The sequence below is a fragment of the Serratia sp. OS31 genome, from assembly GCF_014164835.1.
Lineage (GTDB): Bacteria > Pseudomonadota > Gammaproteobacteria > Enterobacterales > Enterobacteriaceae > Serratia > Serratia liquefaciens_A.
Genome location: NZ_JACJFQ010000028.1, coordinates 1 through 57671 on the forward strand (window position 1 = coordinate 1; position 57671 = coordinate 57671).

Annotated in this window: 41 protein-coding genes, 1 tRNA gene, 2 rRNA genes and 1 riboswitch (1 of these 45 running past the window's edge); of the genes, 25 read left to right on the plus strand and 19 right to left on the minus strand. The window is 57.5% G+C overall.

Translation table 11 applies throughout. The features are described 5' to 3' along the window. The 7 genes from rrf (H5P17_RS19945) to aceK form a co-directional block, all read left to right on the plus strand. A 5S ribosomal RNA gene (rrf, locus tag H5P17_RS19945) occupies positions 1 to 106 on the plus strand; the annotation flags it as partial. A 13-nt stretch (positions 107 to 119) separates the two neighbouring features. After that, positions 120 to 195, plus strand: a tRNA-Thr gene (locus H5P17_RS19950). 51 nt (positions 196 to 246) lie between these two features. After that, positions 247 to 362, plus strand: a 5S ribosomal RNA gene (rrf, locus tag H5P17_RS19955). A 375-nt stretch (positions 363 to 737) separates the two neighbouring features. Further along, entirely contained in the window at positions 738 to 1667 is a 930-nt protein-coding gene (gene metA / locus H5P17_RS19960) for a homoserine O-succinyltransferase (RefSeq protein ID WP_044553861.1), read from the plus strand. 388 nt (positions 1668 to 2055) lie between these two features. Further along, on the plus strand, positions 2056 to 3654 hold the full coding sequence (aceB, locus tag H5P17_RS19965) for a malate synthase A (protein ID WP_182824825.1): 1599 nt from the start codon (positions 2056 to 2058) through the stop codon (positions 3652 to 3654). Between the two features lie 47 nt (positions 3655 to 3701). Continuing rightward, positions 3702 to 5009 (plus strand): isocitrate lyase, encoded by a 1308-nt coding sequence (gene aceA / locus H5P17_RS19970; protein WP_182824827.1) that lies wholly within the window; start codon positions 3702 to 3704, stop codon positions 5007 to 5009. 70 nt (positions 5010 to 5079) lie between these two features. Beyond that, positions 5080 to 6834, plus strand: coding sequence for a bifunctional isocitrate dehydrogenase kinase/phosphatase (gene aceK / locus H5P17_RS19975; RefSeq protein WP_182824829.1), 1755 nt, complete (start codon positions 5080 to 5082; stop codon positions 6832 to 6834). Between the two features lie 27 nt (positions 6835 to 6861). Here the strand turns inward: aceK and H5P17_RS19980 are convergent, their stop codons facing one another. From H5P17_RS19980 to iclR, 5 genes are all read right to left on the minus strand, one after another. Beyond that, on the minus strand, positions 6862 to 7503 hold the full coding sequence (locus tag H5P17_RS19980) for a bifunctional 4-hydroxy-2-oxoglutarate aldolase/2-dehydro-3-deoxy-phosphogluconate aldolase (protein WP_044553854.1): 642 nt from the start codon (positions 7501 to 7503) through the stop codon (positions 6862 to 6864). Positions 7504 to 7548: 45 nt separating this feature from the next. Next, a complete protein-coding gene (edd, locus tag H5P17_RS19985) occupies positions 7549 to 9363 on the minus strand; it encodes a phosphogluconate dehydratase (protein ID WP_182824831.1) in 1815 nt (604 codons plus the stop codon). 111 nt (positions 9364 to 9474) lie between these two features. Next, positions 9475 to 10812: a gluconate transporter gene (gene gntU, locus H5P17_RS19990; protein ID WP_044553905.1), complete on the minus strand. Its 1338-nt coding sequence runs from the start codon at positions 10810 to 10812 to the stop codon at positions 9475 to 9477. Continuing rightward, complete coding sequence (gene gntK / locus H5P17_RS19995) at positions 10809 to 11348, minus strand: gluconokinase (protein WP_044553850.1); 540 nt, start codon at positions 11346 to 11348, stop codon at positions 10809 to 10811. The genes gntU and gntK overlap by 4 nt, the downstream gene beginning before the upstream one ends. Before the next feature lie 236 nt (positions 11349 to 11584). After that, complete coding sequence (gene iclR, locus H5P17_RS20000; protein ID WP_182824833.1) at positions 11585 to 12415, minus strand: glyoxylate bypass operon transcriptional repressor IclR; 831 nt, start codon at positions 12413 to 12415, stop codon at positions 11585 to 11587. Positions 12416 to 12613: 198 nt separating this feature from the next. On the opposite strand from iclR, the gene metH reads away from it, so the two are divergent. Beyond that, positions 12614 to 16309: a methionine synthase gene (gene metH, locus H5P17_RS20005; RefSeq protein WP_370570050.1), complete on the plus strand. Its 3696-nt coding sequence runs from the start codon at positions 12614 to 12616 to the stop codon at positions 16307 to 16309. Between the two features lie 159 nt (positions 16310 to 16468). Here the strand turns inward: metH and H5P17_RS20010 are convergent, their stop codons facing one another. Then, complete coding sequence (locus tag H5P17_RS20010; protein ID WP_182824837.1) at positions 16469 to 17179, minus strand: UTRA domain-containing protein; 711 nt, start codon at positions 17177 to 17179, stop codon at positions 16469 to 16471. Positions 17180 to 17372: 193 nt separating this feature from the next. Between H5P17_RS20010 and H5P17_RS20015 the strand changes: the two genes are divergently transcribed. From H5P17_RS20015 to H5P17_RS20040, 6 genes are all read left to right on the plus strand, one after another. Continuing rightward, complete coding sequence (locus tag H5P17_RS20015; RefSeq protein WP_044553842.1) at positions 17373 to 18434, plus strand: ABC transporter substrate-binding protein; 1062 nt, start codon at positions 17373 to 17375, stop codon at positions 18432 to 18434. A gap of 11 nt (positions 18435 to 18445) precedes the next feature. Then, a complete protein-coding gene (locus H5P17_RS20020; RefSeq protein WP_044553841.1) occupies positions 18446 to 19243 on the plus strand; it encodes an alkaline phosphatase family protein in 798 nt (265 codons plus the stop codon). A 9-nt stretch (positions 19244 to 19252) separates the two neighbouring features. Beyond that, positions 19253 to 20092: an ABC transporter permease subunit gene (locus H5P17_RS20025; protein WP_044553838.1), complete on the plus strand. Its 840-nt coding sequence runs from the start codon at positions 19253 to 19255 to the stop codon at positions 20090 to 20092. A 17-nt stretch (positions 20093 to 20109) separates the two neighbouring features. Then, positions 20110 to 20895 carry an ABC transporter permease gene (locus tag H5P17_RS20030; RefSeq protein WP_044553836.1) on the plus strand — a complete coding sequence of 262 codons (786 nt, stop codon included), beginning with the start codon at positions 20110 to 20112 and terminating at the stop codon, positions 20893 to 20895. A 4-nt stretch (positions 20896 to 20899) separates the two neighbouring features. Continuing rightward, positions 20900 to 21892 carry an ABC transporter ATP-binding protein gene (locus H5P17_RS20035; RefSeq protein ID WP_182824839.1) on the plus strand — a complete coding sequence of 331 codons (993 nt, stop codon included), beginning with the start codon at positions 20900 to 20902 and terminating at the stop codon, positions 21890 to 21892. Positions 21893 to 22052: 160 nt separating this feature from the next. Beyond that, entirely contained in the window at positions 22053 to 23702 is a 1650-nt protein-coding gene (locus tag H5P17_RS20040; protein ID WP_182824841.1) for a Na/Pi cotransporter family protein, read from the plus strand. Positions 23703 to 23738: 36 nt separating this feature from the next. Here the strand turns inward: H5P17_RS20040 and H5P17_RS20045 are convergent, their stop codons facing one another. The 5 genes from H5P17_RS20045 to H5P17_RS20065 all read right to left on the minus strand — a co-directional run bounded on the left by H5P17_RS20045 (position 23739) and on the right by H5P17_RS20065 (position 35313). Then, complete coding sequence (locus tag H5P17_RS20045) at positions 23739 to 28583, minus strand: hemagglutinin repeat-containing protein (protein ID WP_182824842.1); 4845 nt, start codon at positions 28581 to 28583, stop codon at positions 23739 to 23741. A 45-nt stretch (positions 28584 to 28628) separates the two neighbouring features. Further along, on the minus strand, positions 28629 to 30305 hold the full coding sequence (locus H5P17_RS20050) for a ShlB/FhaC/HecB family hemolysin secretion/activation protein (protein ID WP_182824844.1): 1677 nt from the start codon (positions 30303 to 30305) through the stop codon (positions 28629 to 28631). Positions 30306 to 30720: 415 nt separating this feature from the next. Continuing rightward, the gene (panS, locus tag H5P17_RS20055) at positions 30721 to 31638 is read right to left on the minus strand and encodes a ketopantoate/pantoate/pantothenate transporter PanS (protein ID WP_182824845.1); all 918 of its coding nucleotides are present in this window, start codon (positions 31636 to 31638) and stop codon (positions 30721 to 30723) included. A gap of 145 nt (positions 31639 to 31783) precedes the next feature. Continuing rightward, complete coding sequence (gene lysC / locus H5P17_RS20060) at positions 31784 to 33151, minus strand: lysine-sensitive aspartokinase 3 (protein WP_182824847.1); 1368 nt, start codon at positions 33149 to 33151, stop codon at positions 31784 to 31786. 108 nt (positions 33152 to 33259) lie between these two features. Beyond that, positions 33260 to 33452: riboswitch (Lysine riboswitch) on the minus strand. Positions 33453 to 33504: 52 nt separating this feature from the next. Then, entirely contained in the window at positions 33505 to 35313 is a 1809-nt protein-coding gene (locus H5P17_RS20065; RefSeq protein ID WP_044553823.1) for a sodium:proton antiporter, read from the minus strand. Positions 35314 to 35586: 273 nt separating this feature from the next. On the opposite strand from H5P17_RS20065, the gene pgi reads away from it, so the two are divergent. After that, positions 35587 to 37233 carry a glucose-6-phosphate isomerase gene (pgi, locus tag H5P17_RS20070; protein ID WP_182824849.1) on the plus strand — a complete coding sequence of 549 codons (1647 nt, stop codon included), beginning with the start codon at positions 35587 to 35589 and terminating at the stop codon, positions 37231 to 37233. A 63-nt stretch (positions 37234 to 37296) separates the two neighbouring features. Here the strand turns inward: pgi and H5P17_RS20075 are convergent, their stop codons facing one another. After that, positions 37297 to 38730, minus strand: coding sequence for a capsule assembly Wzi family protein (locus H5P17_RS20075; protein WP_182824851.1), 1434 nt, complete (start codon positions 38728 to 38730; stop codon positions 37297 to 37299). A gap of 221 nt (positions 38731 to 38951) precedes the next feature. Here H5P17_RS20075 and psiE point away from each other — a divergent pair, with 221 nt between their 5' ends. Continuing rightward, a complete protein-coding gene (psiE, locus tag H5P17_RS20080) occupies positions 38952 to 39359 on the plus strand; it encodes a phosphate-starvation-inducible protein PsiE (RefSeq protein WP_020837183.1) in 408 nt (135 codons plus the stop codon). A gap of 212 nt (positions 39360 to 39571) precedes the next feature. Here the strand turns inward: psiE and malG are convergent, their stop codons facing one another. From malG to malE, 3 genes are all read right to left on the minus strand, one after another. Then, positions 39572 to 40462: a maltose ABC transporter permease MalG gene (gene malG / locus H5P17_RS20085; protein ID WP_020837182.1), complete on the minus strand. Its 891-nt coding sequence runs from the start codon at positions 40460 to 40462 to the stop codon at positions 39572 to 39574. 11 nt (positions 40463 to 40473) lie between these two features. After that, positions 40474 to 42051 (minus strand): maltose ABC transporter permease MalF, encoded by a 1578-nt coding sequence (gene malF / locus H5P17_RS20090; protein ID WP_044553817.1) that lies wholly within the window; start codon positions 42049 to 42051, stop codon positions 40474 to 40476. 63 nt (positions 42052 to 42114) lie between these two features. Continuing rightward, entirely contained in the window at positions 42115 to 43308 is a 1194-nt protein-coding gene (malE, locus tag H5P17_RS20095; RefSeq protein WP_037416088.1) for a maltose/maltodextrin ABC transporter substrate-binding protein MalE, read from the minus strand. 358 nt (positions 43309 to 43666) lie between these two features. Between malE and H5P17_RS26835 the strand changes: the two genes are divergently transcribed. The 4 genes from H5P17_RS26835 to malM all read left to right on the plus strand — a co-directional run bounded on the left by H5P17_RS26835 (position 43667) and on the right by malM (position 48063). Continuing rightward, positions 43667 to 44638, plus strand: a complete 972-nt coding sequence (locus H5P17_RS26835) for an alpha-amylase family glycosyl hydrolase (protein ID WP_044553815.1) — start codon at positions 43667 to 43669, stop codon at positions 44636 to 44638. Then, the gene (malK, locus tag H5P17_RS20105) at positions 44631 to 45740 is read left to right on the plus strand and encodes a maltose/maltodextrin ABC transporter ATP-binding protein MalK (protein WP_020837178.1); all 1110 of its coding nucleotides are present in this window, start codon (positions 44631 to 44633) and stop codon (positions 45738 to 45740) included. Before H5P17_RS26835 ends, malK begins: the two co-directional genes overlap by 8 nt. A 32-nt stretch (positions 45741 to 45772) precedes the next feature. Next, on the plus strand, positions 45773 to 47065 hold the full coding sequence (locus H5P17_RS20110; RefSeq protein WP_046372520.1) for a maltoporin: 1293 nt from the start codon (positions 45773 to 45775) through the stop codon (positions 47063 to 47065). A 95-nt stretch (positions 47066 to 47160) separates the two neighbouring features. Beyond that, positions 47161 to 48063: a maltose operon protein MalM gene (gene malM, locus H5P17_RS20115; RefSeq protein ID WP_182824853.1), complete on the plus strand. Its 903-nt coding sequence runs from the start codon at positions 47161 to 47163 to the stop codon at positions 48061 to 48063. Between the two features lie 55 nt (positions 48064 to 48118). On the opposite strand, the gene H5P17_RS20120 is transcribed toward malM, so the two are convergent. The 3 genes from H5P17_RS20120 to H5P17_RS20130 are packed head-to-tail and all read right to left on the minus strand — an operon-like array spanning position 48119 to position 51531. Continuing rightward, complete coding sequence (locus H5P17_RS20120) at positions 48119 to 49102, minus strand: nucleoside hydrolase (RefSeq protein ID WP_182824855.1); 984 nt, start codon at positions 49100 to 49102, stop codon at positions 48119 to 48121. 22 nt (positions 49103 to 49124) lie between these two features. Then, positions 49125 to 50126 carry a LacI family DNA-binding transcriptional regulator gene (locus tag H5P17_RS20125; RefSeq protein WP_182824857.1) on the minus strand — a complete coding sequence of 334 codons (1002 nt, stop codon included), beginning with the start codon at positions 50124 to 50126 and terminating at the stop codon, positions 49125 to 49127. 22 nt (positions 50127 to 50148) lie between these two features. Further along, positions 50149 to 51531, minus strand: a complete 1383-nt coding sequence (locus H5P17_RS20130; protein WP_044553806.1) for an MFS transporter — start codon at positions 51529 to 51531, stop codon at positions 50149 to 50151. A 391-nt stretch (positions 51532 to 51922) separates the two neighbouring features. Here H5P17_RS20130 and ubiC point away from each other — a divergent pair, with 391 nt between their 5' ends. Both ubiC and ubiA read left to right on the plus strand, forming a co-directional pair. Continuing rightward, positions 51923 to 52447 carry a chorismate lyase gene (gene ubiC, locus H5P17_RS20135; RefSeq protein ID WP_044553804.1) on the plus strand — a complete coding sequence of 175 codons (525 nt, stop codon included), beginning with the start codon at positions 51923 to 51925 and terminating at the stop codon, positions 52445 to 52447. Then, positions 52444 to 53337 carry a 4-hydroxybenzoate octaprenyltransferase gene (gene ubiA, locus H5P17_RS20140; RefSeq protein ID WP_182824859.1) on the plus strand — a complete coding sequence of 298 codons (894 nt, stop codon included), beginning with the start codon at positions 52444 to 52446 and terminating at the stop codon, positions 53335 to 53337. Before ubiC ends, ubiA begins: the two co-directional genes overlap by 4 nt. 60 nt (positions 53338 to 53397) lie before the next feature. Here ubiA and plsB read toward each other — a convergent pair whose 3' ends face one another. After that, complete coding sequence (plsB, locus tag H5P17_RS20145; RefSeq protein WP_182824861.1) at positions 53398 to 55863, minus strand: glycerol-3-phosphate 1-O-acyltransferase PlsB; 2466 nt, start codon at positions 55861 to 55863, stop codon at positions 53398 to 53400. A gap of 148 nt (positions 55864 to 56011) precedes the next feature. On the opposite strand from plsB, the gene H5P17_RS20150 reads away from it, so the two are divergent. From H5P17_RS20150 to dinF, 3 genes are all read left to right on the plus strand, one after another. Next, a complete protein-coding gene (locus H5P17_RS20150; RefSeq protein WP_020837169.1) occupies positions 56012 to 56380 on the plus strand; it encodes a diacylglycerol kinase in 369 nt (122 codons plus the stop codon). Between the two features lie 121 nt (positions 56381 to 56501). Next, positions 56502 to 57110, plus strand: a complete 609-nt coding sequence (lexA, locus tag H5P17_RS20155) for a transcriptional repressor LexA (RefSeq protein ID WP_037416119.1) — start codon at positions 56502 to 56504, stop codon at positions 57108 to 57110. A gap of 101 nt (positions 57111 to 57211) precedes the next feature. Beyond that, positions 57212 to 57671 carry the start of an MATE family efflux transporter DinF gene (gene dinF / locus H5P17_RS20160; RefSeq protein ID WP_182824863.1) on the plus strand. The gene runs 893 nt beyond the window's last position, so only the first 460 of its 1353 coding nucleotides appear in the window; it begins with the start codon at positions 57212 to 57214; its stop codon lies off the right edge, out of view.

Below are 57671 nucleotides of genomic sequence, written 5' to 3' on the forward strand. Positions count from 1 at the left end.
ATAGCGCGGTGGTCCCACCTGACCCCATGCCGAACTCAGAAGTGAAACGCCGTAGCGCCGATGGTAGTGTGGGGTCTCCCCATGCGAGAGTAGGACACTGCCAGGCATCAAATTAGTGTGCTGATATGGCTCAGTTGGTAGAGCGCACCCTTGGTAAGGGTGAGGTCCCCAGTTCGACTCTGGGTATCAGCACCACTTTATTTAAAGTGGGTTTAGAAGTTCGGCAAAAAGAATTAAAAGAATTTGCTTGGCGGCAATAGCGCGGTGGTCCCACCTGACCCCATGCCGAACTCAGAAGTGAAACGCCGTAGCGCCGATGGTAGTGTGGGGTCTCCCCATGCGAGAGTAGGACACTGCCAAGCATCAAATAAAGCAACAAGCCCTACGTGAAAGCGTAGGGCTTTTTGTTTTGTCTGCTGTATATCGTTCTGCTCGAGTATGGGCATGCGAAAAGCCCGTCGGGAACGGGCTTTAACGTCGCTTGCGGCGGCCCCGAAGGGGTGAGTCTCAGGATGAGACGAGTCGTGTAGGACACTGCCAGGCATCAATTAAGCCAAGAGGCCATCCGCAAGGATGGCCTTTTTGCCTTTTACGTTTCAAAACTACGATCTCCCGCCTGTTCCGCCGCTATGAAACATTTTCACCTTTCCGTTGAACACTCGACATTGCAGTAAAAAACCGCTATCTTCGGGCATCTAGAAGTCTAAACGTTTAAACGGATGTGTGGGGATTAAGCAATGCCGATTCGTGTTCCTGATGAGTTACCTGCAGTTAGTTTCTTGCGCAATGAGAATGTCTTTGTGATGGCATCCTCAAGGGCAAAAACACAGGAAATCAGGCCGTTGAAAGTGCTGATCCTTAACCTGATGCCAAAGAAGATCGAGACGGAAAACCAGTTTTTACGCCTGCTTTCCAACTCTCCTTTGCAAATTGATATTCAGCTGTTACGTATCGACAGCCGTGAGTCCAAAAACACGCCTGCGGAGCATCTGAACAACTTTTACTGTGATTTTGAAGACATCCAGGATGAGAACTTTGATGGTCTGATCGTGACGGGGGCGCCGCTAGGGTTGGTTGATTTCTGCGACGTTGCTTACTGGCCGCAGATTGAACGAGTAATAGATTGGGCCAAGAACCACGTTACCTCCACGCTGTTTGTCTGTTGGGCAGTACAGGCCGCATTGAATATTCTGTATGGCATCCCAAAGATGACCCGTGAGGTGAAGCTCTCTGGCGTCTATCAGCACCAAACGTTGCAACAGCATGCGTTGTTGACCCGCGGTTTTGATGAGACCTTCCTGGCGCCTCATTCGCGCTATGCGGATTTCCCTACCGAGATTATTCGGCAGTACACGGATCTGGATATCCTGGCCGAGTCGGAGCAAACCGGGGCCTATTTGTTCGCCAGTAAGGATAAACGGCTGGCGTTCGTGACCGGGCACCCAGAGTATGATGCACTAACTCTCGCCGGTGAGTATTGTCGCGATAACGAAGCAGGTCTCAACCCGGTAGTGCCGCTCAATTACTTCCCCGACGATAACCCCGAACTTACCCCCAAAGCTTCCTGGCGCAGCCATGGTCACCTGCTGTTCGCCAACTGGCTTAACTACTATGTTTACCAGATCACACCGTACGATCTGCGCCATATGAACCCGACCCTCGAATAACGTTTTTTGCTTTAGCTGGCGGCTGAATCGAGGCCGCCGGCACACCTCTTCCTGACGCTTTTCCTCTTAATTACCTGCCATTCTTACTAAAACTCATTATCTAACAAACACTTGATGTAACTATTGCCAGGTAATGGAACCGGTTTCCTTACTTGCTGGTATTGTTATTTTTAATAACTAATTGATAACAAAAGGTTAATTAAATATTTAATAATAAAATGGAAATCGTTTTTGATTTTTATTTTTAGTTGAGTATTCTTAGATCCAGTGAGATGAGATCTGACCAGTTGAGGATCATTTTATTCATCCTGATCCGCACTGATTTCTGATGAAGATGTGCCCGCCTGACTTACAGCGGCGGTGCACAATGATGGGAAGGAGCAAGACAATGACGCAACAGATAGCAGGCACGGAGTTAACGTTTACGCAGAGTTTCACCGCGGCTGAACGGCAGGTGTTGACGGATGACGCGGTCGAATTCCTGGCGGATCTGGTGAGTAAATTTACTCCGCAGCGCAACAAACTTTTGGCTGCGCGTGCCTGTTGGCAGCAGAAGGTCGATCAGGGTGAACTTCCTGACTTTATTTCGGAAACTGATTCCATTCGTAATGGTGAGTGGAAGATCCGCGGCATACCTGAGGATCTGCGCGACCGTCGGGTCGAAATCACGGGGCCGGTGGAACGCAAGATGGTGATCAATGCCCTGAATGCCAATGTGAAGGTCTTTATGGCGGATTTCGAAGATTCACTGGCGCCGAGCTGGGACAAAGTGATCGATGGGCAAATCAACCTGCACGATGCGGTGAATGGCACCATTTCTTACACCAATGAAGCCGGCAAGATTTATCAGCTGAAGCCCAATCCAGCGGTATTGATTGCGCGCGTACGTGGCCTGCATTTGCCGGAGAAACACGTGCAGTGGCAGGGCGAAGCGATCCCAGGCGGCCTGTTTGATTTCGCTCTGTATTTCTTCCACAACTACCGTCAATTGCTGGCAAAAGGCAGCGGCCCTTATTTCTACCTGCCCAAAACCCAATCCTGGCAGGAAGCCGCCTGGTGGAGTGAGGTCTTCAGCTTTGCCGAGGATCGTTTCTCCCTGCCGCGCGGCACCATCAAGGCCACCGTATTGATCGAAACGTTGCCGGCGGTATTCCAGATGGACGAGATCCTCTACCACCTGCGCGATCATATCGTCGGGTTGAACTGCGGCCGTTGGGATTACATCTTCAGCTATATCAAAACGCTGAAAAACCATGCTGATCGGGTCCTGCCGGATCGCCAGTCGGTCACGATGGACAAGTCATTCCTCAGTGCTTACTCCCGCTTGCTGATCAAAACCTGCCATAAGCGAGGCGCTTTCGCCATGGGGGGCATGGCGGCGTTTATTCCGAGCAAAGACGCCGAGAAGAATGCCTGGGTGTTGAACAAGGTGCGGGCGGATAAAGAGCTGGAGGCCAATAACGGCCATGACGGCACCTGGGTGGCGCATCCGGGGCTGGCGGATACCGTGATGGAAGTGTTCAGCAAAGTGCTCGGCGAACGCCGTAATCAGCTGGAAGTCCTGCGTGAAAACGATGCGCCGATCAGCGCCGCGCAGCTGCTGGAACCCTGTGATGGCGAACGGACCGAAGCGGGCATGCGCGCCAATATTCGTGTGGCGGTGCAATACATCGAAGCCTGGATTTCCGGCAATGGCTGCGTACCGATTTACGGCCTGATGGAAGATGCTGCGACGGCGGAAATCTCCCGTACCTCAATCTGGCAGTGGATCCATCACCAAAAGAGCCTGAGCGATGGCCAGTTGGTCACCAAGGCGCTGTTCCGCCAGATGCTGAAAGAAGAGATGTTGGTGGTACGTGAAGAGTTGGGTGAGGCGCGTTTTAATGCTGGCCGTTTCGAAGAAGCCGCGCGCCTGATGGAACGTATCACTACGCAAGACGAATTAATCGATTTTCTGACGTTACCTGGCTATGAGCTCCTGGCCTGAACCAGTTCCTGACCATTAACCCTACATTATTGAAAAGGATAAAAATTATGTCTACCTCTCGTGCTCAACAGATTCAACAACTGGAACAGGAATGGACATCGGCTCGTTGGGAAGGCATCACCCGCCCGTACAGCGCTGAAGACGTGATTAATCTGCGCGGCTCGGTAAATCCGGTCTGTACGCTGGCGCAAAACGGTGCCGCCAAGCTGTGGGAACTGCTGCACGGTAAATCACGCAAAGGCTATGTCAACAGCCTGGGTGCGTTGACGGGTGGGCAGGCACTACAGCAGGCCAAAGCCGGTATCGAAGCGATTTATCTGTCTGGCTGGCAGGTCGCTGCGGATGCCAACACCGCCTCTGCCATGTATCCGGACCAGTCGCTGTACCCGGTTGATTCCGTGCCGGCCGTGGTTAAACGCATCAACAATACTTTCCGCCGAGCCGATCAGATCCAGTGGGCCAATAAGATTGAGCCGGGCAGCAAGGGTTACACCGACTACTTCCTGCCGATCGTCGCCGATGCCGAAGCCGGTTTTGGCGGCGTGCTGAATGCTTTTGAACTGATGAAGGCCATGATTGAGGCCGGCGCTGCCGGGGTGCATTTCGAAGACCAATTGGCGGCGGTGAAAAAATGCGGCCATATGGGCGGCAAAGTGCTGGTGCCCACCCAGGAAGCGATTCAGAAGCTGGTTGCAGCGCGTTTGGCTGCTGACGTGCTCGGGGTGCCAACGCTGGTCATTGCGCGTACCGATGCCGATGCCGCCGATTTATTGACGTCTGACTGCGATCCATACGACAGCGAGTTTGTCTCCGGCGAACGTACTGCGGAAGGTTTCTTCCGTACCCATGCCGGCATTGAGCAAGCGATCAGCCGTGGCCTGGCGTATTGCCCTTACGCCGACCTGGTGTGGTGCGAAACCTCCACGCCGGATCTGCAGGCAGCCAAGCGTTTCGCCGACGCTATTCACGCCAAATTCCCAGGCAAACTGCTGGCATACAACTGCTCGCCGTCGTTCAACTGGAAAAAGAACCTGGACGATCAGACGATTGCCCGCTTCCAGGAAGAGCTGTCGGCGATGGGATACAAATACCAGTTCATCACGCTGGCGGGCATCCACAGCATGTGGTTCAACATGTTTGACCTGGCGCACGCTTATGCACAGGGCGAGGGCATGAAGCACTACGTCGAGAAGGTACAGAAACCTGAATTCGATGCCGTTTCACGCGGCTACACCTTCGCATCGCACCAACAGGAAGTGGGGACCGGCTATTTCGACAAGGTCACTACCATCATTCAGGGCGGCACCTCTTCGGTAACGGCGCTGACCGGTTCGACGGAAGAACAGCAGTTCTGAGGCCGCAGAGCTAACAAAATCTAAATCAGGGCCTGCTTATGCAGGCTCTCTTTTCTGGCGGGAGGTAAGGATGGCGGCGAAACTGGAGCTGTTGATCGCACAGACGATACTGCAGGGTTTTGATGCGCAATACGGCCGCTTCCTTGAAGTGACCGCCGGTGCGCAGCAGCGTTTTGAGCGCGCAGACTGGCCGGCGGTGCAACAGGCGATGAAAAAGCGTATTCACCTGTATGACCATCACGTCGGCCTGGTGGTGGAGCAACTGAAGTGCATCACCGGGCAAAAGTACTTCGATGCTGATTTCCCCAGCCGGGTGAAGGCGGTGTACACCGACTTGCTGCCGGAATATCCCCGTTTTGAGATTGCCGAAAGCTTTTTCAATTCGGTTTACTGCCGCCTGTTCAAGCACCGCGATCTGACGCCGGAAAAGCTGTTTGTTTTCAGCTCTCAACCTGAGGGACGCTTTCGCGATATCCCGCGCCCGCTGTCGCGTGATTTCACCGCTAACGGCGACGTGTCGGCGATGCTGTACAACCTGCTGACCGATTTGCCCTTACGGCTACCTTGGGAAAATTTGCCGCGCGACATTGATTACATCACTCGGGCGTTGCAACAGAGCTTTAGCGCGCAGCAGCTGGCGGGGGCGACATTCCAGATCGCCAATGAGCTTTTTTACCGCAACAAGGCCGCCTGGTTGGTGGGTAAGCTGCGCGTGGCGGATACGGTCTATCCCTTCCTGTTACCGATCCACCACAGTGATTCCGGCGACCTGTTTATAGATACCTGCCTGACCAGCAAGGCCGAGGCCAGCATCGTGTTTGGCTTCGCACGTTCTTATTTTATGGTTTATGCACCGCTTCCGGCAGCGATGGTCGAGTGGCTGCGTGAGATCCTGCCGGGCAAAACCACCGCCGAACTGTATATGGCGATTGGCTGCCAGAAGCACGGAAAAACGGAGTGTTACCGCGAATACCTGACGTTTATGGCCGGCTCGCAGGAGCAGTTCATCATCGCGCCGGGGGTGAAAGGCATGGTGATGCTGGTATTCACCCTGCCGTCGTTCGATCGGGTGTTCAAGATGATCAAGGATGAGTTCGCACCGCAAAAAGAAGTGACGCAGGCACAGGTAATGGCCTGTTACCAACTGGTGAAAGAACACGATCGCGTTGGGCGTATGGCGGATACCCAAGAATACGAGAATTTTGTCGTCGACAAAGCGCGTCTCAGCCCGGAGCTTTTGGCTGAGTTGCAGCGTGAAGTGCCGGACAAACTGGAGGATCTGGGCGATCGCATCGTGATCAAGCATCTGTATATGGAACGGCGCATGACACCGCTGAACCTGTATCTGGAGCAGGCCAATGAGCAGCAGATGCGTGACGCCATCGAAGAGTACGGCAATGCGATCAAACAGCTGGCCGCCGCCAATATCTTCCCCGGCGATATGCTGTTCAAGAACTTCGGCGTGACCCGGCACGGGCGGGTGGTGTTCTACGATTACGATGAAATTTGCTACATGACCGAGGTGAACTTCCGCGATATTCCACCGCCGCGTTACCCGGAAGACGAATTGGCCAGCGAGCCGTGGTACAGCGTATCAGCGAATGATGTGTTCCCGGAGGAGTTCCGGCACTTTCTGTGTGGCGACCGGCGCATTCGACAGGTGTTTGAAGAGCTGCATAGCGATCTGTTCGAAGCTGATTACTGGCGCGGGCTGCAGCAGCGCATTCGCGATGGGCATGTGGAAGACGTATTCGCTTACCGCAAGAAGCGGCGTTTCAGTCAGCGCAGCGGAGTGGAATTACCTGCGACCTCGGCAGCGACGTAAGGGCGCGGCACGCCGCGCCCGATAGCATTAAGCTTTTGCACCCGCAACGGCGGCACGCGCCAATTCAGTGATGCGCGCGTAGTCGCCGCTTTCCAGCGCATCCGCCGGTACCAGCCAGGAACCCCCGATGCACAGCACGCTGTTCAGCGCCAGATAGTCACGGTAGTTGCTCGGTGAAATACCGCCGGTCGGGCAGAAACGTACCTGCGGGAACGGGCCGCCGATTGCCTGTAGTGCCTTCACACCCCCGTTGGCTTCCGCCGGGAAGAATTTAAACTCACGCAGCCCATGGTCCATGCCCAGCATCAGTTCAGACACGGTGCTGATGCCTGGAATTAACGGGATTGAACCGGCAGTGGCCGCTTTCAGCAGATCGGCGGTCAGCCCCGGGCTGATGGCGAATTGAGCACCGGCATCGGTCACTTCCTGCAGTTGCTGCGGGTTGATGACGGTGCCGGCACCGATGATGGCATCCGGCACTTCTTTGGCAATGGCGCGGATCGCATCCATTGCACAGGCGGTGCGCAGGGTGACTTCCAATACCCGGACGCCACCGGCCACCAGAGCCTTCGCCAGGGGGACAGCGTGTTCCAATTTGTTGATGACAATCACCGGAACTACCGGTCCGGCCATCAGGATCTGTTCTGCGCTTGTCTTCCAATTGTTCATTAACGGTTCTCTCCAGTTATGGCCGCTGCGCGGCCACGCTATCGGTTAAAATTGAATGCAGCAGGCGCCCTGTTCGGCCCCGGAAAGCTGGCTGCGTAATGCGCCGAACAGTTCACGGCCACAGCCGATATGTTCTGCGCTCAGGTCAGGTTGGTAAGGCGCTCGTTGGGCCAGAATCTCGGCATCGACCAGCAATGCCAGCTCGCCGGTGCGGCCATTCACGCGGATCACATCGCCGTCCTGCACCTTGGCCAGCATGCCGCCGGTATAGGCTTCCGGGGTTACGTGGATGGCGGAAGGGACCTTGCCGGAGGCGCCTGAAAGGCGGCCATCGGTGACCAGCGCGACTTTAAACCCGCGGTCCATCAGCACGCCCAGCGGCGGCATCAGCTTGTGCAGCTCAGGCATGCCGTTGGCCTGCGGCCCCTGGAAGCGAACCACTACTACGCAATCGCGATCCAGCTTGCCGGCCTCAAACGCCGGCACGATGTCATGCTGGCTTTCAAATATCACCGCCGGCGCTTCGATAATCTGGTTGTCGGCCGGCACCGCCGAGGTTTTCATCACCGCGCGGCCGAGGTTGCCTGCCAAGACTTTGGTGCCGCCGTGGTGTTCAAAAGGCTCGGTGACGCTGGCGATGACCAGGGGATCGAGCGAAGTATCCGCTCCCTCGCGCCAGGCCAACTGGCCATTATCCAACCACGGCTCCTGGGTATAGCGCTTCAGGCCAAAACCGGCCACGGTGTGCACGTCTTCGTGCAGCAGGCCGTGCTTTAGCAGCTCGCGGACCACCAGGGCGACGCCGCCCGATGCCTGGAACTGATTGATGTCCGCCGGGCCGTTCGGGTAAATGCGGCACAGCAGCGGCACGGCGTCCGACAGTTCGGAGAAGTCGTCCCAGTTGATGATAATGCCGGCGGCGCGCGCCATCGCCACCATATGCATGGTCAGGTTTGTGGAGCCGCCGGTAGCCAGCAGCGCGACGATGCCGTTCACCACCACCTTCTCATCCACCAGTTTTCCTATCGGCAGATAGTTACCGGCGGTTTCGGTCAGGCGAGTAACCTGACGTGCGGCAGCGTCGGTCAGTGCATCGCGCAAAGGGGTATCCGGGTGAACGAAGGAGGCACCTGGCAGGTGCAGCCCCATCACTTCCATTACCATCTGGTTGGTGTTGGCGGTGCCGTAGAAGGTGCAGGTACCGATGCCGTGATACGAAGCGGCTTCGGCCTCCAACAGCGCCAGGCGATCGGCCTTGCCTTCCGCGTACAGTTGACGCACGCGCACTTTTTCTTTGTTCGGTAAGCCGCTGCTCATCGGGCCGGCAGGCACAAACAGCGACGGCAAATGGCCAAACGACAGGGCGGACATCACCAGACCCGGCACGATTTTGTCGCAGATGCCGAGGAACAGCGCGCCGTCGAACATATTGTGCGACAGGCCGATAGCCGAGGACATGGCAATCACGTCGCGGCTCATCAGCGACAGCTCCATGCCGTCCTGCCCCTGGGTCACGCCGTCGCACATCGCCGGTACGCCACCGGCTACCTGACCGACCGCGCCTACGGCATGCAGCGCCTGTTTCAGCCGCTGGGGATAGTTTTCGTAGGGCTGGTGGGCGGATAACATATCGTTATAGGCGGTGATGATGGCGATATCGCTGCGCACCATGTTTTTCAGCGCAGTTTTGTCATCCGGCTGGCAGGCGGCAAAACCGTGCGCCAGGTTGCCGCAGGCCAGCTGTGCGCGGTGTACGGTTTGGGAGCGCGCCGCTTCTATGCGTGCCAGATAGGCGGTGCGGCTCTGTTTGGAACGATCGATGATGCGTTGCGTGACACGGGATAGGGTGGGATTAAGCATACCTTCCTCACATGGCTATTGTTATAGACGCCGCCTGTAGCGGTGCCCCCGGGGGGAGATTGCAGCCCTGATGTGCAAAGGCCGGGGGCGGTGTTATGTCGTTATCGTGGTTTAAAACAGGGTGAAAGCAATCATGCCGATGATGCCACCCACGCTGCCGAGGAGGGTTTCCATCACCGTCCAGGTTTTTAGCGTTTGCAGCTCATTGGCGCCGGTAAATTTGCCGAACAGCCAGAAACCGGCATCATTGACGTGGCTGAGTACGATAGAGCCCCCGGCAATACAGATAGCCAGCGCGGCCAACTGCCCGCCGCCGAGGCCCAGTTGACTGGTCACCGGCAACACCAGGCCGACGGTAGTCAGGCAGGCAACGGTGGCTGAACCTTGAATCACGCGCACCATGGCGGACAGCGCAAAGGCCGCCACGGCTATTGGCAGACCGGTGCCAATCATGGCGTCGCCCAGTGCCGGGCCGACGCCAGAATCCACCAGGATTTGTTTGAACACGCCACCGGCACCGGTCATCAGCAAGATGATCCCGGCGGGCTGCACCGCAGCCGAACAGATGGCCAGCGTTTGTTCGTTGGTCATGCCGCGCGGTTTTGCCAGACCATAAATCACGATCAGACAGGCAATCAAAATGGCGGTGAACGGGTGGCCAATAAACTCCAGCCACTGCTGCAGCTGAGAACCCGGCGTGACCAGACGTGCGCCAATGGTTTTCATACCGACCAGCACCAACGGGCAGAGTACCAGCGCCAGGCTAAAGCCAAATGACGGCAGGTTGCCCTTGTTGAGCGTCGGTTCGTTTTCATCCGCCGGCATTGGCCAGCTCACGAAGCGGCTGATAAAGCTGCCGTACAATGGGCCTGCAATCAGCATACCGAGGATAGCGGCGACCAGGCCGATGGCGATCATCCAGCCGAAGTCGGCTTTCATTTGCGCCGCCAGCAGCATTGGCACCGGCCCCGGCAGCAAGAAGGAGGCCGCAGCGGCGACGCCGGCAAACAGGGGAATAGCCAGCTTGACGATGTTGCCGTCGGTGCGACGTGCGACGGCAAACACAATGCCGATCAGCAGTACCACCGCCACGTCAAAGAACAGCGGCAGGGCGCAGATCAACCCGGCGATGCCGAGGGCGTAATGGGCCTTACTTTGGCCGAAACGTTTCAGCAAATGTGCCGCAATTTGATCGAGTGCACCGACCTCGTGCAGTATCTTGCCGAACATGGCGCCCAGAGCCACTACGATCGCCAGGAAGCCCAGCGTATCGCCCATACCTTTTTGCATGGTGTCGGCGATGCGGTCCAGCGGCATGCCGGAGAAAATACCGGCAGCGATAGACACCAACATTAAGGCGACGAAGGCGTGCATACGCGCCTTCATCACCAAAAACAGCAGTAATAGAACCGAGCCGACTGCAGTACCGACCAGCGTTACAGTATTCACGCGCATACGTCCTGAGGCAGGAAACTCTGAATATGTCGCACGGTATCGGCGATGACGGCTTCCAGCGGCTGGTTGATGTCCACGGACATGACGTCGCTTTCGTCCGCGCCCGGTTGCTCCAGCGCCGCGAATTGCGTTACCAGCATCTGTGGCTTGAAGAAGTGGCCGTTACGCGCAGCCAGGCGGGCTTCGATCACCGGAAAATCGCCGTGTAGGTAGATGAACGACAGGTTACCGTTACCGGCGCGCAGGCGATCGCGGTAGTGCTTTTTCAGCGCCGAACAGACAATGACCGAAACAGTATTGGTGCGTTGCATGGCGAAAGCCGCGTCGTTGAGTGCGGCCAGCCAGGGGGCGCGATCGTCATCGTTCAGCGGTTCACCGGCGGCCATTTTCAGGATATTGCTGCGCGGGTGCAGAAAGTCACCGTCAAGAAACCCGGCAGACAGTTGGCGGGCCGCTGCGGCGGCCACGGCGGACTTGCCGCTGCCGGAAACGCCCATAATGACGTAAATACGGTTTTGATTATTGCTCATGGCTTAGCTCCAAAACGACAAGTGGCGTTACCCTGCACAAGTTGTTACCGGTAACATGTTATCGGTAACATTGTCGAAGGAAGTTTCGCCGGTTGCAATCGGCTTTAGCAGGCAGGATCGTTAACTGTGATCGGCTTCAAGTTTTTATCAGGCATGGAAACACTCCACCTACAGAATTTCACATGCTGGCAACTGGAGGAGGTTGAGGCACCACTGGCGGTACCCCAACAGAAAATTTAACCTACGCCGCCGTATTCCAGGCTGATCTCTTTCGCGGCATGGATCACCAACGCGCCAAGCTCAATCACGCGGTTGTCGGTGATACGCGATATGGGCCCGGAAATCGAGATGGCAGCGAAGGCTTCGCGGTGCTCGTCAAAAATGCAGGCCGCCACGCAGCGCAGGCCAAGCGCATGCTCTTCATCGTCAAACGAGAAACCCTGCTTGCGGATCTGCGCCAGCCCTTCCTTCAGGTTGTGCGGCGTCAGCGTATGCGGGGTATAGGTTTGCATGCCCTTTTTATGCAGCAGCTTGGTGACCTGATCGTCCGGCAAGGTGGAAAGAAAGGCTTTACCGGCACCGGAGGCGTGCATCGGCAGTTTACCGCCGATGGGCGCAGACATGCGCATCAGCGCGGTGCATTGCACCTGGTCGATAATAATTGCCTGGTACTCGCTGGTATCCAGCACCGCCAGGTTAACCGTTTCGCCGGACTCTTCCATCAGGCGACGCAGCGTAGGGTGTACCATCGCCAGCAGATTGCGGCTTTGCAGAAAACTGCTGCCCACCACAAAGGCGTGTGAACCTATAGTCCACAGACCCAGATCGCCGACCTGACGCACGAACCCTTGCTGTTGCATGGTGGAAAGCAGACGGTGAGTGGTGGAATTCGGTAACCCCGCCTGTTGGGCCAGATCGGTCAACGCCACGTTGCCCTGAGCTTCGGCAATGTATTCCAATAATTTCAGGCCACGGGTCAGCGACTGTACCTGACCGGTTGCCGCACTGGCGCTCGGAGATGCAGCGCGGGGCTTCTTGCCACGTTTGGCGGGAACGGGGGTGACCATAATTCACATTCCTTTTTCCGTATGATGGAATTCATTTTCGTTTTTTACGTGTGAAATGCAAGCCGTCAATCAGCTCATCGGATGTGTTGCCAGACAACCTGAAAAACTCTCAATAACCGCTCGCCCCTTTGCCGACACAACCTGTGCTAGGATGACTCGTTGGTTTTTGCAGCAATTGAGCGATGGGCTGGATCGGTAATTGAAGGGGCTACAGTGACAAATCGAGTAGAACAACTGCGCCGGCAGTTAGCGCAGCGAATTTTAGTGTTGGACGGCGGCATGGGCACCATGATCCAAAGCTACCGTCTGGAAGAGAGCGACTTTCGCGGTGAACGTTTTGCCGACTGGCAAAGCGATCTGAAAGGCAATAACGATCTGCTGGTGCTGACCAAGCCCGAGGTCATTACTGCCATTCACTACGGCTATCTGGAAGCGGGAGCCGACATCCTCGAAACCAATACCTTCAACTCTACCTCCATCGCCATGGCCGACTACCATATGGAGTCGCTGTCGGCCGAGATTAACTATCAGGCCGCCTGCCTGGCGCGTGCCTGCGCCGACGAATGGACTGCGCGTACCCCAGAGCAGCCACGCTACGTGGCCGGGGTGCTGGGGCCGACCAACCGCACCGCCTCCATTTCTCCGAACGTCAACGATCCGGCTTTTCGTAACGTTTCTTTCGACGAGCTGGTGGAGGCCTACCGCGAGTCGACGCGTGCGCTGGTGGAGGGCGGTGTCGATCTGATCATGATCGAAACCATCTTCGATACCCTGAACGCCAAGGCCGCCGCCTTCGCGGTGGAAACCGAATTCGAAGCCCTGGGGGTTTCGCTGCCGATCATGATTTCCGGCACTATTACCGATGCTTCCGGCCGAACCCTGTCCGGTCAAACCACCGAAGCCTTCTATAACTCGATGCGCCATGTCAAACCGCTGAGCTTTGGCCTGAACTGTGCGCTGGGGCCGGATGAACTGCGTCAATACGTTGCCGAACTGTCGCGCATATCGGAAAGCTACGTTACCGCGCACCCCAATGCCGGTTTACCTAATGCGTTCGGTGAATACGATCTGGATGCGCAAGAGATGGCGAAGCAGGTCGGGGAGTGGGCGCAAGCCGGCTTCCTGAATATTATCGGCGGCTGCTGCGGCACCACGCCAGAGCACATTGCCGCCATGGCCAAGGCCGTGGCGGGCGTGCCACCGCGCCAATTGCCGGCGATCCCGGTGGCCTGCCGTCTGGCGGGGCTGGAGCCGCTAAACATCGATGCCAAAACGCTGTTCGTCAACGTGGGTGAGCGTACCAACGTTACCGGCTCGGCACGCTTTAAGCGGCTGATCAAAGAAGAGAAATACAGCGAAGCGCTGGCCGTAGCGCGCCAGCAGGTGGAAAGCGGCGCCCAGATTATCGACATCAACATGGATGAGGGGATGCTCGACGCGGAAGCGGCGATGGTACGTTTCCTCAACCTGATCGCCGGTGAACCGGATATCGCCCGCGTGCCGATCATGATCGACTCCTCCAAATGGTCGGTGATCGAAAAAGGCCTGAAGTGCATTCAGGGTAAGGGCATCGTTAACTCCATCTCGATGAAAGAGGGCGAAGAGGCCTTCATTCATCACGCCAGGCTGGTGCGTCGATACGGTGCCGCGGTGGTGGTGATGGCGTTTGACGAAGTGGGCCAGGCCGATACGCGCGAGCGCAAATTCGAGATTTGCCGCCGCGCCTACAAAATTCTGACCGAGCGCGTCGGCTTCCCGCCGGAAGACATCATTTTCGACCCGAATATTTTCGCCGTTGCTACCGGTATTGAAGAGCATAACAACTACGCCGTCGACTTTATCGAAGCCTGCGCCGACATCAAAACTCACCTGCCGCACGCGATGATTTCCGGCGGCGTGTCCAACGTGTCGTTTTCATTCCGCGGCAACGATCCTGTACGCGAAGCGATCCACGCGGTGTTCCTGTATCACGCGATCCGCAACGGCATGGACATGGGGATCGTTAACGCCGGGCAACTGGCGATCTATGACGATCTGACAGCAGAGCTGCGGGATGCGGTGGAAGACGTGATCCTCAATCGCCGTGACGACGGCACCGAGCGGCTGCTGGAGCTGGCGGAAAAATACCGCGGCAGCAAAGACAATGAAGTGGCGGTGCAGCAGGCGGAATGGCGCGGCTGGGCGGTCGAAAAACGGCTGGAATACTCACTGGTGAAAGGTATCACCGAGTTTATCGAACTCGATACCGAAGAGGCCCGGCAGAGGGCGGATCGTCCGATCGAAGTGATCGAGGGGCCGCTGATGGCGGGCATGAACGTCGTTGGCGATCTGTTCGGCGAAGGCAAGATGTTCCTGCCGCAGGTGGTGAAATCCGCCCGCGTGATGAAACAGGCGGTGGCCTATCTGGAGCCGTACATTGAGGCCAGCAAGCAAAAGGGCTCAACGGCAGGCAAAATCCTGCTGGCGACGGTGAAGGGCGACGTACACGACATTGGCAAGAATATCGTTGGCGTGGTGCTGCAGTGCAACAACTATGAAATTGTCGATCTGGGCGTGATGGTGCCGACGGAGAAAATCCTGAAAACCGCGCGCGAGCAGAATGTGGATATTATCGGCCTGTCCGGGCTGATCACCCCGTCGCTGGACGAGATGGTCAACGTGGCGAAAGAGATGGAGCGTCAGGGCTTTACCCTGCCGCTGCTGATCGGCGGCGCTACCACCTCCAAGGCCCATACCGCAGTGAAGATTGAGCAGAATTACAGCGGCTCAACCACCTACGTACAAAATGCCTCGCGTACCGTGGGCGTGGTGTCGGCATTGCTTTCCGACGCTCAGCGCGACGACTTTGTGGCACGAACCCGTAAAGAATACGAAACCGTCCGCATTCAGCACGCACGTAAAAAACCGCGAACTCCGCCGGTGGATCTGCAGAAAGCGCGCGCGAATGCCATGGTGCTGGACTGGGAAAATTACCAGCCGCCGGTGCCGAAGCAACTGGGCGTTTATCCGGTCGAAGCCAGTATCGAGACGCTGCGGCATTACATCGACTGGACGCCGTTCTTTATGACCTGGTCGCTGGCGGGCAAATACCCGCGCATTCTGGAAGATGAAGTGGTGGGGGAAGAAGCCAAGCGGCTGTTTGCGGACGCCAACCAGATGCTGGATACGCTGGCCGCTAACGGCAGCCTCAACCCGCGCGGTGTTTATGGCCTGTTCCCGGCTAACCGGGTCGGTGACGACGTTGAAGTTTATCGCGACGAGAATCGCGATGAGGTGCTGGTGGTCAGCCGCCATCTGCGCCAGCAGACTGAAAAAACCGACTTCCCGAACTACTGCCTGGCCGACTTCGTCGCGCCGAAAAGCAGCGGCAAGGCCGACTACTTCGGGGCTTTCGCAGTGACCGGTGGGTTGGAAGAGGATGAACTGGCGGCGGCCTATGACGCGCAGCACGATGATTACAATAAAATCATGGTGAAGGCGCTGTCCGACCGTTTGGCGGAGGCTTTCGCAGAGTACCTGCATGAACAGGTGCGCAAGGTGCACTGGGGCTTTGCCAGCGACGAGAACCTGAGCAACGAGGAGCTGATCCGCGAAAATTACCAGGGCATTCGTCCGGCGCCGGGGTATCCGGCCTGTCCGGAGCACACCGAGAAAGCGGAAATCTGGCGGTTGCTGGACGTTAACCGTCATACCGGCATGGAGTTGACCGAATCTTTCGCCATGTGGCCGGGGGCGGCGGTATCGGGTTGGTACTTCAGCCACCCGCAGAGCAAATATTTCGCGGTGGCGCAGATCCAGCGCGATCAGGTGGAAGATTATGCGGCGCGCAAAGGCATGAGCGTCGGCGAGGTTGAACGTTGGTTAGCGCCTAACCTCGGTTACGACGCCGACTGATCCTCTCTTTCATGGGCGCAGCAATGCGCCCATCAGACGGCTGACAAAGCCTATTATTAGTGAGAGCGTGCCGATGGGGTCGTAGCGGCTTGCCCGCCGGAGCGCTAGGCCCGGGTATCTCGGGTTAAAAAGCAACTTTGTCATCAACCTCCCATGTCATTACAACGCTTCGACGTCAATGTGCAGCGCGTCGTATCGCCAGTACTCCAAATCGCAGTCAATCACCCGATCGTGCTGATCGCGGTTTACCCGGGTAATGAACAATGCCGGGCTGCCGTAGGTGACCTTCAGCATGGCTGCCGCTTCCTGCGACAGCAGGGTTGGCAGCATATCGAAACGCACCCGCCCGTAGCGAATGCCGTAGCGTTCGGCATACAACCCGGTCAGCGACTGGGTTAAATCTGCCTCCAGAATGCCGGCAAAGTAGGCCGGGTTGAGGTAGTGCTCGCAATACAGCACCGCGCGGCCATCGATGTAGCGCAAGCGACGAATGCGATAGACCTCGCTACCGGACGGTAAAGCCAGTTTTTGGCTCAGGTCGTCGCGCAGCGGCACGGTGGCGCTGTCGATCACTTCGGTATGGGCATCACGCCCTTGCTGTTGCGCCATGGCGTGGAAGTGGCTGCGCTGCAGAGGGTTGTAGATCAGCCGCGGCGGCGAGATAAACCAGCCGCGCCTCACCTGACGGTAGATCACGCCTTGCGCCTCCAACTGACCGAGCGCTTCCTGCAGCGTAATACGGGTGGTGGAAAACTGTTCGCTCAGGGCACGTTCCGAAGGCAATTTGCCGTCGGCGCCGAACTCCCCTCCGGCGATCCGGGCGTTCAGCGTCTGGCAGATGGTCGCCACGGTTGTCGATGCTTCACTCATGCAACAGATGCCCCATTTCAGTGCGTTTATCCCCGCTAAAGGTAGACCAGCGAAGGGCTGACGAACACGTCAAATGCGATAAAACCGCTGCTTTTTTAGACTGACATATAATTATCACATTCGTCCGTTAGATTGGCTTGGTTCTTGCTGGACTAGTCCAGCCACTCCCACACTACCACCCGGAGCATCAGTTATGAAACGTTTGTGCGCTTGCGTGTTAACCAGTGCCATTGTCCTGACCAGTCAAATGAGCTGGGCAGCCGATTCCGATCTGGCGGCGCTGGAACAGGCTGCCAAGAAGGAAGGGGAAGTCAACAGCGTCGGCATGCCGGACAGCTGGGCTAACTGGAAAGATACCTGGCAGGATCTGCTGAGCAAGTACGGCCTGAAGCATGCCGATACCGACATGAGTTCGGCGCAGGAAATTGCCAAATTCGATGCGGAAAAGAGTAATGCCACGGCGGATATTGGTGACGTGGGCGCGGCATTCGGGCCTATCGCAGTACAAAAAGGGGTGACTCAGCCATATAAACCCTCCACCTGGGAACAGGTGCCTGACTGGGCCAAAGACAAGGACGGCCACTGGGCGCTGGCCTATACCGGCACCATCGCCTTCATTATCAATAAAAAACAGGTGAAAGAGATCCCCCACAGCTGGGCAGATCTGTTAAAGGGCACTTATCAGGTCACCATTGGTGACGTCGGCACCGCTTCGCAGGCGGCCAGCGGCGTGCTGGCGGCAACTTACGCGATGGGCGGTAATGAAAAGAACCTGAAGCCGGGCCTGGAATTCTTCGGCAAGCTGGCTAAAGCCGGGCGCCTGAGCCTGAGCAACCCGGTGATCGCCTCGCTGGAAAAAGGCGAAGTGCAGGTTGGGGTGGTTTGGGACTTTAACGGCCTGAACTACCGCGATCAGATCGACAAAACCCGCTTTGAAGTGCTGATCCCCTCTGACGGATCCATCACTTCCGGTTACACCACCATTATCAACAAATACGCCAAACACCCGAATGCCGCCAAGCTGGCACGTGAATACATCTTCTCTGACGCAGGCCAAATCAACCTGGCGCGCGGCTATGCGCGTCCAATCCGTGCGGAACACCTGACGTTGCCTGACGATGTCAAAGCCAAGCTGCTGCCGGCCGAACAGTATAAGAATGCCCACCCGATCGCCGATCCGGCGGCCTGGGAGCAAAGTGCCAAAACGCTGCCGCGCCAGTGGCAGGAAAACGTCATTATGTTTATGCAGCAGTGAGTTAAGCCATCATGAAAACTATCCTCGTGCTGCTGGACGGTCTGAACTATCAGGTGGCGCACGACGCCATGGGCTATCTGCAGGCCGAATGTGCGGCAGGGCGCGGACGGTTGTATCAGTTGGAGAGCGAGTTGCCCTCGCTCTCCAGACCGCTGTATGAATGCATTCTCACCGGTGTGCCGCCGGTGGAAAGTGGCGTGGTGCATAACCAGGTGTCACGCCTCTCGCATCAGCAAAGCGTGTTTCACTACGCTCGGGCCGCGGGCTTGACTACCGCAGCAGCGGCCTATCATTGGTTCAGTGAGCTGTACAACCGTACCCCGTTCGACGCCGCGCGCGATCGCCATACCGACGATGCCGAGCTGCCGATCCAGCACGGCCATTTTTATTACGACGACCGTTACCCGGATTCTCACCTGTTTGACGATGCGGAAAGTTTGCGCCGCCGTCATCAACCCGATTTCTTGCTGATCCACCCGATGAACATTGACGACACCGGGCACCGCTTTGGCCTGTCATCGCCGCAGTACCGCAATGCGGCGCGCAACGCCGACGGCGTGCTGTCGCGCTATTTGGCCGACTGGCTGAACGCGGGTTATCAGGTGATGGTCACCGCCGATCACGGCATGAATGACGATCGCAGCCACGGCGGCGTGTTGCCGGAAGAGCGGCAGGTGCCGCTGTTTGTCTTCGGTGACGCCTTCAGCCAGAGCGATGCCAACCCGCAGCAAACCGACCTGTGTGGCACCCTGTGCGAAGTGCTGCAGATACCGCACGACAAGCCGCGTTGTCGTGCGTTGTTGGCCTAAGGGTGAGCCATGAAAGCTAAGTGGATTGCCGCGCTGTGCCTGCTGCCGTTTATCCTGCTGTTCGGCGCGTTTCAAATTGCGCCGCTGGTGTGGATTGCCGTCAGCAGCTTTTTCAGCCAGACCAGCGGCTGGGGGCTGAGCAACTATGTTGACGTACTGACCTCGCCGTTCTATTTGCAGGCGTTTCAGTTCTCGCTGGAAATCTCCCTTTGGTCGAGCGTTTATGGGCTGCTGATTGCGTTAGTGGGCAGTTACTCACTTCGACGTCTCGGTCAGACGCGGTTTCATGATTTTGTGATGTCGTTTACCAACATGACCAGCAATTTCGCCGGGGTCCCCCTGGCGTTTGCCTTTGTCATTCTGCTGGGGCTGAACGGCTGCCTGACGCTGCTGCTGCGCAAATACGGCCTGATGGAGAGCTTTAACCTGTATTCCAAAACCGGGCTGATAGTGCTTTACACCTACTTCCAGATCCCACTGGGCGTGCTGCTGCTGTACCCGGCGTTTGACGCGCTGCGCGAGGACTGGCGCGAGTCAGCGTCGCTGCTCGGCGCCAGCCCATGGCGCTTTTGGCAGCATATCGGCTTACCGGTGCTGGCGCCGGCGTTGATGGGCACCTTTGTCATCCTGCTGGCCAACGCGCTGGGCGCTTATGCCACGGTGTACGCGTTGACCACCGGCAATTTCAACGTGATACCGATCCGCATATCGGCTTTGGTTGCGGGGGATATCTCCCTGGATCCTAACCTGGCCAGCGCGCTGGCCATGCTGCTGGTGGCGATGATGGCGTTTATCACTCTGATCCATCAATGGCTGTTGCGCAGGAGCTACCTCAATGCGCGCTCATAATGTTGCGGAGGGCGGCCATGTCGCGTTTTGAAACCGGCTATCACCGCGTGGTGAGCAGTCTGCTGTTGCTGATCCTGCTGTTGCCGCTGGCGGCGACGCTGATTTATGCGCTGGCTACCCAATGGGGGGCGACGATCCTGCCGGACGGCTTTACCCTGAAATGGTTGGTGGCCTTATGGAGCGATCCCCGCTTCCTGCTGGCGCTGTGGCACTCGTTGTTGATCTGCTTCGGTACCCTGGTGCTGGCGGTGGTGGTGATTTTGCCCACCATGTTTGTGATTGCTTACTATTTTCCCAAACTGGACGCGGTCATGAACGTGCTGATCCTGCTGCCATTTGCCGTGCCGCCGGTAGTGTCGGCGGTCGGGTTGATGCAGCTGTTCGCTGCTGATCCGCTGCCGCTGCTGGGCACGCCGTGGATCCTGATCGGCTGCTATTTTTCCATTACGCTGCCGTTTATTTACCGTGCCATCAGCAACAACATGCAGGCGATCAACCTGCGCGACCTGATGGACGCCGCACATCTGCTGGGCGCCAGTACCTGGCAGGCGGCGCTGCTGGTGGTGCTGCCGAACCTGCGTAAGGGCGGGATGATTGCGGTACTGCTGTCGTTCTCTTTCCTGATTGGCGAATTCGTCTTCGCCAACCTGCTGGTGGGCAGCCAATACGAAACGCTGCAGGTTTACCTTTATAACATGCGCAATGGCAGCGGCCATTTCACCAGCGCACTGGTCATTTCTTATTTCGCCGTGGTGCTGATCGTCACCTGGTTGGCGAATTTGCTGAATAAAAATAAGGGCTAACCGCATGGCTTATCTCAATGTCACCCGCCTCAATAAACACTATGGTCAGACCCAGGTGTTTCAGGATATCGACTTCACCGCCGAGGAGGGCGAGTTTGTCACGCTGCTCGGGCCCAGCGGCTGCGGTAAATCGACGTTGCTGCGCTGTCTGGCGGGGCTTACCCCGGTCGACAGCGGACAGATCCTGCTGCAGGGCCAGGATCTGGTACCGCTCCCCCCGCAAAAGCGCGGTATCGGCATGGTGTTCCAGAGCTATGCGTTATTCCCGAACATGACCGTTGAGGGCAACGTCGCGTTCGGGCTGAAAATGCAAAAGCTGGCGGCCGGTCAGATCCAGCAGCGGGTGCAAGAGGTGCTGGCGTTGGTGGAACTGACTGAGCTGGCGAAGCGCTATCCGCATCAGCTGTCCGGTGGACAGTGCCAACGGGTGGCGCTGGCACGTTCGCTGGTGACCCGTCCGCGGCTGCTGTTGCTCGACGAGCCCCTGTCGGCACTGGACGCGCGTATTCGTAAGCACCTGCGTGAACAGATCCGTCGGATCCAGCGCGAACTGAACCTGACGGCCATCTTCGTTACCCACGATCAGGAAGAGGCGTTGACGCTGTCGGATCGCATCGTGTTGATGAACAAAGGACAAATCGTACAAAGCGGCGACGCGGAAACGCTGTATACCCAGCCGGCCGACGTCTTCGCCGCCGGGTTCATCGGCAACTACAACCTGTTGAGTGCGGAACAGGCGACGGCTTTGACCGGCAGCCCTTACCACGGTAAGGTAGCTGTTCGACCCGAATCCATTACCCTGGTGCCTGCCGGGCAGGGGATTGCCGCGGTGATCCTTAACCACAGCCTGTTGGGTAACGTGGTGCGCTATCGGGTCCAGGCCCGCGGCGTGGAGTTGCTGGTCGACGTGCTCAACCGTTCGGTCGAAGATTTGCGGCTCGACGGCAGTGAAATTGGACTACACTTAGAAACTGTTACATTACGGGAAGTTGCATGACATCGCTGCGGCATTCAATGATAACTCCAGGGTAATTCCTGCCGTTGCGTTAACCCTCCAATAGCGGTCTGCAGCCTGTTGCCGCTGTCCTGCCTTATGCACGCCTGGCAGGCAGGATAGCCTGCTGTGTCTTGCCGGGCGTGAAGGGAGCGTTCCTTCCGTGTTGACCCTTCTTCACCTGCTTTCTTCGGTTGCCCTTTTGGTGTGGGGTACCCACATCGTGCGCACCGGGATTATGCGGGTCTACGGTGCTAATTTGCGCCGGGTATTGAGCGACAGCGTAGAGAAAAAACCGCTGGCGTTCGTCTCCGGTATCGGCGTGACCGCGCTGGTGCAAAGCAGTAACGCCACGGCGTTGCTGGTGACCTCTTTTGTCGCGCAAGGTCTGGTGGGGTTGACGCCCGCACTGGTGATCATGCTCGGCGCCGATGTCGGTACCGCGCTGATGGCGCGAATACTGACCTTTGATCTTTCCTGGCTGTCACCGCTGCTGATCCTGGTCGGCGTCTTCCTGTTCCTCAGCCGCAAGCAAACCCGGGTGGGCCAAATGGGGCGCGTGTGCATCGGCCTCGGGCTGATCGTACTGGCGCTGGAGCTGATTGTTGCCGCCGCGACGCCCATCACCCAGGCGGCGGGTGTGAAAGTGTTGTTCTCCTCACTGACCGGCGACGTGATGCTGGATGCCCTGACGGGGGCGCTGTTCGCCATTGTCAGCTATTCCAGCCTGGCGGCCGTGCTGTTGACCGCTACTCTGACGGCTTCCGGGGTGATCTCGCTGAAGGTGGCGCTGTGCCTGGTGATCGGTGCCAATCTCGGCAGCGGCCTGCTGGCGGTGATCAACACCAGCGGACAGAATGCCGCCGGCCGTCGGGTGGCGCTCGGCAGCCTGTTGTTCAAGCTGATTGGCTGTGTGCTGGTGCTGCCGTTCGTCTCTTATCTGGCCGATGTCATGGCCCGATTGCCCGGTGGCAATGAAGAGTTGGTGATCTACTTTCACGTGTTCTACAACCTGATCCGTTGCCTGGTGCTGATCCCGCTGGCCGGGCCGATGGCACGCCTGTGCGAAACGCTGATCGCCGACGTGGCGGCGGACGATCCCCGACTGCGGCCCCGGCACCTTGATGCCAGTGCTCTGGATACCCCGACGCTGGCGTTGGCCAATGCGGCGCGCGAAACCCTGCGCATGGGTGATGTGGTGGAGCACATGATGATTTTGCAGCGTGAAGTGCTGCACGGTAAGCAGGGGCAAGATAAAGAGGTTCGCCGGCTGGATGATGACGTCGATGTGCTGTATACCGCCATCAAGCTGTATCTGGCGCAGATCCAGAAAGAGGACTTGGGCGAGGAGGACTCACGCCGCTGGGCGGAAATCATCGAGATGGCGCTCAACCTGGAGCAGGCGGGCGACATTATCGAGCGGATGGCCGGCGACGTGGGGTCGAAATCACACGCGGCGCGGCGCGCCTTCTCTACCGAAGGGCTGGCCGAGCTGGATGCGTTGCATGAGCGGCTGATCGGCAATCTGCGCCTGGGGCTGTCGGTGTTCCTGTCCGGCGACCTTACCAGCGCCAAACGGCTGCGGCGCTCCAAGCATCGGTTCCGTATTTTGGATCGGCGTTACGCGCATGCGCACGTGGATCGCCTGCATCAGCAGAACGTGCAGAGTATTGAAACCAGTTCGCTGCATCTGGGGCTGCTGGGGGATATGAAACGCCTGAACTCACTGTTCTGTGCGGTGGCGTATAACGTGCTGGATCAAGATGAAAAGGATGATGAGCGCGAGTGGGAGGATACGCCCAGCACGCTGTAAGTTATGCCCCCGGCGCGGCCGGGGGCAGTACCTCAGTTATTTACCCGAAAAGACCCCCGCTTTGGCATCGGCGGCCTGGTTATTGATATAACCGCCGACCGGTGTCTCCAGATTCACCACGCTTTTACCGGCAATACCCAGCAGGGCACCGGCCGAGGCAGCGGCATCAAGATGACCGCCACCCTGATAGCGATTGCCCGCCACGTCCTGCTGCTCCAGTTTGCCGTTACCCAGCGTCACTTCACCTTGCTGGCTGCGGATCTCGCCGCCGGTCAGACGAGTGGTGCCCTGAACGTTGAGCGCCACGTCATTTTTCCCGCTGATGGCAGACTGCACGCCTACCGCATCGTTATTGACTACGTCGGCCTTGACCTTGAACTGACCTTGCAGCCCGGCAGGGCCGGTCAGACTCTCTTTGGATTTGTTGCCCAGGAAGCGAGCGCCCTGATCCCACAGCGGCCCCTTTTGTTTTTCGCCGGCCAGCGTTTCCGGCAGGGTGACCTTACCCTCGGCCTTGCTGAAGCTGACCGCACCGGTGGTATCCTGCTTCGGATCGAGGCGACGAGCTACGCTGTTGTACTTGTCGGTGGTGGCGTCAGCGACCTTGTTGATGCCGCCCTCCAGCTTCTCCTTCACCTTACCCGCATAGTGCGGGGTGCCCACTTTCGACAGTTTGCTGGTTATGCTGCTGGCCGGGTCGTTGGTGTGGCTCAGGCCAACATCCACATCGACCTTCACGCTGCTTTCGCTGTCTTTGCGACTTTCAACATGCAGGTCGCCGCCGATGTTGCCTTGCACGCTGTCGGCATCGATCCGGGCACCGGCCAATCGGGTGTCTTTAGCACTGTTGATTGTCACTTCTCCGGCAGTGATCTGGCTGTTGCCCTGAGTGGTTTTTTGCAGGTTATCAACACCGACTTTCACCCCGGCGCCCAGGGTATGGGGGTCGCTGCCGCTGGCGGTATCCACCTTGCCGTTGGCGTCCTTATTGAAGGATTGGCCGCCTTTGGCGTTAGCCTTCAGCCCCAGGTTCCAGTTGTTTTTCTGCTCCTGGTTTTGCACCGACTCCAGCACCACGCCGCCGTTCTCGGCGTCCAGGCCAACGCTGCTGCCCTTGACCTCGGTTCCCTGCAGATGCAGGGCATGCGCGTCGTTGCCTTTGGCGGTAATGGTCACTGCGCCGCCGCTGGTGATTTTGCCACCCTGCTGGGTCGTCGAGGTTTCATCTACCTTGGCAATGTCAAACGCGCCGCCGAGGGAAAGGCCGCCCGCGCTCTTTTTGTCGCTATCGGTGCTGTTGCCGCCGATATCGATATTGCCGGAGAGCGTATCGTCCTTACGGGTCTGCTGCGATTGGGCTGCCTGTAGTGCGACCTTGTCTCCCGCTTTCAGCGAAACGTCGCCCTGGCTGGTGACATTGCTGCCCTGCAGCGTCAGCCCACGGCCGGCATCCAGTTCTACACCCTGTTTGCCGCCGATGTTGCTGACTTGCGCGCTGCTGCTATCGCTTTTCCCGTCGCTGTAGCTGCCGCCCAGTCCCAGGCCGAAGCTCTTGGTTTCCGGTGTGGTGCCGCCTTTGGCCGATACTTTGACATTGAAGCCGTTGTGGCTTTCATGGCTGGTGTCGGTGGCCTGCTCGAAACGGATGTTGCCGTTTTCCGCTTTTACCTTCGCCTTGCCATCGCCGGCCTCCAACGAAGTCCCCTGATACACCGCATCTTGCTTGACCTTGATGTCGATGCCATTGGCGGCGGTGATGCTGCCGGTCACGGCCTGACTGCCGGTACTTTCGCTGTGTTTATTGCCGCCTTCGCCTTTGCCATCAACGGTCAGATCGCTGCCGGTGGTGGTATAAACGCGCACGCTGGCGCCGCCACGGCTTTCGCTGCTGCTTTCCTGCTGGCTGTTTTTCGCCGCTTCACTGTGGTGGCTGTCTGCCGTCAGCGTCACGCCACCTTGGCTGGCCTGATATTTTGTGCCGGTATCCTGCAGTTTTCCGCCGGCTTTAACGTCGATCGCCCCGGCGCTAATGTTACTGACCACGGCCTGCGTGCTGCTGCTCTTTTCGCTACTGCCGCCATTGGCGCCAATATCCAGCCCGATATTCGGTGCGCCGATACCGCCGATCTCGTTAATCACGCCGTTGGCGTCCAGCTTGGCGACTTTCCCTACCGCGCGCTCTACCGGACGGGTGACGGCGCTGTAATCCACGTTGGCGCCGATATCTACGCCGACGTCGAGTTTGCGGGTACTGCTGCTTTCGCTGTCGACGGCGGCCAGATGGTCAACGCTGTTGGCGTTTTCCTGATATTTGCCGCTAACCTGGTGCTGCGCACCTTGCTGGGTCAGTTTGTCTTTGGCATTAATCGTCAGATTGCCCGCGATATCGCTGCCGGAAGTTACGGCCTTGCTGCTTTGTGAGTGCGTCTTGCTGTTCTCGTAACCGCCCTCAATGCCGGAGCCGATTTTATCTATGCCGCCGGTGTAGTAGACTCCGCCGCCGATTTTGGTTTTTTCGGTATCGCTGGTGGTCTTGTTATCTGCCGCCAGGAAGGCCACGTTGTCGCCGCTGATGCTGGCATCACCCTGGGTAGTCACCAGTTTGGATCCGCTGAAGGTGACGTCCTTGTCTGCTTTCAGCTCGACGCTACCGCCGCTCAGCGTCGACGATTGCTGTTCGCTGCGGGTGGTTTTTTCGCTGTCGCTGGTATGCTCGATACGTAAACCGGCGCGGTATTGCTTATCGCCTTTCTCGTTGGCGTAGCCGTTGATGGCAAGGGCGGTCTTCTGCTCATCAATATGGTGCTGCTGTTCCCCGGCGCTGACATTGATGTTGCCACCGGCATTGACCTCCAGCTTACCGGCGCTGGTTACCTTGCTGCCCACCACGTCGGTATCCTTTTTGCTGACCAACTGCAGGTTGGTATCGGAAACCAATTCGCTGGCGGTGGACTGTTGGTGGCTGTTGTTGGACTTTTGCGAACTGCTGGTGATATTGAAGACGGTGCCGGTACGGGCATCCACCTTGTCAACCGTGGTGCTGAGGGCGTTATCGATCCGCAGACCGCCGTCGGTGGCGGCGACAAAACCGCCTTTGTCCCCTTTCACGGTGCTGCCGGTAATGGTCACGCCCTGTTTGCCGTTCAGCCACAGGGTGCCGTCGGCCATCACCTGAGAAGCGTTGCTGACTTCGCGACGGTTGCTGTTGTCCTGGTTGTTGCCGCCGCCGATACCGCCCCATGAGGTTTTATTGTCGCGAACGGTTTTCTCATTGGCGGTCTTTTGTACGCCGATATTGATCTGGTCGTTGGCATCCACCTTGAGGTCGCCTGACGCGTACACTTTGGTTCCCTGGGCCACGACGCGATTACCGGCTTTTATCGCCAAATCACCGCCGGAGAAGACGCTGCCGGACTTCAGGCTCTCGGTTTCATTGCTGTTGCTCCAGCTGCCGGTACGCAGGCTGGAGGTATGGTTGCGCTGATTACCGCGTTCGCTGGTTTTGTCTCGCTCGACCAATCCGCTGAGCTGCACGTCGCGCTTGGCTTCGATTTTCAATGCGTTGCCCGCCGTCACACTGGCGCCCAGCAGCGTCACATCCTGCTCGGTGGCGGTCAGCGTGGCATTTTTTGTGGCCTGAATGTTGCTGGTAGCCTGTTGAAGCTGCTCATTCTCACGGGTGACGTTGTATTTCCAACTGTAGAACCACTGCTCATCGGTGTGGCCCTGAGTCTGCTTCAGTTGCCGACCGTCGAGCTTCAGGCTGGCGCCTTGCAGCCTGATCTCTTCGCCACGAACGTCGGTGGCGGTCAGGTGGTTGCTGTTATCGGCCACCAGGCTGATATTTTTGCCTTTCAGTTCGGTGCGCGCCAGTTGCTGACCGGTGCTGCGGTCGTTGATGTAGATCCCACCGCGGTAGTTTTGATAGTTCTCGCCGCTATTGCGGTTGCTGCTGCTGTCGCTGACCTGGCTGTCGGTGCGGATGTTGTAAGCTTTCACCCGGATTTCATCGCTGCCATCGAGCTTGCCCGCCAGCTTTACGCCGCTGCCGGTGACGGTATGGATAATATTGATGCGCCCTGCCTGCATGCTGCCAAGATAGTAGCTGTCCGTGGTGCCTAATAACTGGTCCCAGACTGTGAGCTCAGGTTGTTCGCTGCTGAGTACCTGTGCATCGCGCGATACGCGATTGTTGCCGCTGATGGCGTTGATCGCCGAGATCATTTTATCGCTTTTTTTATCGTACAACGGCGCGACTATTACCTCGCCGCGGCTGTCGATCCTTGGCGCGATCAAATCCAGCACGCCGCTGGCGCTCAGCCGGCCATCAATGCTCAGGGTATTGCGATTGCCCAGCGTGCTGTAGCCCTGCAGCATGCCGTTTTCCACCAGAGGGTTACCCACTACCAGCGACGAGCGGCTGGTATTGATAAAGCCGCAGCCGTCGCAACTGATACCGTTCGGGTTAGCCAGCACGTAGTCGGCCGCCATGCCGAAGATTTCTTGCTGTCCGTGCAACAGCGACGGGTTGCGGCTGATCACTTCATTGAGGATCACGCTGGCCGCCTGATTGTTCAGGTTCGGGTTGGCAGCCAGTTGGCCGGCCAACTGAGACCGCCCGGCATCGAGCGAGTTGTTCAGCACCGCGCCGGGTTGGTTGACGTTGAAGTCCTGATACTGGTTATGTGACAGCCCTTGGTCGTTAGGCGTCACGATATTGACCACCTGTGCGCCGTTACCGGCAGTTGAAACACCGGGACCGTTAGCGCCGTTGGCCGCTACGATCTCGCCGGCGTAAGCGCTGCCGAGGGAGGCGAGAATGATCGCCAGTGAAGCGGCTAACTTGCCCGCTCCCGAGAGCCTGAAGTTATTATTTTTCATCCATGTATCTCCATATATCGCTGTGGTAGTGCAAAAAAACGCTAACTAAAAGGTGTACGAAAAGCGTGCCAGCACCTGGATAGGATCGTCAGGCATTGAGTGACTGGACAGTAGCCAACCGCGGCTGGCTTCAACGTCGAACATGGCGCGTTGGTAACGCAGGGTGACACCGGCGCTTAACCCAGCGCTGCTTTGCCAGCCGGAAGGTCGGTTGTCGCGAGGCAGTACCCGGCCGACGTCGCCGCCGATGCGTGGGGTGAGGGTGCTTTGGCCCAGAGTGAAGCTGCGGGACAGGGTGTTTTGCAGATACCAGCCGTTATCGCCGGACAGCGTGCTGCGGCTGAAACCACGGATCGCGCTGCGGTCCGTCAAGCTGAGCCATTCCACGCCAGGCAGGCGATCGCGGCTGTACTGCCCGTACAGCAAGTTGCTCAATTGATAAGTGGAACCGGCAAGCTCGATGCGTTGGTTGAGGTTGACGAACACTTTTCCTTTGGTGAATTGGGCATCGGGAAGGTTCTCTCCTCCGTGGCGGTCGGCGCCGAACCAGGGTAACCCTTGCTCCACGCTGAGATTGGCGCTGATCAGGCCGGTGGGCAGGATCTGCAGATGGTTAACGCCCAGCTCAAACAAGCTGAGCGTCGGGCTGCCAAGGCCAATGCGTACGGTATCGAAATAGTTGGCGATGCGCTTATGGGTCAGTTGGCCGCTCAGGGTATTGATCTGATCGCGATCGCGATAAAACACATAGTCGCCGCGCAGACCGTATTGTTGGGTCTGGCCGTGCAGTTTGTAGCTGTTGAACATCAACTGCTGGTGGTTCAGGTATTGCGAGTAGCTGGCAAAGCCGCTGAAGGTCAAAGCGCCATAGGGCAGGGAATAGAGCAGGGTATAAGCGCGATTATAGCGCTGCGCCGGGTTGTCCAGCGTACCGGCAACGTTCAGGCTGGCGAAGTCCGACAGGCCGAAAGGGCTGTCCAGCGTTGCCGTGCTGCGCGCCAGCCATTGACCGGTATTTTTCTGACCGTAATTATCCAATGTGGCGGACAACAACCAGGGTTTAGTATGTTGATTATGCAGCCGAATAATGGAAGCGCCCACTTTAGTGCCCGGCAATATATCCAATCGGGTTTTATTCGATTGCAAACGATTGGCCTGATCCAATCCCTGATCGAGCTGGGTTAATTTTAATGGTTGGCCTTCCAATCCGGGGAATAATAATTGGCTGTTAACCCAACGATCGCCCCCCTCTATTTTTTCGATAAAGCCTTCGGTGACACGCAGGCCTAATTCCCCCTCGGCATTGGGGCGAATAAATTGCACGCGTGCGGTGATATAACCTTTATCCAGGTATAAGCGGGTCAATTCACGCGTCAGGCGATTGATGTCGTTGCTGCTGATGCAGTGCTCTGGCAGTGCACTCAGCTCCGCCAAATCTTTCGCCGACAGCAGCGTTATCCCCTGCAGATACACGCCGCCGATCGGCAGGCATTGAGCCGAAAGTGGCAGTGCCGGCGCAGCGGGTTCGGGCTCTGCAAGCAGTTGCTGCTGTTTAAGCTGTTGGTAGCGTCGTTGTTCTATTTGTTGATTCACTTCACGCGTGCCGTCTTGCAAAGCGCGGCGAGATTCGCTCATCGGTGAGAAATCCCCCATTTCCGGCAGGGTGGCGGCGGGGAGTGCGGCGCTAAACAGCAGCGCCATAACGGCGGTTTTTCTGATCATTGTAATCCATTATGAGAAGCCGCCGGGGCGGCCTGCTCAATCCATGAGGTCAATAAACAGGCGGCCAACGGCCGGCCCGAAATCGCGAGCGACAATCACATTGCGGGGTTCTTATTCGCCAGTGGAAAATAAGAAGGTGGGTTTTTATTTTTCTAAATAATAATTAGGCTGCTTGTTTATATTTTTAATAATTACCTCTCAATTACTCATAATGAGGTAATTAAAAAAGTAAATTAATTGGACTTTTCCGCTCTCGTCGTTATAGGCGGTTATCGGCAGCTCTGGGAAAAATCTGAATTTTTATTTTGTGCGGGGATAATAGAGGATGGGGATAATTCTGACAATCCGACCAGTGGGAAATACGAAATTTCGCAGAAGAGTTTGGGGGCGCAAATGGCTGCGCCCCGAGGTGCAATTATTTTTTGTTGATCGGTCGACCGGACCAGTAACCCGCCAGCAGAGATCCGGACAGGTTATGCCACACCGAGAACAGGGCGCCCGGCAACGCGGCCAGCGGTGAGAAGTAGATTTTGCCCAGCGTCGCGGCCAGCCCGGAGTTCTGCATGCCGACTTCAATTGCCAGCGTACGGCAGGTCGATTCGTCGAAGCCGAACAGCTTGCCGCCCCAGTAACCGCTCAGCAACCCGATACCGTTGTGCAGGATCACCGCCACGATCACCACCAGCCCGACCGAGGCGATATGGCTCTGGCTGCCTGCAACCACGGCGCTGATGATCGCCAAAATGCAGATCATCGACAACGCCGGCAGGATCGGCTCAATACGTTTGACGGTTTTGGTAAAGGTATGATGGACGATCAAACCCAGGCCAATAGGGATCACCACGATCTGCAGAATGCTCAGCAACATCCCCATGACATCGACGCTGATCTCGGTATCGACATACAGGCGGGTCAGCAGCGGCGTAGCGAAAACGCCCACCAGCGTGGAGACTGCCGAAATGGTCACCGACAGCGCCACATCCCCTTTGGCCAGATAGATCATGACGTTGGAAGCGGTACCGCTGGCCACGCTGCCGACCAGCACCATGCCGGCGGAAAGATCCGGGGGCATATGGAACAGCATTGCCAGCAGCCAGGCCGCCAGCGGCATGATCAGGTAATGCAAAAAGATCCCCGCGGCGACCGGGCCTGGGCGGGACAGTACGCGCTTAAAGTCATCTAGCCGCAGCGTGACGCCCATGGCGAACATGATCAGCATCAGCAGCGGGCTGACGTAGGGGCCGATACCGGTAAAGGTGGTGGGCGTGCCGTAGGCGGCGACGGCGAGCAGCACCGCCCACAGGGGGAATAATCGGGTAAATTTTGCCAGCATGAGTGAGGTTTTCCTTAGCCAAATAACAACGATGGGGTGGTGTTGTGTTTTTTGCGGGTTCGGTGAACTGAACCCCTACGGTTATGAACTGATTTTTTTAGATGTAGGGGCGCAGCATGCTGCGCCCGCAGAGGATGATAATAGTTTATTCGAACAGGTTGTGGTGCAGGGTGCGAACGACTTGTTCGGCGTCGTCGCCCGGTACCAGGAAGCACAGGTTGTAGCTGCTGGCGCCGTAACAGATCATGCGGATATTGAACGGATCGAGCACGCCGAACACTTCTTTGCCCACGCCGCAGGCCTGGGAAAGCTTGTTGCCGATCAAGGCGACCAGCGCCAGGTTTTCTTCCACTTCTACCCGGCACAGTGACGACAGCTCGGTCAGCAATGACGTGGTCAGCAGGCTGCCGCCGGTGGAGGTTGAACCCGTGGTATCCATGGTCAGCGCGACGCTAACTTCGGAGGTGGTGATCAAGTCCACCGAGATATTGTGGCGCGCCAAAATGCTGAACACCTCGGCCAGGAAACCGCGTGCGTGCAGCATGTTGAGGCTGTGCAGCGTCAGCAGGGTTTGTTTGCGGCGCAGTGCCAGCGCGCGGAATAGCGGTGGGTTCTCGGTGGTGTTGCACACCAGGGTACCGCCGGCGGACGGATCTTTGCTGGAGCCGACGAACACCGGAATATCGCTGCGAACGGCCGGCAACAGGGTGGCCGGGTGCAGGACTTTTGCGCCAAAAGTGGCCATTTCAGCAGCTTCTTCGAAGGCGATTTTATCGATGCGTTTTGCCGCCGGAACCACGCGTGGGTCGGTGGTGTAGATGCCCGGCACGTCGGTCCAGATATCGACCCGGCTAACGCTCAGCGCTTCGCCCAGCAGGGCGGCGGTGTAATCGCTGCCGCCGCGGCCCAGCGTGGTGGTGCGGCCTTTCGGCTCGCTGCCGATAAAGCCCTGAGTGACCACCAGGGCTTCCTGCAGGCGTGGCTTGAGCAGCGACTGGGCCAGTTGGTTCAGCGCTGCGCTGTCCGGCGTTGCGCGACCGAAATGATCGTCGGTGTGCATCACTTTACGTACGTCAAACCACTCGGCCTGCACATCACGACTGCGCAGGATCTCAACGAACAGCAGGGTAGACATCAGTTCGCCGTGGCTGACCAGTTCGTCGGTCAGCGCCGTGGAGGTGGCCAAGGAGGCCGCTTCGGACAGCATGGCGATATTTTCCAGCATGCGGTCGATTTCGTCGCGCACTACCGCCGGATTATCGAGGCGATCGAGAATGGCGTATTGAATGCGGCGGATTTCGTCGAGCTGATAGTGACGCTTGTCGGCATCGCTGCCTTCGGCCAGAGCCACCAGCAGGTTGGTGACGCCCGCAGAAGCGGACAATACCACCAGACGTACGTTCGGATTGGTGAGAACGACGTCGGCGCTGCGGTTCATGGCTTCATAGTCGGCAACGCTGGTGCCGCCGAATTTGGCGACAACGGTGGCATTCTGGGGTGCTGCTTGGTTCATGTAAAAACCTCGTGTCAGGGTGGCCCTCTTCAGAGAGCACTTTTTTCATAGCCTTGGCACAAGGGGGGAGCGATAAACGGGAGCAGACGTAGAAGTGAAAGCTACGATACACCCAGAAGCGCCCCACCTTGTTGATTGCCCTTACGGACAATTCTGGTGACAACCCAGGGGATTCAGCCCCTGTAGTCGATACGATGAATGCCGCGCATCACCTTACCTCGGCGTCGCTCCCCCTCAAGCGTCGTCATTGGAAAACGGCTCCTCTGACACTCTACCTGGGCGACGCGCCTCTTCTGGCTTGCACACCGGGTGCGCAAGTAGGCTGTTAGGAATAGCCCGATATCGTGCTGCTGTCAACGTCCGGAAGTTGAGGGATTTTCATCTTGTACCAGTGCAATCAGCGTACAGGGCATTGCCGGGACGAAACCGGCGCCGATCGGCTGCAGCGTGCCGTCTTCCCGCTGGCTGAAAAGCGGAATAACGCTATGGTTTTTCTCTATATATTCCAACCAACCGAAGTTCTCGTTCAGCTTGGTGGCCTTGATGGTGGCGCCCTGGGCAATCAGGCTGCTTAGCCGACCGTAGGTGGCCTCTTGATTGAACAGGATCTCATGCCGGCGGAAACGCGAACTTTCCGCACTGTTGCCGCGACCTTTCAGCGGGGCACCGGAACGGATGGCGAACACCTGCCCTTCGCCAAAAATATGGCCGAAGTGATAGACCGCCAAAGCATTTTGGTGGCGGTTGGGAGAGAGCGCCAGCACTTGCGCGGTGTCGCTGAGATCGAGGTAGTTTTCGGCATGTTCAGAGTAAGCATGGCCATAATAGGCGGGGATGCCGTCCATACGCGCCTGACGATAATATTCCCAACTGCTGTCGGTAACGAGCACCGGGATATTCAACTTCATCAACGCCTGTGCCAGCATACGCGCGACGCTATTGGCGCCGACAATCAGCACCCCCCGCGGTTTTTGCTGCTGTACCCGCAGCCAACGCGCCATCATGCCGCTGGTCAGGCTTTGCAGTACCACGGTGCCGATGATCACGGCGAACACCACGGTCACCAGCCGATCGGCACCCGGATAGCCGCTGCGCTGCAGCGTCAGGGCAAACAGCGAACTGACCGCCGCGGCGACGATGCCACGCGGAGCGATCCAGCATAGCAGCAGGCGATCGCGCCAGTGCAGAGAAGAACGCCAGGTTGATACCGCAATACACAGCGGGCGGGCGACGAACTGCACCACCAGCAACAGGCCCAGTAACGGCCAGCCCATGTTCCACAAGGCCTGAACGTCGAGCCGTGCCGCCAAAATGATAAACAGCGCCGAAATCAGGATCGCCGACAGCTCTTCCTTGAACGCCAGAATGTCACTGGTATCCACATCGCGCATATTGGCCAGCCAAATGCCCATCACGGTAACTGTCAGCAGCCCTGATTCATCGGCGATGGCATTGGACACGCCAAAGGCGGTGAGCATGATCGCCAATACCGCCAGGTTTTGCAGGTAGCGCGGCAGCCAGACGCGGCGCAGCGCCAGGCCCAGTAAATAGCCGAACAGCGCGCCAGCCACCAGACCGACGGCGGCGGTAATGCCCAGCGTCCAGAACAGGTGGGTGTAAGATTCTGAATGCTGTTTCAGTACGATAAATTCGAACACCAGCAGGGTAAAAATGGCGCCGACCGGGTCGATAACGATGCCTTCCCAGCGCAGTACCTGGTTGATATTGGCATTCGGACGCACCACGCGCATCAACGGGGCAATCACCGTTGGTCCGGTGACCACCGTGACCGCGCCGATCAGCGCCGCCAACTCCGGTGGAAAGTCCAGCAGCCACCAGCAGGCCACGCCGATCACCAGGAAGGTCATCAGCATGCCAATGGTCACCAGATTGCGCACCACGCCGCCGAGGCCGCGTATTTCCTCGACCCGCAGCGTTAGCGCCCCTTCAAACAGAATAATGGCTACCGACAGCGACACCAGCGGGAACAGCAAATCGCCGAACAACGCGTCCGGCTGAACCCAATGCACCACCGGTCCCAGCACGATGCCAAACACCAGCAACGGCAAAATGGCCGGCAGGCGCAACACCCAGGCGAGCCACTGCGCCAGCAATGAACTCAATCCAATCACCACCAACATCAATGGGGCAGATAATTCCATAGTCATGTCCTTCGTCGTTCACACCGCAGCCTGGCTGGCCGCGCATCCTTAGCCTAATTACGTCATTAACGTGGTGATAACCTGACACAGTTTAGTGACAGTTAAGCAACCCTGATAACAGGCTGTTATCCAAAAGTATAGGGGAAGTGCTGAAACGATGCGGCGGCAATTGACAGTTAGCGCCTATCGCAAGAAAAGAGATCATAATCACGGTCGAACAGGCTACAATCGGTCAACCACGTCACATTTATTCTCAAGCCTAAGAGTGTTGCTATGAAAAATATCAATCCTAGTCAAACCGCTGCTTGGCAAGCCCTGCAGCAACATTTTGAACAGATGAAAGACGTACAGATCGGCGATCTGTTTGCTCAGGACAAAGAGCGTTTCTCCAAGTTTTCCGCCACCTTCAACGACCAGATGCTGGTGGACTACTCTAAAAACCGCATTACGGCGGAAACCCTGGAGAAGCTGCAGGCGCTGGCGAAAGAGACCGATCTGCAAAGCGCGATCAAATCCATGTTCGCCGGCGAGAAAATCAACCGGACTGAAGACCGTGCGGTGCTGCATATTGCCCTGCGTAACCGCAGCAACAGCCCAATCATCGTTGATGGCAAAGATGTGATGCCGGAAGTGAATGCGGTGTTGGCCAAAATGAAACAGTTCTGTGACCGCGTGATTGGCGGTGACTGGAAAGGCTACACCGGCAAAGCGATTACTGACGTGGTAAATATCGGTATTGGCGGTTCAGATCTCGGTCCTTATATGGCTACCGAGGCACTGCGCCCGTACAAAAATCACCTGAACATGCACTTCGTCTCCAACGTTGACGGCACCCATATCGCCGAAACGCTCAAACCGCTGAACCCGGAAACGACCCTGTTCCTGGTGGCGTCCAAAACCTTCACTACTCAAGAAACCATGACCAACGCCCACAGCGCGCGCGACTGGTTCCTGGGCACCGCCGGTGAACAAAAACACGTGGCGAAACACTTCGCGGCGCTGTCCACCAACGGCAAGGCGGTTGGTGAGTTCGGTATCGACACCGCTAACATGTTCGAGTTCTGGGACTGGGTCGGCGGGCGTTATTCCCTGTGGTCGGCGATTGGCCTGTCTATCGCCCTGTCAGTGGGTTACGAGAATTTTGAACAGCTGCTGAGCGGCGCGCACGCGATGGACCAACACTTCGCCGAAACGCCGGCGGAGAAAAATCTGCCGGTGCTGCTGGCGTTGATCGGTATCTGGTACAACAACTTCTTCGGTGCAGAAACCGAAGCTATCCTGCCGTACGACCAGTACATGCACCGTTTTGCCGCTTACTTCCAGCAGGGCAACATGGAATCCAACGGTAAATATGTCGATCGCAACGGCAATCCGGTGGACTACCAGACCGGCCCAATCATCTGGGGCGAGCCGGGCACCAACGGGCAGCACGCGTTTTACCAACTGATCCACCAGGGGACCAAACTGGTGCCTTGTGACTTTATCGCGCCGGCCATCAGCCATAATCCGCTGAGCGACCACCATGCAAAACTGCTGTCGAACTTCTTCGCGCAGACCGAAGCGCTGGCGTTCGGTAAATCACTGGAAGTGGTAGAACAAGAATTCGCAGCCCAGGGCAAAACGCCGGACGAGGTTAAGCACGTAGCGCCGTTCAAGGTATTTGAAGGCAACCGCCCAACCAACTCCATCCTGCTGCGTGAGATTACGCCGTTCAGCCTGGGCAGCCTGATTGCCCTGTATGAACACAAGATCTTCACCCAGGGCGCGATCCTCAACATCTTCACCTTCGATCAGTGGGGTGTGGAACTGGGTAAACAGCTGGCTAACCGTATCCTGCCTGAACTGGCCGGTGACGAAGCGGTCAGCAGCCACGACAGTTCAACCAATGCGCTGATCAATCGCTTCAAAGCATGGCGCTAATTGCCGTCTGAATGAATGCCAATAAAAAACCCGCCGCGGCGGGTTTTTTTACGTCTGTAGGAATTACAGATTGATTGGCACTTCGAAACTGATGCCTGCGCCTACGTCATCGGCGGTGCTGGCATTGTTGTCGGTGTACCACAGGCTGGTATCAAATTTGACCTGCGAATCGAAATTGTAGCCCCAACCCAGTTGAATGCCTTTCAGCGTGTCGGATTTCGGGAACGCCTTGTTCACTGTTTGGCTGTTCGGATTCACTTTGGCGTACACCAGACGGGTGCTCCAGCGTTGGCCATCGTCCAGCACCATCTCTACGCGGCCGGACAGCATTTGCCCGTCGCCGCCCATGGCGTGGCCCAGCGGGTAGCCTTGCTGATAGTAGCCATCTTTATAAACGTAGTGGCGATACATGACATTATCAGACTTGCCATTAGAGCGGGTATCAGCCCCTTCAATATGCCAGTTAATGGTGGTTGGACCCCATTCAGGGTGGCCTTCCAGACCTAACAGATAGCCATTGTGTGATGGCAGCATACCGGCTTCATCCTCTCCGGTGATCTGGCCGTAGAAGCTGACCGGCAGGCCAATCAACGGTTGCAGTTTTAACTTGAAGTCAAACCCGCCCAGTTGGTTGCCCGGATCGTTTTTTGGATCGCCAGTGTTGTCGTTACCGGTTACGCCATCCCAGAATGAACTCCAGGATTGTGGGCGACCGCTACCGCCCCACATCATGATACGCGAGGCACCCAGCTCGAGGAAGTTGGTCGGCATCATGGTAAAGCGGCCGCCAATCAGCTTGGTGTCAGGCACGGCGGTGTACTGCGACAGCTGACCCGCCGTCAGCTGGTACTGCCAACGGCCAATCCAGGACAGCCAAGGGGTTTCAAATGGCGATTGGTCGGCGCGCTGCAGCATAAAGCCGGCAACCGGGCGTGCGGCGTCGGAACGGATCAGGCTGCCGTCGTAACCAGGCCCCCACCACTGGGAGACTTCACCGAAGGACAGCCACTGGTTCCAGATTTTCACCGCGCCGTAGGAGCCGTTGAGGTTGAATTTGGAACCGTCGCTGACGCGTTGATCGCCTTCGACTGAGCCCTGGAGACGCACGTCCCAGAATTCGCCGTTGGCACCGGCGCCGACGGTCAGGCTTTGGTCAGCATATTGGCTTTGACCGAATCCCTGAGGCGTACCCGGTTTGTCGGTGGCGGCGTAGCCACTGACGCGGATATTGGCTTTCAGTTCACCGACGCGGCGTTGAACGCGGTCGATGACGTTTTTCTCGGTATTGGTTACTGGTTTGGCTTGAGAAATGACCGAGCTGATCTCTTCCTGGCTCAGTGGCCAGGTGGACAGGCTGACGTTGATGACGCCGCGATCCGACAACCAGGCAAGGTCGTTGCGCAGGTCATTATCAGGGGTTACCAATCCGCTGGCATGGCCGGTTAATGCACAGGTAAACAGGCCTGCGGCGACCAGTCCGTTAAGCTTAGCGCGCATAAATATTCCCTTGTTAATTCGAGTTGTTTGTTTTATGTAAAGATCTATGACCCATCATAGTTGACATTTCAATTTGCTACAAATATATCCATATGAAACATTTAAATATAACTTATTGAATAATATTTATTTTTTCTTGGTTTTATACGGATGTTAATTTTTAAGATAATGCCTATGTTAGGATGCGCGGATAATTTCAATGAGTTTTATGGGGAATAACTATGGCAAAAACCTCTCGCTCCGTGATGGTGGCCAAAGGGCTGCAACGGGTGCTGAACGTTGGGCTGCTGCTGCTGGCGGCGATCCTGATCGTCTTTTTGGTGAAAGAAACCATTCATTTGGCGAAAGTGCTGTTTGTCAACAACGAGGAGTCGACGTCCTATCTGCTGATTGAGGGGATAGTGATTTATTTCCTCTACTTTGAGTTTATTGCCTTGATTGTGAAGTATTTTGAGTCGGGTTATCACTTCCCGCTGCGTTACTTTATTTACATTGGTATTACCGCAATCATCCGTTTGATCATTGTGGATCATGAAAACCCAATCGATACGCTAATTTATTCCGCCGCGATATTGTTACTGGTGGTGACACTTTACCTGGCTAATACCGACCGCTTAAAACGGGAATAGCAGAAATAAAAATGGCGGCCAGAGGCCGCCAAAGACACAGGTTATAATTACCCGTCGTCTTTCAAGCTACAGCGTTGTTGACTGCACTCGCTCACCCCAGTTACTTACTCAAGTAAGCGCCTGGGGATGAGCGAGCTGGTCGCCTAGCTGTAACTTGAAATCCATAGGGTAAAAGATAAGTAAAGACATCAAACGCACTGCAGTGGCACAAATTAACCTTTCACCCCGCCGGCCGTCAGGCCTCCGACCAGCCAGCGCTGCGCCAGCAAGAATACGGCGGTAATCGGGATCGCCGACAGCACCGCCGCTGCGGCAAAGTCGCCCCATAAGTAGTTTTGCGGATTCAGATATTGTTGCATGCCCACCGCCAACGTGTAGCTGTTGACGTCACGCAGCAACAGCGAGGCCACCGGCACTTCGGTGATAGCCGCGATAAACGACAGAATAAACACTACCGCCAGGATCGGTACCGACAGCGGTAACAGCACCAGGCGGAACGCCTGCCAAGGGCTGGCGCCGTCCAACGCCGCCGCCTCCTCCAGCGAGTTATCGATGGTTTCGAAATAGCCTTTGATCGTCCAGACGTGCAGGGCGATCCCGCCCATGTAAGCGAAGATCACGCCGCCGTGGGTGTTCAGGCCGATAAACGGAATGTATTGGCCCAGGCGATCGAACAAGGCGTACAACGCCACCAGCGACAGCACCGCCGGGAACATCTGGAAAATCAGCATGCTTTTCAGCAGCGTGCTCTTGCCGCGAAAACGCATGCGGGCAAAGGCGTAGGCGCAGGTGGTGGACAGCGTGACGATGCCGATCGCGGTGATCACCGCGATCTTGATTGAGTTCCACAGCCACAGCAGCACCGGGAACGGCGGTGGGGTAACGCTGCCGTCTGCGTGGGTCACGCTCATGCCGAGCGCCAAGCGCCAGTGGTCCCAGGAAATCTGTTCCGGTATCAGGCTGCCGGTGGCGAAGTTGCCGGAACGCAGCGAGATGGTCACCACCATCAGCAGCGGGAACATGATCAGGGCGATAAAGCACAGCATCAGAATATGGGTCATCCACAGGCGCAGGCGCTGGGATTTGGGTTGGACCATGGCCATTATTTTTCTCCCTAGTCGAAGTTCATCTTGCTGGCTTTCAGATTCAGGATCGCCAGGGCGCCCACCAGCAGGAAGATCAGCGTGGCAATGGCGGCTGCCAGTCCGAAGTCCTGCCCGCCGCCGCCTTCGAAGGCGATGCGGTAGGTATAGCTGACCAGCAGGTCGGTATAACCGGCCGGCGTGGTGGTGCCAATCATGTCCGGCCCGCCGTTGGTCAACAGCTGAATCAGGACAAAGTTATTAAAGTTAAAGGCGAAGCTGGCGATCATCAGCGGCGTCAGCGGTTTGATCAGCAGCGGCAGCGTGATGCGGAAGAAGTTCTGCATCGGGGTGGCGCCGTCCATTGCCGAGGCCTCGTACAGATCGTCGGGTATTGCCTTCAGCAGCCCCATGCACAGGATCATCATGTAGGGATAGCCCAACCAGGTGTTGACGATCAAAATCATGCTTTTGGCGGTGATAGGGTCGCTGAACCAGGCCGGTTTGATGCCAAACAGGTGGCTGAGCATCATGTTGATTTCACCGAAGCTTTGGTTGAACAACCCTTTGAAAATCAGTATCGAAATAAACGACGGCACCGCGTAAGGCAGTATCAGCATCACGCGATAAACCGCTTTGCCTTTCAGCGCTTCCCACTGCACCACGCAGGCCAGCACCATACCCACCGCCACGGTGAGGATCACGGTCATGACCGAGAACACGATGGTCCAGATAAAGATCGACACGAACGGCTTCTTGATCCCTTCGTCCTGCAGGACGCGCAGGAAGTTTTTCCAACCGATGGTGACGGTATAGCCTGGGCTCAGGGTCTCTTTGGCCCAGTTGCCCTCGGCATTTACCGCCTGATAGAAACCAATGTCCGGGTTCGGCCGGTATTGAATATGGGTTTGTTGGTCGGTCAGCGTATTGCTGTCCTTATCCAGCGCGTAGAGCGGGGTGGTGCCGGAAAACTGGCGCAGAGAGCTCATGCGCAGCTCGCCGCCGTCCGGGAGTAATGCCACCAGTTGGCTCAGTGCCTGACGATTTTGCGTGATCACTCGCAGCGTGGCGCGTTCGCCGGCCGGTTCTGCGCTCTCCTCCGTCAGTTTCAGCGTTTGCGGCGCACTGGCGTCAAAGCTGAACGGTTCGGAAATCAGTTTTTGGTCACTGTCAGGGTGGGTTAACTGCAGGCGCCAGCGTTGATTTTCCACCGGATAGAGCCCGAAGGTGAAGGTTTTGCCGGTTTGGAACTGACGCTGCATCAGCACCGACTGGGCGCGTTCAAAGGTGAGCTGGTTGGTGCTGCTGTAGTTGGTAAAGGCGATGGCAATGGTGCAAATCAGCGGAAACAGGACAAACAGCCCCATGCCGGCGATACCCGGATAAACGTAGCGCCAGGCGTAAGCCCGGCGGTTGGCGAAGACGTAAAGCCCGGCGCTGACCAGTATCAGCGTCAGAATGGCAAACAGGTATTCACCCTGTGCATACATCAACACAATCAGATAGCAGGTAACCAGGCTGAACAGGCCGATGACCAGCCATTTCAGTACGTCACTCTGCCACCACTTCGACTTTTTGCGCGCAGGCGACCCGGCGTGAGCTAATTGCATAGGGCGTTCCTTTCTGTGAAGCCACAGCGGGGCGCTGGTCCGCGCCCCGCACAACGTTGTGTGTTACTTGGTGATACGGGTCTGTACATCATCCAACGCGGCTTTCACCGTCTGGCGGCCGCTGACGGCGTTGATTACCGCGCTGCGTTCGGCGTACCAGAAGGCGCTCATCTGCGGGATATTAGGCATGATTTCGCCGTTTTGTGAGTTTTCCATGGTGGCGGCGATTTTCGGATCCTTCGCCAGTTGCTCCTGGTAGGACTTCAGGGCTACCGCGCCGAGCGGTTTGTCCTTGTTGACGTCAGCCAGGCCTTCATTGGTCAACAGGTAGTTTTCCAGGAATTCGGTGGCCAGCTCTTTGTTCGGGCTGGCGGCGTTGATCCCGGCGGTCAGTACGCCGACGAATGGTTTGGACGGCTTGCCTTTAAAGGTCGGCAGTAGGGTGACGCCGTAGTTGATTTTGCTTTGCTCGATGTTTGACCAGGCCCACGGACCATTGATGGTCATGGCGGTTTGGCCCTTATTGAAGGCGGCTTCGGCAATGGAATAATCGGTATCGGCGTTGATGTGCTTGTTTTTCACCAGATCGACGATGAACTGCAGACCGGCCTGCGAACCGGCATTGGCGACGCCAACGTCTTTGATGTTGTATTTGCCATTTTCATACTTGAAGGCATAACCGCCATCGGCGGCGATGATCGGCCAGGTGAAGTAGGGTTCTTGCAGGTTCCACATGATGGCGCTTTTGCCTTTGGCGCGCAGTTCTTTGTCCAGCGCCGGGATCTCTTCCCAGGTTTTTGGCGCCTGCTTGATCAGGTCTTTGTTGTAAATCAGCGACAGCGCTTCTACGGCGATCGGGTAGCCGATCAGCTTACCGTCGTAGCGCACTGCGTCCCAGGTGAACGGGAACAGCTTGTCCTGGAAAGCTTTGGAAGGATGAATTTCTGCCAGCAGGCCGGACTGTGCGTAGCCGCCAAAGCGGTCATGGGCCCAGAAGATGATGTCCGGGCCGTCGCCGGTGGCAGCCACTTGCGGGTATTTCTCTTCCAGCTTGTCCGGATGTTCGATGGTCACTTTGATGCCGGTGTCTTTTTCAAATTTTTTGCCGACTTCGGCCAGGCCGTTATAGCCTTTATCGCCGTTGATCCAGATAACCAGCTTCCCTTCCTCGATCTTGGCGAAGGCGGAAGAGGAAAGCACCAAGGTGGTCAGAGCCGAAAGCACCAGTGTGCGGGCGGTGGTAAAGCTGCGAGTCATAATCCAATCCTTCTTTTTTGTGGGCACGTAAGTCAAGGAGAGAGGTTTCGCGGTAATAGTGGGTCACAAAGCGACACATTCTCATCCTCCCCCCCTCTACGCCCCACGCCTGCGTAGTGTGATCCAGTTAACATTGCTCCCTATTCTGTGGTGTCAGACACAAAATAGGGGGACGATTTTTGCCAGGCAGATCACAGATTTGTCTTAAGCGTGGAACTTCTCGTCCCCGTGGTCGTTCTCTCATCCTCCCATCTCCTCCCCCATGAAAAATCCTGTTACGGATGATTACCCTTTGTGGGGATTACCGCACTATCGGCCACATTGATTTTATCGCCACGTGCAGCAGGGAACCGGATTTATGTCGCCAATGCCTACCGTCACTCAGCCAACCCTGTACCGGATCCACCCGGTCAGTTTCCGTGATGGAAACGGGGACGGCGTGGGTGATGCTCACGGCATGATTGCGGCGCTGCCCTACCTGAACCAGCTGTCGATAGACGGCCTGGTCCTGCCGCAGGCATTGGCGGAGCAAGAGGGGGCGGCGGTCGCCGCACAGGGTCTGGCGCTGTGGTATTGCGACGGGCCGTATCACATTCGCCGCGCCGCCGCGTCGCAGCAGTACCTTCGTAGCCCATTGGCGCTGGAGGTGGTGCCCTTCAGCGTAGAGAAACTGATTGAGGTGTTGAATGCGCGCCGCGCCACCCTGGCAGACAGCCTGTGGAGCACCGGTGATGCGGATCAGCCGCGAGTCGTTAGCCATTGGGGCCAGGGTAATCTGCGTTCGGCCGACGCCTTTTTGACGCTGCTGGCGATGTTGCCTGCGCCCATCTGCCTGTATCAGGGCGAAGAATTGGGCCTGCCACATGCCGCCGGCCTGCAGGATCCGCTGGGTGCACAAACGCCGATGCCCTGGCATGAAGCGCCGGAACAGGTGACCGACGGTGAGATCCACTGGTACCAACAGGTGGCCATCGAACATCGTGCGCTGGCCATCAGCCGCCAGCAGCAGGATCACCAATCCACCTTGCGTTACTGCCAATCTCTGTTGGCGCTGCGCCGCTTGCCGGTGATCCAGCGGGGCGAGCTGAGCGTGGTCAGCCAGCATAACGGCGTGGTTCGTTTACTTATTACCCATCAGGATCAATGCCTTGAAGCGCTGATTAACCTGCAGCCTTATACTCAGGCGGCCGCACCGTCTGAGGCGACCTTGCCACTGGCATGGCAGCACGGTGCGCAGCAAGAGGGTCATCAATGGGTTTTGGCGGGTTTTGCGTCCGCCATTTTTACACGAAATGTTAACTGCGAAAGCAGGGGAGTAACGCATGGCTAGCGTCACATTGCGCAGCGTTTATAAGGCCTTCGGCGAAGCTGTGATTTCCAAAGACGTCAATCTGACGATAGATGACGGTGAGTTTGTGGTGTTTGTCGGGCCGTCGGGCTGCGGCAAATCGACGCTGCTGCGCATGATTGCCGGGCTGGAGGACATCACCTCTGGCGACCTGATGATCGGTGATAAACGCATGAATGAGGTGCCGCCTTCCGAGCGCGGCATTGGCATGGTGTTCCAGTCCTACGCACTGTATCCGCACCTGTCGGTGGCCGACAACATGTCGTTCGGCCTGAAGCTGGCCGGTGCCAAGAAAGCGGAAATCAGCCAGCGGGTGAATCAGGTGTCGGAAGTGCTGCAACTGGCTCACCTGCTCGACCGGCGGCCTAAAGCGCTGTCCGGCGGGCAGCGTCAGCGGGTGGCGATCGGTCGTACGCTGGTGGCGGAACCGGACGTGTTCTTGCTCGACGAACCTTTGTCGAACCTCGACGCCGCGCTGCGGGTGCAGATGCGCATTGAGATTTCGCGTCTGCACAAGCGTCTGCAGCGCACCATGATTTACGTGACGCACGATCAGGTGGAAGCGATGACGCTGGCCGACAAGATCGTGGTGTTGGACGCCGGGCGTGTCGCCCAGGTCGGCAAGCCGCTGGAGCTGTATCACTATCCGGCCAACCGCTTTGTCGCCGGCTTTATCGGCTCGCCGAAAATGAACTTCCTGCCGGTCAAAGTGACCGCCGCAGAGCCGCAACAGGTCCAGGTCGAGCTGCCTAACCGCCAGTTGGTGTGGTTGCCGGTGGAAGGCACCGACGTTCAGCCCGGTACCAACATGTCTCTGGGCATTCGCCCGGAGCATCTGCTGCCCAGTGATGCCTCTGAAGTACTGCTTACGGGTGACGTACAGGTGGTGGAGCAACTCGGTAACGAGACGCAAATCCACATCCAAATCCCGGCAATTCGTCAAAACCTGGTTTACCGCCAGAACGACGTGGTGCTGGTAGAAGAAGGTGCAACATTCGCCATAGGCTTGCCGCCTCACCGTTGCCATCTGTTCCGTGAGGACGGTACGGCATGTAAACGGCTGCACCAGGAGCCGGGCGTTTAAAGCATCACAGTCTGTATAACAGGAGAATAATGATGACTACTCTGCGCAAACTTCCTCTGGCACTGGCAATCGCCGCTGGTGTTCTGACCACTCAGGCGATGGCCGTTGATTTTAAAGGCTACGCCCGTTCCGGCATCGGCTGGACCGGCAGTGGCGGCGAGCAACAGTGTTTCCAGGCTACCGGTGCCGGCAGCAAGTACCGTCTCGGCAACGAATGCGAGACCTACGCCGAGCTGAAACTGGGACAGGAAGTGTGGAAAGAAGGCGATAAAAGCTTCTACTTCGATACCAACCTGGCTTACTCCGTTTCACAACGTTCCGACTGGGAAGACGTGACGCCAGGCTTCCGTGAAGTGAATGTGCAGGGTAAAAACCTGATTGAATGGTTGCCGGGGGCCAACATGTGGGCCGGTAAGCGTTTCTATCAGCGTCATGATGTTCACATGATTGACTTCTACTACTGGGATATCTCCGGTCCGGGTGCCGGTCTGGAAAATATCGATCTGGGCTTCGGCAAGCTGTCTGCTGCCGTGACCCGCAACTCAGAATCCGGCGGCTCTTACGGTTATCTGGATAACGAGTGGGATCAACGTCCGACCGTCAACGACACCTTCGACGTGCGTTTGGCCGGCCTGGAGTTGAACCCGGGCGGTACCCTGGAGTTAGGCGTGGACTACGGGCGCGCCAATACTCAGGACGGTTACCATTTGGCTGACGGCGCCAGCAAAGACGGCTGGATGTTCACCGCGGAACATACCCAGAGCATCCTGACCGGCTACAACAAGTTTGTGGTGCAGTACGCCACCGACTCCATGACTTCGCAGAACAACGGCCGCAACCAGGGCTCGACCATCGACAACAACGGCAAGATGATCCGCGTGCTGGATCACGGCGCCATCGACTTCAACGATCAATGGGCGCTGATGTACGTCGGCATGTTCCAGGATGTCGATCGTGACAACAATAACGGCACCACCTGGTACACCGTGGGCGTGCGTCCAATGTACAAATGGACGCCAATCATGAGCACCCTGCTGGAAGCCGGTTACGACAACGTGAAATCCCAGCGCACCGGCGATCGCAACGGTCAGTACAAAGTGACCTTGGCGCAACAGTGGCAAGCGGGCAACAGCATCTGGTCACGCCCGGCCATCCGCGTATTCGCGACCTACGCCAAGTGGGATGAGAAGTGGGGCTACGCCAACAACGATTCCGGTGCCGGTTACACCTCGGGCACCGCGTACAACGACACTAGCCTGCACACCTTTAGCCGCGGTAATGACGACGAAGTCACCTTCGGCGCCCAGATGGAAATCTGGTGGTAATGAGATAACGGGGAGGGCCAGGTGTTCTCCCCAGCCTGTATTCGCCGGCGTCGTCTCTCTTGCCTGAGCCGCGCCGGATATCATGGGGTATAACAATGAAAAAGAATCTGCTGTCACTTTGTCTGTCACTGGCTCTGACCCTTGGCGCACCGCTGGTGGCCAATGCCGATACGCCAGCCAATGTTTCCATCGCGCCGGCCATTAGCGCCAGCACGCTGCAAAGCCTGCCGTGGCAACCGCTGATGCCGCCGGTCAGCCAGGACATCAAACTGGATAATGTCAGCCCGCAAATCAATCAGGGTGACATTCAGGGCGCTATTGCCGCTTATACGCTGCCGGCCGATCGCGGTTCGCTGGAAGTTACGCTGAGCAGCATCAGCAAGAACAACTCACTTTACGCGCCGAGCGTGCTGGTGCTGGATGAGCACCTGCGCCCTGCGGCCTATTACCCGAGCAGCTATTTCCCGTATCAGCCACCGGGTGCGATGTCATCCGATCGGCTGGAGGGCACGCTGAAACTGACCCCGGCGCTGGGTCAGAAACAAATTTATCTGCTGGTGTACACCACCCGTCAGGATCTGGCGAAAACCACGCAACTGACCAACCCGGCCAAGGCCTATGCGCAGGGCGTGGGCAATGCGGTGCCGGATATTCCGGATCCGATCGCCAGGCATAGCACCAGCGGCACCATCAAGCTGAAGGTCACGGCAGAGCAGGGCAGCGGCAATATCATGATCGGCATGCTGCAGCCGGCACCGGCGGCGACGCCAGTGGTGGTGGGCTCAACGGCCGCGGTGGCGGCAGCACCGACTCCAGCGCCGACCCAAACGGCGGAGCCGATGTTGAATGACACCGAAGCTTACTTTAACAACGGCATCAAACAGGCGGTGAAGGCGGGCGATATCGATAAAGCGCTGAAACTGATGAATGAGGCTGAAAAACTGGGTTCCACCACAGCACGTGAAACCTTTATTGGTAGCGTGAAAGGCAAGGGGTAGTACCCGACGCTGCCGATGCTGGCTCGATGATTGGTGCGCCCCGGCGCACCTTTTTTCATCCGCGTGCCAGAGTGCTGCCGATCAACGCCAGCAGGCGGGCGTTATCCACCTGCTGCATCACCCGCAACGGCTTGCCTTCGGGCTCCGGCATGCCGACCGTCAGGCGCAGGCCTCCGGGACGCCAGCGGCGAGAACTGCCGCGCGTCATGGCACCTTCCAGCGCGACATCCACGTAATATTCCTCCGTGGTCACCAACTGTGGCTCAAGCAACCAGGCAATCACCAGCGCATCGTGGATCCAGCAACCCGGCAGATGGCGGGTATGGCGGGAATAGTCAATCCAGGGTTGAGTGGTGCTCCGCAGGTAGCGGCACAGCGGCGTGTCCGGTTGGGTCATCTGCGCCAGGCTTTCCTGAGTCAACATGGTTTGCGTGGTAACGTCCAGTGGGGCGAGCGTAATATTGGCGCCGCTGGTCAGCACCTGGCGCGCGGCTTCCGGATCCAGACCAAAATTGGTGTCCTTGATGTAGCCTTCCAGGTTGAAGACTCCCCCCATGATCACGATTTCCTTCACCGCCTGTGCCATCTGCGGGTACAGCTGCATAGCATGGGCGACGTTGGTCAGGGGGCCGATTGCCGCCAGGGTGATTTCGCCGGGGTTATTGCAGATCAGCTCGCCGATCGCCACGGCGGCGTTTGGCGTTGGCGTGATTGCGGCCTGTGGGTAAGGCGTATCGCGCCACAGTACTGCCAGATCCGGATCGGCAATCGCGCGATCGAGGTGCGCGCGCCAGGGTTCTGGTGGTTCGCTCAGCGCGCGCGCCGCGCCGACGGCAATCGGTACCTGATAGCCGGTTTCTTGCAGCAGATGACGGGCTACGGAAAAGCCGAGATCGCGCGGCGTATTGCCGGCCACGATGCTGATCAGTTCCAATGAAAGCTGCGGTTTGGCCGCCAGCGCCACTGCCAGAGCCAGCCCGTCATCGACGTTAGCACCGGGAATGCCGTTGCCGGGATCGCAATCAATAATCAAACGCATAGCGGTTACCTGAATCAATAAACTAACAGCCGCACGATCGGCGGATATGCAGTTGGAAAGCGAATTCGTGCAGCTCTGGCTGCGCAGCACCGGCGGCCAGCATGGCGATGGCTCGCTTGGCCATGGCGTCAATCGGTTGTTCGACCGCACTGAGCGGTGGCACGCTGAACTCGGACTGCTGGGTGCCGTTAAAACAAATGATAGCCAGATCGTCCGGCACGCGAAGCCGGTGTTCTGCCAGTGCCGACAGGCAACCGAGCGCCTGCTGTTCGTTAGAGGTGAATATGGCCCGTGGCCGGGGAGCTTGCAGCATTTTCTGGCTGGCCTGATAGCCCCCCTGACGGGTATAGGGCGCTTCGAATATCCACTCTTCGCGTGGCGCAATGCCCGCTTCCTTCAGTGCATCTCGCCAGCCGTTAAGGCGGTCCTGCGCGTTGAGCATGGTCAAGGGGCCCACAAAAATGCCGATGTCCTGATAGCCGTGCTGCAACAGATGGCGGGTCGCCTGACAGGCTGCATCACGTTCGTCGACGCGAATGGCGCAGATGCCGGCATGGCTGTCTATGGTATCAATCATTACGCATGGCGTGCCGGATGCGCGGATCAGATCGAACCAGGGATGGCGGTCGACACTGGTGTACAGCAGCCCATCAACCTGACGGCGCAGCAGATGATTAATCAGGTCGTGCTCGCGCTGGCGGTCGTCACCGGCGTCACCCAACAGCAGTACCCGACCGTGGCTGAAAGCCTCTCGCTGCAACGCCTGGGCCAGGGTGGCAAAAAACGGGTTGGAGATATCGGGTACTACCAACCCGTAGGTCAGGGTGTTGCCTGAAGCCAGCGCCCGGGCGATGTCGTTTGGTCGGTAACCGGTTTGCTCGACTGCCGCCAGTACCCGCAAGCGGGTGGCTTCCGCTACCGGGCGTGGTCCGTTGTTGATCACGTAGCTGACTACCGCTACCGAGGTGCCCGCTACGCGGGCGACGTCGGCACGGGTGATGCGTCGCGCGGATTGATTATCCAAGTTGGGTTCCTGTACGCCCCGATTACGCCGCATCCTGCGGCAGGTTAAGATCGCGGCCGCGGGTTTCCGGTGCAAAGAAAGTGGTGATTAAGCCAATGGCCGCCATTACAACAAAATAGCAGGCGACAGGCCACCAGTGACCGAAGCCGGACAGCAACGCGGTGGCGATCAGCGGAGCGGTACCGCCGGAAAGGATCGACCCCAGCTCCTTGGCGAACGCCATTTTCGAATAGCGATTCTTGACGCCGAACAGCTCCACGCCGTAGGCCGCCTGCACGCCGAAAATACCCAGCGAGGCGATGCACATGCCGACCACAATCACTGAAATGACGGTTGCCGGTTCGCGGCTGTCGAGCAGCCAGAACGCCGGGAAGGCATACAACACCAGCAACAGACAGAACCAGCGGTAAGTGATGCGACGGCCGAAGCGATCGGAAAGCCAACCGGCCAGGGGGATCACCAGGAAACCGCACAGTGAGGCGATCATCACCGCCAGCGCGGGCACCGACTTGTCCACCATCAGCACCTTGGCGACGTAACCGACGATAAAGCCCTGACACAGATAGGAGGGGCCATTCTCGCCAATGCGCAGGCCAAGCATGATCCAAAAAGCTTTGGTGCGTTGCAAATAACTGCGGTTATCCGGCTCGGTGGGGGTATTTTCCAGCATCCGCTGGTGGTTTTGCTGCAGTTCACGTTCAAACACCGGCGTTTCGCGTACGTGGCGGCGCAGGTAGAGTGCTCCTGCGGCGATCAGGATGCTGGCAAGGAACGGAATACGCCACCCCCAGGCGATCAGATCCGCTTTGTCCAACTGCAACACTAACAACCACACCAGCGACGCCAGCAGGGTGCCGCTGTTGGAACCGATGGCGATGATCGAAGCGACCAGACCGCGTCGTTTTGCTGGTGCGTATTCTGCCAGCATCACCGCGCCGCCGGAGAGCTCCGCTCCGGCACCGAAGCCTTGCGCAAAACGCAGGATCACCAGGCAGACAGGCGCCCAAACGCCTATTTGCGCGTAGGAGGGGATCAGCCCGATCAGCGTGGTAGAAACGCCCATCAACGCGACCGTGGTGAGCAGTACCACGCGGCGGCCTTTGCGATCGCCAATCCAGCCGAACACCAATGCACCGATAGGACGAGCGACAAAGCCGACGGAGTAAGTGGCAAAGCTGGCCAACAGCGCCACTATCGGTGTGGCTTCGGGAAAGAACACGTCGCCGAACACCATACCGGCCGCCAGACCATACAGCGCGAAATCGACATATTCCATGGCGGTGCCGAGCCAGCAGGAAAAAGTGGCACGCCAGAATTGGCCGCGCCCTTCTTTGGTGGCCAGGCGTTCGTCGGCCGCCAGCGTATCGCCGGCGGCCTGTTGGTGTGCAAGCGTTGTTTCGCTCATGGCATTGATATCCTCTTTTCGTCATGCGCCATAAATGGCGCCGTTAAAGATGGTTTCCCTGGTGTCGGCAAGAAGGTTTGCTGACAAAGTGTTGGACTGATGGCGATTCAACGCTGCGGCACAAGAGTATCTACGCGCGTAGATAAAGCAATGTGGCTGAGGCGAAAGTTTGCAGAGGATCACAGAATCCCCATCGCTCCAGTGAACGAAGGTAAAGAAAACAGATGGCAGAAAGATGACATTGCGCTGCTTTTATGGGCGTTATTTTGCTGTGCGCAACGCCACGAATCAGCCTGCCGCTTTTGAATTTCTGCGTTACAATGGGCATCTGTTAACGGTTTGTCTGGTCTGGCGCGGCTGCAGAGCGCGGCGTCCGGCATGGAGTAGAACAATGTCTGGCAATAAGGATTCCATCCTGCCGCCGCTGGAGTGGTTATCCGCGCAACACCCTCCGGCACCCGCCGCCGTCAGTGATTGGCTGATGGAGTTAGGATCCATGACTCGTCGCTTTGAACGCCACTGTGGCCGTGTGCACGTTGAGCCGCAGCGTGAATGTTTTGTCACTCGTGATCAACTGGGTGAGGAAGCTGAGCACCTGCCGGACAGCCCACGATACTGGCTGCGTGAAATCGTGCTGTTGGGTGACAACCAGCCCTGGCTGCTGGGGCGTACGGTGATCCCGCAGGAAACCCTGACCGGCCCGGATCTGGCGCTGGTGGATCTGGGCACGCTGCCGCTAGGGCGCTATCTTTTCAGCAGCGACGAGTTAACTCGCGATTACATCCATATCGGTCGGCAAGATGCGCTGTGGGCACGCCGTTCCCGCCTGCGACTGGCGGGTAAACCGCTGTTGCTGACCGAACTGTTTCTACCGGCTTCGCCGCTGTACGCCGCGGGCTGTACTGACCCCGAATGATGAGGAGAGGAAATATCTTGGAGGGAAGCGTGATTCAAAGTAAATGGCAGGCTTATAGCCATCTGATGCGCATCGATAAACCTATTGGTACCTTGCTGTTGCTGTGGCCGACGCTGTGGGCGCTGTGGCTGGCGGGGAAGGGCGTGCCGTCGCTGTCTATCCTGCTGGTGTTCGTGGTGGGGGTTTTCCTGATGCGCGCCGCCGGTTGTGTGGTGAATGATTATGCCGATCGCGCCGTTGATGGCCATGTGAAGCGTACCGCCGGACGCCCGATGCCCAGCGGCCGGGTGAGCGAAAAAGAGGCCAAAATCCTGTTCGTGGTGCTGGTGCTGATTTCGTTCGCGCTGGTGCTGACGCTGAATGCGATGACTATCTGGCTGTCTTTGGCTGCGCTGGCGCTGGCATGGGCCTATCCGTTTATGAAGCGGGTCACTCATTTGCCGCAGTTCGTGTTGGGCGCCGCGTTTGGTTGGGGCATTCCGATGGCCTACGCCGCCGTCAGCGAATCACTGCCGCTGAGCTGCTGGCTGCTGCTGCTGGCCAACATCTGCTGGACGGTGGCTTACGATACGCTGTATGCCATGGTCGATCGCGACGATGATCTGAAGATTGGTGTAAAATCCACCGCCATATTGTTTGGTCGCTACGACAAGCTGATCGTTGGCCTGCTGCAGTTCGCCACCTTGCTGCTGATGCTGTGGGTGGGCTATCTGGCGCAGTTGAGCGGCGCGTTTTATTGGTCGCTGTTGCTGGCGGGCGCCCTGTTTATCCATCAGCAAAAACAAATTGCCGGCCGTGAACGGGATGCCTGTTTCAAAGCATTCCTGGATAACAACTATGTTGGGCTGGTGCTGTTTATCGGTATTGTGCTGAGTTACTGGCAAAGTTGACCGCATTCGGACAGTAAAAAAGGCACCCTTGGGTGCCTTTTTGTTTTCTGTATCAACGAATTACTGGTCTTTCTCTTCCGCTGCGTCCGCCTCTGGCAGAGCGTTGGTTTCCGCCGGCATGCTGACGCTTTCAATGGTCAGTTTGATTTCCGGGGTAATCAGGTCGCTCAGCATGCTGTACACCTCCATGGTGTGCTCACGCACCGCGTCGCCGATATCGTTGATGTAGCCCTCTTCACGCAACGTAGCCACCAGGGTGGAGAACACCGCCTTGTCGAAGAACTCCGGCGCGTTGATGCCGTGCAGCACCGATAAACGCTGCGCCATGATACGGCTCTCTTTCTCCAGCGCACCGCGGTTAATGCTTGGGTTGGCGCTGAGGATAGACATGGTGATGGCATAGCGTTGCAGGGTTTCACGAATGCCGGCGGCCAACAACTGCAATGGGCGGATGCGGGCCGGATTCAATACCAGATCGTCACCCTTATCGCAGATCAGTTGCTGACGGATCATTTCCTCGATCAGCGGCTGCAGCACCTCCGGCAGTTGTTCCTTGTCGTTGTGCAGGAACAGCTCGGCTTTCAGCATCGGGTAAATCAAACCAATCTGGCGCAGCAGTTCAGCGCGAGATACCCGGCGATGGTGCATCACGATGGTGGCAATAAGTGACGGCAGAACCAGCAGGTGGTGGATATTGTTGCGGTAATAGGTCATCAGCACCGCCTGCTCGCGCGGCAGGATGATGATATCGCCGATGTTATCCTTCTCCACCTCGAATTTGTTCATGTTCAGCGCGTGATCCAGCAGCTCATCCGGCGTTTGGGTCGGCACGGTCACGTCGTCGGCATAAGGCACGTTGCGCATCAGTTGCAGATAGCATTCCAACTGCTCAAGCAACTGTTCGCGGGTCAGTGAACGCTGACGTGAGGCCAGCAGCGCCGTGGAACACAGGTTCATGGCGTTGGCCGCTGCGGCATTGTTGATGCGCACCATAATCTTGGCCGCCAGATCGTTGACCGTCGGCGTCAGCCAGCTTGGGCGCTGGGATTCGATCGGGTCAATCGATTCGCGCCACTGCGGTACATTCTGGTTCAGGTAGGTGGTCAGCGGCAGGGGATCGCCGAAGTTGACGTAGCCCTGGCCGAGATTACGCAGCTTGCGCAAGCCGCGCAGCATCTGCAGCAGGCTCTCTTTTTCTTTGGTCGCCCCGCGCAGCTCTTTGGCGTAGGTTCCCACTTCCATCACGTGCTCGTAACCGATGTAAATCGGCACCAGCGTGATAGGGCGAGTCCCGCCGCGCAGCATCGCCTGAATGGTCATCGACAAGGTGCCGGTCTTCGGCTCCAGCAGACGCCCGGTGCGGGACCGTCCACCTTCGACAAAGTACTCCACCGAATAACCTCGGGTAAACAGCTCGCCGAGATATTCACGGAACACCGTCGAATACAGCTTGTTGCCTTTGAAAGTCCGGCGGATGAAGAACGCGCCCAGGCGACGGAAGATCGGCCCGGCCGGCCAGAAGTTGAGGTTGATGCCGGCCGCAATGTGCGGTGGCACCAGGCCCTGATGGTACAGCACGTAGGACAACAGCAGATAGTCCATGTGGCTGCGATGGCAGGGCACATAAACGATCTCGTGGCCATCCTGGGCCAGCTGACGTACCCGCTCGGCGTTGGTGACGTTGATGCCCTGATACAGCCGGTTCCAGGTCCAGCTCAGCACGCGGTCGGAAAGGCGCACCGTCTCGTAAGAGAAGTCGGCGGCAATCTCTTCCATCAGTGCAATCGCATTCTGCTGGGCTTTTTCGTGGGAGATTTTTTTACTGCGCGCTTCGTCTTCAACCGCTTTTTCGATCGCTTTGGACGCCAACAGCTTGTTGAACAGGTCCTGACGGGCCGGCAGGCTTGGGCCTACGGCAGCCAGACGCTGGCGCGAGAAGTGCATTCGGGCTACGCGGGCCAGCTTTTGCGCGATGATCTTGTCGGTACCATGCTCGGTCGCCATACGACGCAGCGAAACGGTATTGGAGAAACGCACAAAGCTATCGCGGCCGAGCCACAGCACAGCGAAGAATTTCTGGACGCCATTTAGCAAGCGCAGATGCGGCGTGCCGTGGCCTTCGCGCCCCGGAGAGCGGCCAAACATCACCGAAACCGGCAGCATCTGAATATCGAGATCCGGGTTGCTGCGGTGCAGATCCAGATAGTCGTGGAACAGTTTTACCGACTCTTCTTTCGGCGTGTAGTAGCGGAATACGCGCGGGCCGTCGTGAATAAACACGTGGCTGGGCAGCACGGTGCCGTCTATTTCCAGCGGATTGAGAGGATCGGGCAAATCCTGCGCCAGGCACTGGGTGCGCAGCGTCAGTAAATCCGCCTTGGAATTATAAGGTAAAACATACAAAATCGGCCGTGAGGGATCCAACCCTAACTCCGTGACCGGATCTGAAGGGATAACCTTACTTCTTACCAACAATTTGAGTGGTAAATTCAATAGTTTATAATAAATTTTACGCCAACCTGACATAACAACGTGAAGCCTCTTGTTAGCAATGCGCCGCAAGCATACCAGAAACCGGGTAGCAGATCTGTGGTGTTGGAAAACCGGGAGCCGTGAGCGCTTCCTGGCCTAGACTGTTTAATTATGACTTACCTCTGCGAAAGGCACTAAAAACATGACGAACCAAGCAACCGGCCTGACCCGTATTATTAAAGCCGCCGGCTACTCTTATAAAGGTTTTTCCGCTGCCTGGCAGCACGAAGCGGCGTTCCGCCAGGAGTTGGTGGTGACCGTGCTGGCTATCATACTGGCGATTTGGCTGGACGTGGGTGCGATAGCGCGCATTTTACTGATTGGGTCGGTGGTGCTGGTGATGATTGTCGAGATGCTCAACAGCGCGATTGAGGCGATTGTCGACCGGGTGGGGACCGAGTACCACGAGCTGTCCGGCCGGGCCAAGGATATGGGGTCGGCGGCGGTATTGTTGGCGGTGATTTTGGCGCTGTTTGTTTGGGGCACGGTGCTGTGGCAGCACTTTGTCTGAGCAAAGCGAGCTCGTTGCGATCCGGGTCGCTAATCCCTGATTTTTATTCATTCTTCGGTTCCCAAGCCGCACTTACCTGTATATACTCACAGCAAGACTGTATAAACAAACAGGGGGCGGAATGAAAGCACTAACTACCAGACAGCAAGAGGTCTATGATCTGATTCGCGATCATATTTCGTCCACTGGCATGCCGCCAACGCGTGCCGAGATCGCCATGCGTCTGGGGTTCCGTTCGCCAAATGCCGCAGAAGAACACCTGAAAGCGCTGGCGCGTAAAGGCGTCATCGAAATCGTCTCCGGCGCTTCGCGCGGCATTCGGTTGCTGATGGAAGATGAAGAGGGTTTACCGCTGATTGGCCGCGTGGCTGCCGGGGAGCCGCTGCTGGCGCAGCAGCATATCGAAGGCCACTACAAGGTGGATCCTTCCCTGTTCAAACCGAGCGCGGATTTCCTGCTGCGGGTTAACGGCATGTCGATGCGTGATATCGGTATTCTGGACGGTGACCTGCTGGCGGTGCATAAAACTCAGGACGTGCGTAATGGCCAGGTGGTTGTGGCGCGCATCGAAGATGAAGTGACGGTCAAGCGGCTGAAAAAGCACGGTAACGTGGTTGAGCTGCTGCCGGAAAACAGCGAATTCCAGCCGATTGTGGTTGATCTGCGTCAGCAGAACTTCACCATTGAAGGCTTGGCGGTCGGCGTGATCCGCAACGGCGACTGGGTTTAACCCATAAGCCTGCACGCTGCCCTCTGATTTAAATCGCCCCAGCTCTGGGGCGATGTCATTTCTGACCGATTAAAACCGCATTGCCACGGGAACATTTCACTATGCGCCTGCTTTCCGCCTTCACCAGCGATACCGATAAAGCCTTGTGGCGCCTGGCGCTACCCATGATCTTCTCCAATATCACCGTACCGTTGCTTGGGCTGGTGGATACCGCAGTGATCGGTCACCTCGACAGCCCTGTTTATCTGGGCGGTGTGGCGGTGGGCGCCATGGCGACCAGCTTCTTGTTTATGCTGTTGTTGTTCCTGCGAATGAGCACCACCGGTCTGACGGCGCAGGCGTTGGGCGCGCAAAATCCACAGGGGCTGGCGCGTGCCTTTATGCAGCCGCTGCTGCTGTCGGTATTGGCCGGCGTGGCCATTGTGTCGTTACGCCATCCGCTGATCGACTTGGCGCTGCAGGTCGTCGGTGGCGACGAAGCCGTGCTGGAGCAGGCCCGATTGTTCCTCGAGATCCGCTGGCTGAGCGCGCCGGCGGCATTGGCGAACATGGTTATCCTTG

What these genes read in the sequence shown, in the direction of transcription:
- H5P17_RS20030 (WP_044553836.1), top strand. Translation starts at nt 20,110, where the DNA reads ATGTCGCGTTTTGAAACCGGCTATCACCGCGTGGTGAGCAGTCTGCTG.
- panS (WP_182824845.1), bottom strand. Translation starts at nt 31,638, where the DNA reads ATGCTGGCAAAATTTACCCGATTATTCCCCCTGTGGGCGGTGCTGCTC.
- edd (WP_182824831.1), bottom strand. Translation starts at nt 9,363, where the DNA reads ATGCTTAATCCCACCCTATCCCGTGTCACGCAACGCATCATCGATCGT.
- lysC (WP_182824847.1), bottom strand. Translation starts at nt 33,151, where the DNA reads ATGAACCAAGCAGCACCCCAGAATGCCACCGTTGTCGCCAAATTCGGC.
- aceK (WP_182824829.1), top strand. Translation starts at nt 5,080, where the DNA reads ATGGCGGCGAAACTGGAGCTGTTGATCGCACAGACGATACTGCAGGGT.
- metA (WP_044553861.1), top strand. Translation starts at nt 738, where the DNA reads ATGCCGATTCGTGTTCCTGATGAGTTACCTGCAGTTAGTTTCTTGCGC.
- H5P17_RS20015 (WP_044553842.1), top strand. Translation starts at nt 17,373, where the DNA reads ATGAAACGTTTGTGCGCTTGCGTGTTAACCAGTGCCATTGTCCTGACC.
- H5P17_RS19980 (WP_044553854.1), bottom strand. Translation starts at nt 7,503, where the DNA reads ATGAACAATTGGAAGACAAGCGCAGAACAGATCCTGATGGCCGGACCG.
- H5P17_RS20120 (WP_182824855.1), bottom strand. Translation starts at nt 49,102, where the DNA reads ATGCGTTTGATTATTGATTGCGATCCCGGCAACGGCATTCCCGGTGCT.
- H5P17_RS20010 (WP_182824837.1), bottom strand. Translation starts at nt 17,179, where the DNA reads ATGAGTGAAGCATCGACAACCGTGGCGACCATCTGCCAGACGCTGAAC.
- malF (WP_044553817.1), bottom strand. Translation starts at nt 42,051, where the DNA reads ATGCAATTAGCTCACGCCGGGTCGCCTGCGCGCAAAAAGTCGAAGTGG.
- H5P17_RS20150 (WP_020837169.1), top strand. Translation starts at nt 56,012, where the DNA reads ATGACGAACCAAGCAACCGGCCTGACCCGTATTATTAAAGCCGCCGGC.
- H5P17_RS20110 (WP_046372520.1), top strand. Translation starts at nt 45,773, where the DNA reads ATGACTACTCTGCGCAAACTTCCTCTGGCACTGGCAATCGCCGCTGGT.
- aceB (WP_182824825.1), top strand. Translation starts at nt 2,056, where the DNA reads ATGACGCAACAGATAGCAGGCACGGAGTTAACGTTTACGCAGAGTTTC.
- H5P17_RS20075 (WP_182824851.1), bottom strand. Translation starts at nt 38,730, where the DNA reads ATGCGCGCTAAGCTTAACGGACTGGTCGCCGCAGGCCTGTTTACCTGT.
- ubiC (WP_044553804.1), top strand. Translation starts at nt 51,923, where the DNA reads ATGTCTGGCAATAAGGATTCCATCCTGCCGCCGCTGGAGTGGTTATCC.
- H5P17_RS20050 (WP_182824844.1), bottom strand. Translation starts at nt 30,305, where the DNA reads ATGATCAGAAAAACCGCCGTTATGGCGCTGCTGTTTAGCGCCGCACTC.
- malM (WP_182824853.1), top strand. Translation starts at nt 47,161, where the DNA reads ATGAAAAAGAATCTGCTGTCACTTTGTCTGTCACTGGCTCTGACCCTT.
- pgi (WP_182824849.1), top strand. Translation starts at nt 35,587, where the DNA reads ATGAAAAATATCAATCCTAGTCAAACCGCTGCTTGGCAAGCCCTGCAG.
- lexA (WP_037416119.1), top strand. Translation starts at nt 56,502, where the DNA reads ATGAAAGCACTAACTACCAGACAGCAAGAGGTCTATGATCTGATTCGC.
- psiE (WP_020837183.1), top strand. Translation starts at nt 38,952, where the DNA reads ATGGCAAAAACCTCTCGCTCCGTGATGGTGGCCAAAGGGCTGCAACGG.
- H5P17_RS20065 (WP_044553823.1), bottom strand. Translation starts at nt 35,313, where the DNA reads ATGGAATTATCTGCCCCATTGATGTTGGTGGTGATTGGATTGAGTTCA.
- H5P17_RS20020 (WP_044553841.1), top strand. Translation starts at nt 18,446, where the DNA reads ATGAAAACTATCCTCGTGCTGCTGGACGGTCTGAACTATCAGGTGGCG.
- H5P17_RS20035 (WP_182824839.1), top strand. Translation starts at nt 20,900, where the DNA reads ATGGCTTATCTCAATGTCACCCGCCTCAATAAACACTATGGTCAGACC.
- H5P17_RS20130 (WP_044553806.1), bottom strand. Translation starts at nt 51,531, where the DNA reads ATGAGCGAAACAACGCTTGCACACCAACAGGCCGCCGGCGATACGCTG.
- H5P17_RS26835 (WP_044553815.1), top strand. Translation starts at nt 43,667, where the DNA reads ATGTCGCCAATGCCTACCGTCACTCAGCCAACCCTGTACCGGATCCAC.
- ubiA (WP_182824859.1), top strand. Translation starts at nt 52,444, where the DNA reads ATGATGAGGAGAGGAAATATCTTGGAGGGAAGCGTGATTCAAAGTAAA.
- malG (WP_020837182.1), bottom strand. Translation starts at nt 40,462, where the DNA reads ATGGCCATGGTCCAACCCAAATCCCAGCGCCTGCGCCTGTGGATGACC.
- gntK (WP_044553850.1), bottom strand. Translation starts at nt 11,348, where the DNA reads ATGAGCAATAATCAAAACCGTATTTACGTCATTATGGGCGTTTCCGGC.
- aceA (WP_182824827.1), top strand. Translation starts at nt 3,702, where the DNA reads ATGTCTACCTCTCGTGCTCAACAGATTCAACAACTGGAACAGGAATGG.
- malK (WP_020837178.1), top strand. Translation starts at nt 44,631, where the DNA reads ATGGCTAGCGTCACATTGCGCAGCGTTTATAAGGCCTTCGGCGAAGCT.
- plsB (WP_182824861.1), bottom strand. Translation starts at nt 55,863, where the DNA reads ATGTCAGGTTGGCGTAAAATTTATTATAAACTATTGAATTTACCACTC.
- H5P17_RS20045 (WP_182824842.1), bottom strand. Translation starts at nt 28,583, where the DNA reads ATGAAAAATAATAACTTCAGGCTCTCGGGAGCGGGCAAGTTAGCCGCT.
- iclR (WP_182824833.1), bottom strand. Translation starts at nt 12,415, where the DNA reads ATGGTCACCCCCGTTCCCGCCAAACGTGGCAAGAAGCCCCGCGCTGCA.
- H5P17_RS20025 (WP_044553838.1), top strand. Translation starts at nt 19,253, where the DNA reads ATGAAAGCTAAGTGGATTGCCGCGCTGTGCCTGCTGCCGTTTATCCTG.
- malE (WP_037416088.1), bottom strand. Translation starts at nt 43,308, where the DNA reads ATGACTCGCAGCTTTACCACCGCCCGCACACTGGTGCTTTCGGCTCTG.